We start from the raw sequence: 57,671 nt of genomic DNA, 5'->3' as shown, positions 1-57,671 counted from the left end.
CACCGACCAGGGCCGCGCCCTGGTGCTCCGGACGTCCCCCACGACACCGGCGGCCGCCGTCCTGCTGCTGCACGGCGGACGCGAGGAGGGGCCTGAGCCGCCGCCCCCGCTCAACCTGCCCGCGCTGCGGATGCGGCCCTTCGCGGCCGCCGTCGCCCGCGCGACGCGCGGGCACGACGTCCTGGTGGCGGAGGTGCGCTACCGGCACCGGGGCTGGAACGGCTCCCGCTGCGACGCCGCCCGCGACGCGGAGGCGGCCCTCGCGCGGCTGCGGTCGCTCACCGGGGACGTGCCGGTGGTCCTGGTCGGCCACTCGATGGGCGGCCGCGCGGCGCTGCGGGTCGCCGGCGCCCCCCTGGTCCACGGCGTGGTGGCCCTCGCCCCCTGGTGCCCGCCGGGCGAACCGGTGGACCACCTCGCCGGCCGCCGGCTCTACCTGTTGCACGACGAGGAGGACCGGGTCACCTCGGCCGCCGGGTCCTGGGACTTCGTCCGCCGCTCCCGACTGGCGGGCGCCGACGCCACCGGCATCCCGATGCCCACCGGCGGCCACGCGATGCTGCGCGGCGCGGGCGCCTGGCACCGCCGCACCGCCGCGCTCGTGGCCGGCCTGGTCGCCGGGGACTGAGTCGCGCCGGGTGCTAGGCCCGCCACCGCGGGCACCCCTGACACCTGGCGCCCGTGGTCCTACCCGACCGGGACCGAACGGCGCACCCGACTCTTTCGGACGGGGCCGGTGGCCGGCATCGCGTCGACGTGACGGCCGTCCGGTCGCCGGACCGGCAGCTGACCGGTACCGGAACGGCCTCGCGCCGGCCTCCGGAATACCTTTCCGGCCGACCTGTGGTGGCCCCTCGGCCAAGCCCGTGAGCAGGCCGGTACGCGCCTATTTGACGTGCACCTGCTAGGGCAAAATGGCAGATGTCACGGGCAAATCGGTACGGGAGGGTGTGTCTTGGCGTTGCTGTCCTTACCGGTACGGCGCATACGGGCACTACGCGGGACGAGCGGGGTGGGGTCGGGACTGCAGCGCGCCCAGTCCTTCATGATCGTGGCCACTCTCCTGTACCGGGCGAGCCATCTGATGGTGGGCGCCCTCGCCGTCGCCCAGCGCCGGTCGGAACTGCCCCTGCAGTACGCGGGATTCGCCGCCGCCCTGGCGCTGAGCGCGCTGACCTACGGCACGGCCCTGCGGCGCGGCTGGTTCGACCGCCGGCACATCTGGGCGGACGCCCTGGTCACCGGCTGCGTGCTGCCCCTGGCCCTCTGCACCTGGGGCGGCCTGCGCGAGCCGCCCGCGATCGCGTGGGCCATGCTGCTCGGCGGCTCGGCCAGCGCCGTCGTGGCCATCTCCCTCGAACGACTGCACGCCCTCGCCGTCATCACCCTGCTCGTGGTCACCCACTTCATCGGCTACCAGGCGGTGGGCGCGAGCCCCGCCGTGATTCTCGGCCATCTCAACTCGATCGTGTCCTCGGCCGTGATGACCTGGCTCTTCCGCTGGTACCTGCTGCGCCAGGGCCGCCTCCTCGACGAGGCCAACGCCCGCGCGGTGGCCGCCGAGGCCCACAAGGCGCGCTACGCCGAGCGGCTGGAACACCACCGGGCCCTGCACGACACCGTCCTCGCCACCCTGACCACCCTGGCGTCCGGCTCGGTCGACGCCAACGCCCCCGAGGTGCGCCGGCGCTGCGCGCGCGAAGCCGCGTACCTGCGCCGGCTGATCCAGCAGACCGCCGAGGAGGTCCACCATCGGGAGATCGGCACGGCCCTGGAGGAGGCGGTCGGCTCCGTCGAGAGCCTCCAACTACGGGTCACCGCCCAGTACCACGACCTACCCCAGGTGCCCCCCGAGGTGGCCGCCGCGCTGGGCGACGCCGTCCGCGAGGCCCTGAACAACGTACGACGCCACGCGGGCACCGGACACGCCTACCTCACCGCCACCAGGGACCCGGACGCACGCGGGGGAGCCCTCGTCACCGTGGTCGACCGAGGTCCCGGATTCGACCTCGAACGCTACCGGCCCGGCCTCGGCCTGCGCGGCTCGGTGCACGGCCGGATGGCGGAGGTGGGGGGCCGGGCGACCGTGGACACCGCCCCCGGCGAGGGCGTCCGGGTGGAGCTCAGATGGCCCGGGTGATCACCGTCTCGGTGGTCGACGACGACCGGATGCTCCTCGACGGCCTGCGGGCGTGGCTCGGCGGCGTGCCCGAGCTGCGGCTCGTGGCGACCGCCGCCACCGTCGGCGAGCTCCTCGGCGCACCGGACGCGCACCTGCCTTACGGCTTCGGCGCGACGGGCTGCTCCCCGCCCGACATCGTCCTCCTCGACCTCGTCCTGCGCGACGGCTCCGACCCCGCCGACAACATCCGCCGACTGCTGCGGACCGGCAGCCGCGTCCTGATGATCAGTACGGTGCCCGACCGCTCCCGGATCATCGAGGCCATCCGGGCCGGCGCCGACGGCTACCTGACCAAGGACCACGACCTGCCCACCCTGGTCGCCGCCATCAAGGACCTGGCCTCCGGCCGGGGCGCCCTCTCCGCGGAACTCGCCTTCGCCTGCGCCTTCGACGACAGTCCCGCCCGGCCCCGCCTCTCGCCCAGGGAGCGGCAGATCCTCCTCGACTACGCCTCCGGACTGACCCTGAAATCCGCCGCCCGGCGGGCCGGCATCACCGTCCACACCGCCAAGGACTACCTGGACCGGGTCAAGGCCAAGTACCAGCAGGCGGGCCGCCCCACCTACACCAAGCTCGACCTGGCCCAGCGGGTCCGGGAGGACAGTCTCGACGGGGGCTGACGACCCGCACAAGCCCCCCAAACGGACGGCTACAGGGGGCACACGCACCGTCCATATCGTCATCCACGGCGGCGCCTCGGAGGGCCCGCCGGAAAGGGGACGAGCCGGTGTCCATCTTCTGGCCGGCGCTGCCGGAGGACTGTACCGTCGCGGGCCCGGACGGCGGCCCGCACCCGAGGCGAGGGGAACTCATCGGCCGCGGGCCCGAGATGGGGCAGATCATGCACGCGCTCGCGGGCGCCCGGGCCGGGCACGGCACGGCCCTCTTCGTCACCGGAGAGCCCGGTGTCGGCAAGACCCGGCTGGCCACCGAGGCCCTCGCCGTGGCCGCCGAGACGAACATGGTCACGGTCCGGGGCCGGGCCAGCGCGGTCGGCTCACCCGTCCCGTACCGGCCGCTGGTCGAGGCGCTGCTCCTGCTGTCCCGGGCCGGCCTGCTGCCCGACCCGGACGAACTCGGCCGCTACGGACCGGTCATGGGCCGGCTGCTGACCGGTGCCCGGGACCCGGGCGCCGACGCCGCCTCGCACCTCGTGGTCGCCGAGACCATGCTGAGGCTGCTCACCGTCGTCGGGGAACGACAGGGCTGCCTGCTCGTCCTCGACGACCTGCACGACGCCGACGCCGGAACACTGGCGGTCGTCGACTACCTCCTCGACAACATCGAGCACCAACCGGCGGTCCTCCTCCTCGTCACCGGATGCGCACCCTGCGCGGCGACCGAACTCGCCTCACGGGCCCGCCGGCGCGACGCCGGCAGCGTGCTCGACCTCGGCCCCCTCAGCCGCCCCGACGTGCACCTGCTGATCGCGGCCGAGCTGCGCGTCCCCCCGGCCGAGGTCTGCCCCGACCTCGTCCACCGCGCGGTCGACAGCACCGCCGGCATCCCCTTCGTCGTCAAGGAACTCGTCCACGAACTCAGCGGCCGCCCGGCCGGCCCCGCCCGCCACGATCCGGGGACGCCGGCCGTCCCGGCCACCGTCGCGGACAACGTCAGACGCCAGGCCGAGCGGCTCGGGCCGCTCGGTCGGGAACTCCTCGGCACGGCCGCCCTGTTCGGCCGCCGCTTCGCACTGCCCGTACTTGAGCGCGCCATCGGCCGAGACCACGCCGAACTGTCCGCGGTCCTGCGCGCCGCCGTCGCCTCGTACCTGATCACGCCGGACGGACCGGGCACCCAGTGGTACACCTTCCGCTACCCGCTGGCCGCCGAGGCCCTGCTGGACGACCTCGGCCCGGGGGAACGCACCCGGTACGTACGGCGGGCGGCGCGCGCCCTGGCCGAGCTCCACCCCGGGCTGCCCGGGACCTGGTGCGAACACGCCGCCCAGCTGCACGAGCACGCGGGCGAGACCCCCGAGGCCATCCGCCTGTACTGCGAGGCGGCCGGGCGGGCGACGGCCGAGGGCGCGGTGGACCGGGCCGTGGAACTGCTCATCCGGGCCCACCGGCTCGTCGAACCGGACACCGCCCCCGAACTGCGCGCCACGGTGCTGGAATGCCTGCTGGACGCCGTCGCCCGCTCGGCGCGGTTCGACGGCCTGCCCGCACCCGCCGCCCTCCTGACCACCCTCGGCGGTGACGGCGGCGAGCACGACATACCCGCCCAGCGCCGCGCCGGACTCCACGCCCGGCTGAGCGACCTCGCCACCCTGACGGGCCGCCCCGCGGAAGCCCTGTGGCACCTCGACATCGCCCGCGCACTGCTCGGAAGCCACCCGGCCGACCGGTACGCCGCCCTCGTGGACCTGTCCGCCGTGCACGTGGAACTGAGTCGGCTCGCCCCCGACCGGCTGCGCACCGCAACGCGGTACGCCCTGCGGGCCCTGCACGCCGCGCAGCGCGTCGACCTGCCGGACCTGGCCTGCAGGGCCCTGCTGCTGCTCGGGCAGCTCGCCCGGGAACAGGACGAGCCGACGGCCGCGGCCCACTTCCGGCGGGCCCGCGCCATCGCCCTCGCCCGCCGGCTCCCCGTCCCGCGCGTGGCCGCCGACGTGCACATGGCCATCGTCGCCGCGAGCCACGACGGCCGGCCCACCCGGATCGAGGAGGCCCGGCAGGAGGCCCTGGGCATGGGGCTGCTCCCCCTGACCCACGAGACCGGCTTCGTCCTCGCGCTGGACCGGATCCAACGCGGCCACTACGACGAGGCCCGGGACCGGATCCGGGAGGCCGCCGCCGACGCCTCACGGCTCGGACTGGGCCGCCACCTGGCCATGCTGCGCCTCGCCGACGCCGTACGGTACGCCCACCAGGGCCGCCGCGCCGAGATGCGCGGGGCATTGGAGCGCCTGACCCCGTTCCTGGACGCGGCGCCCGGCGTACGCGCGATGTCGTACGGGCTGGCGCGGGCCTTCTGCTCGCTGCTGGAGGAGCGGCACGAGGCCGCTGGGCAGGAGTTCGCGCAGGCCCTCGCCTACGACGCGGAGAACCCCGCGATGGGCGGCTTCGGCAAGCACGGCATCATCCTGCTGCTCGGCGTGCTGGCCGGACGCATGGGCCGGCCCCACCACGCCGAGGTCACACGGGCGAGCGCCGGCGCCACCCGCTGGAACCACCAGTTCACCGGCCTGGCGCACGCCGTGCTGCTCGGCCGTGAGGGCCGCCCCGACGAGGCGAGCGCCGCCGCGAGCAAGGCGTTGGAGGCGGCCGAACCCTTCCCGATGGCACGCAGGCTGTGCCTGCGGCTCGTCGCGCAGTCGGCGTACGACGACGGCTGGGGCACGCCGGTCGAGTGGCTGCGCGAGGCGGAGGAGTACTTCCACGACGCCGGCCTCCAGGCGGTCGCCGGAGCCGGCCGGGCGCTGCTGCGCGGGATGGGTGCCTCGGTCCGGCAACGGCGCACGGGCACCGAGCGGGTGCCGGCGGACCTGCGCCGGTGCGGGATCACCGTCCGCGAGTTCGAGGTGGCCCGGCTGGTCGCCGAGCGCATCAGCAACAAGGACATCGCCGGCCGGCTGCACATCTCGCTGCGCACCGTCGAGAAGCACGTGGCGAGCCTCCTGCACAAGACCGGCCACCCGAACCGGACGGCCTTCGCCACCGCCGCCCGGGATCTGGTCGCCTGACCGCTCGCCCGCCGGCCCGCCTCAGGAGAGGCGGGCCAGCGGGTGTCCGGCGGCCAGGGTCACCACGCGGTCGAAGCGGCCGTCGAGGTCCTCGTCCCCGTGGTGCACGACGAGCAGCGCCCGCCCGGCGGTCCGCTCGCGCAGCAGCCGGAACACCAGCTCCCGGCCGCGGTCGTCGAGGTTCGCGAACGGCTCGTCGGCCAGGTACACGTCGGCTTCCTCGCAGAGCAGCGCGCCGACCCCGACGCGCTGGCGCTGGCCCGAGGACAGCTCCGACGGCAGCCGGTCGGCGGGCACGTCCAGGTCCAGCGCGGCGCGCAGCCGCTCGTCGGGGACCAGGTCGCGCACCGGCAGCGGGGGCAGGTTCACCGGAGCGGTCAGGCTCGCCACCCGGGACGGCAGGGTGACCGAGCCGGCGTCGGGGGCGAGGGTCCCGGAGATGATGTGCAGCAGTGTGGTCTTCCCGCAGCCGTTGGGACCGCGCAGCAGTACGTGCTCGCCGGCGCGCAGCTCGAAGGCGTCGATCGACACCCCGGCCACCGCGGTCGCCCCGGCCACCGCGGTCCCGTCCTCGGCCGTCCCGCCGTACACGACGCGGGCCGCGTGGACCCGTACCAGCGGCCCCTCGTCGTGGTACGGGCTCTGCCGGGACTCCCGTAGGGACTCGATCCGTTCGAGGACGGCGGTGCTCCGGCGGGCCTGCGGAATCAGGTTGATGAGCTCGAACATCCCGGTCACCGCCCGCCACAGCGAGTTGACGAAGGCGAGGAAGCTGCCGAAGGACATCCGGCCGGAGAAGACGAAGAAGGCTCCGACGACCATCGAAGCGGTGTCCGACAGGTTCATCACCAGGTCGCTGAGGGTCCGCTGGCGCTGCGCCAGCCGGAAGTTGACGAAGGTGATGCCGAGGAAGCCGCGCAGCGCGTCCTGGTTCGCACGGCGCGTGCCCGGCAGGAGCGCCGGCAGACCGCGCAGGGCCAAGAACGCCTCCAGCGTCCGGGTCAGCGTGTTGATGTACCGGGCCTCCGCCTCGCGTTCGGGACCGGTGTTCTCCTCGATCCGCCGGCCGAGCCGGTTGCTCACGAACACCAGCGGCGGCACGATCACCAGCAGGACGAGGCTGGCCTGCCAGGACAGGTACAGCAGCACCCCCAGGAAGACCACCGAGGTGACCGCCTGCCGTGCGATGCGCAGGGACACGTCGACGGCCGGCAGGACCCCCTGGGACACGTCGTTGTGGATGCGGCTGACGTACGAGGCGTTGCCCGCCCGCGCCATCTTCCGGCCGTCCAGGCCGAGCGCGCGGCCCAGCAGCTCGGTCTCCAGCACCAGCGTGAACGCGTTCTCGAACCGCTTGCGCCGGCAGGCGATCCAGTACCCGGTGAGGTTGAGGGTCAGTCCCAGGGCGAGGTAGGTGAGGCCGAGGAACAGGAAGCGCCGCAGGTCGGCGGTGAGGATCGCCTCGTCGAACAGGGCTTTGAGCAGCAGCGGGTGCAGCAGGGCCTCCAGCCCGCTCATGGTGACCTCGGCGACGAGGATCACCACGAACGGGGTCCGGTGACCGCGCAGCGTGCGCCAGAGTTGCCTCACCGTCCGACCTCGTCCAGCAGGAAGTCGGCCGGGCCTCCCCGGTTCACCCGGTGGAGCACCCGCAGCACGCCCGCCGAGCCGGTCAGATAGTCCGTGGAACAGCGCAGCAGTCCGTCACCGGGGAGGCCCAGCAGGGGCGGCCGGCCCTCGTCGCGGGGCAGCCCGAAGCGCTCGGCGGGCTCGAAGAGGAAGACCTTGCGGACGAAGTCGAGCTGGCGCAGCGCCGTGTCGCGGTAGGACCGGTCGCCCAGGAACTCGGCCGCGTCCAGCAGCGCGTCGGCGACCCCGGCCATGCCGAAGGCGTAGCCCGGCATCACCGAGTACCGGACGTCGAGCCCACGCAGGACGGTCCGGGCCGCGTCCATGTCCCCGTACCGCAGCAGCACCTTCAGCACGCCCGCCGAACCGACCTCGACGTACGGTTCCATCGTCCTCTCGTGCTCGAACATGACGGGGCCGCCGTCGTCGTCGATCGGCTTGGCGTGGGCCATCTCCCAGGCGAGTGCCTCCCGTCCGAGCCGCAGGTGACGGTCCTCTCCCGTGATCTGGTGCATGCGCAGCAGGAACATCGCGACACCGGCCTGCCCGAAGCCCAGACCGGTCAGCGGTTCCTCCCTGGTGAACTCGTTCCGCCAGTGGGCGTGGCCGCCGTCCCGCTGTGCCGTCTCGTGCAGCGCCTGTGCGCACTCCTGCGCTGCGGCGAGGTCGCGGGGGTCGTGGCCGCGCAGGAAGAAGCGCAGGTCGGTCATGCCGACCCCGGAGAGGCCGTAGTAGAAGGTGTGGTCGCCCTGGTCCATCGCGCGCTCGTTGGCCAAGGTCAGCAGTTCCCTGGCCGGTGCGCCGAGCCCGAGGGAGTCGGCCGCCCAGGCGATGCCGGAAAGGCCGTTCATCAGGCCGTCCGGGTATCGGGCCGGATCGATGTCCGCCAGCCTGCGGCCCAGCCAGTCGCGCCACCGAGGCCTGATCGGGACGCCGCCGGCGTGCAGCGCCCACAGGACGCCGCTCGCCCCGAAGCCCAGACTCAGCGGGTTGGTGACGTGCGCGAAGGGGTCCACGGGGAAGAGCGTGTCGCGGCCGGTGTCGGCGGCGGCCTCGATGAAGGCGGCCACCCCGGCCTCCGCGTCCGCGAGCCCCAGCTCCTCTTCGACGACCGGGAGCACCGGGGCGGCCTCGACCCCGTCGAGCAGGTCGTCGCCCTCGTCCTCCAGGGCTTCGAGCAGGCCGGCGAGGTCGATCCGGTCCTGCGCCAGGTCGGTGATCAGCCCGTGCACCCGCTCCGGCCAGCCCAGTCCCTCGGTGATGAAGATCCGGTACAGGTCGAGGACGTCCTCGCGCAGGTACGACATGGCGGCGATCGGGAAGACGAAGTACGCCATGGTGGACGCGAGGGCGTACCGGTCGCCCTCCGGCCCGTACGCCTTGAAGCGGTTGCGGGACAGGCTGAATCCCGGGGTGTAGAGCTCGACCGGTTTCGCCAGGGCGTCCTCACCGCTCTCGGCCAGCCGGCAGGCCTCCAGGTCGACGATGGTCACCTCGTAGGTGTCCGGGTCGATGAGCAGGTTCGCGGCGGTGAAGTCGGCGAGGATCACCCCACGGTCGTGCGCGGCCCGGATCGCGCGGGCCAGCCCGCGGAAGACGGTGAGGAAGATCCGCAGGTACTCCCGCGACTGCTCGATGTCGAACCCCGGCCGCGCCAGCGGGTTGCGCTCCAGCAGCACCGAGCGGATGTCGGAGCTGTCGACGAACTCCTCGGCGATGTAGTGGTGTTCCCAGTGCTGGAACTTCGCGATCGGCGCCGGGTACGAGCCCACGTCGGCCAGCCGGTTCAGGAACATCCACTCGCGGTCCAGGATGTCCACGGCGTCGTGGTCCTGCCGCGGGTTGATGTTCGTGTGCGGGCGGGCCTCCTTGAGCAGCACCGGACGGTCGCCGTCCGCGGTGTCCTCGGCCGTGTACACGCCGCCGCTGTTGGAGAACTGGATCGCGCCGGTCACCCGGAAGCGGCCCCCGAGCAGGCCGTCCTCCCCCTCGTCCTCGTCGGCGGGCCGCCAGCCGTCGAAGGGCCAGGGCACCCAGGAGGGCTGCGCGTGGCCCGGGCGCCGGTCGTCGGGGACGGGGCCGTCCGGCCCGAGGATGCGGCCTCGTCTGCGGCCGAGGACGTCGACGCCGTCGGTGTCGAGGAACTGGCCGTAGCGGAAGTAGAGGGCCTTGCTGTCCCGGTACCGCAGGTCCGACAGGACGTAGGCGCCCTCGACGCCCTTCAGGAGGCGGGCCAGGTCCGCCAGGCACGTCCGGAACTCTTCGTCGTCGCGCGGGTAGACGGTGACGAGCTTGCCGCCGCTGCCCCGGGACATGGCCTTGGAGTTGAGCATCTCGAAGACGTTGGGATCGAGAGCGATCTTGAAGTCGATCCCGCGTTCCGTCAGATGGTCGATCACCGAGGTCGCGACCTCGCGCACGTGGCGGTGGCTCGACGAGACGTGGATCTTCCACCCCTGCGCCGGCAGGTCCTGGTTGTGCCGGAAGCTCCACCAGATGCCGCTGCGGACGAACCGGGCCCGCACCCGCTCGTCGAACGCGGCGAGGAAATGGTCCGCGTTCGGCTCGTAGAAGACGTCGAGCGGGTCGAAGAACAGTGTGTCGTTCCACGCGAAGAGGAAGCGGTAGACCCAGCGTTCGTTGCGCATGTCAGCCTCTGTGATCGTCCGGGGCCGCCGGCAGCAGCGGCTGCGGCAGCGGCCGTCGGGAACGGTGGGTCCGTGCGGGGGCGCGCCGAGCCCACGCACGGACCCGACGGTTCAGTTCGGGTTCTGCGGCTCGCGCGGAGCCTTGCAGCAGTCACTGCTGCTGCTCGTCAGACTGATGGTGGCGGCAGCACTGGGCGTGACGCGGGCCTCCATGTTCTGAAGCTTGAGGACGCTCATCCGGATCACCTCCTCGAAGGTCGGGTGCGGGATCGTGCGCTGACGTGGATTCCTTGCCGGCCGATCGGCAGGTCCGACTCAACGCCATCCGCGCCACCCGCACATGGGCGGTGGCCGCGCATAATCTCCGGCCGTACCCCCCACCGAAGTGCCGCTCCGCACGGGGCGAAATGGTGGTGGTCCCCACGCTCCGGGCGGCGGCGCCCGGTGTGGTAGAGCAGGTCGATGTCAGAGGCGGTGTCCAGCCTCGGAGGCATGTCCGAGATCTCCACGGGTGCGCCCGACGACGCGAACGCCCCGCTGCCCGAGCCGCGATGGACCCTGCGGTGGGCCGACGGCCCCGTACCGGACCGGCGGCGCCTGCGTCCCCTCGTGGGGCACGACGGCCAGGTACGGACGGTGGCCACGGCGCTCGTCGACGGCAGACCGGTCGCGGTCTCGGGCAGCCGGGACAACACCGTGCGCGTCTGGGACCTGGCGACCGGCGAGCAGCTGCACGAACCGGTCACCGGCCGCACCGATGCGATCTCCTCGACGACCGTCGAGGTGCTGTCCGTGGCCACGGCGGTCGCCGACGGCAGGCCGGTGGCCTTCAGCCTGCACGGCGACGATTCGGTCCTGGTCCGGGACCTGGCCACCGGCCGCGCGGCCGGGGAGTTCGTCAGGCTGGTGGAGAGCGCCGTCCTGGACGAGCGCCGGGTCCTGCTCACCCTCGGGGCGGACGGGACCCTGTCCGTGGGGGACCTGCTCACCGGCCGCCGGGTCGCCGCCTTCCCGTCGGCGACCGGCGTGGCGATGCTGGACGGCCGCCGGGTCGTCGTCACCGTCGACGCCGTGGACGTGGACCGGACCGTGCGCGTGTGGGACATGGCCACCGGCGAGCAACTGGCCCGGTCCCTGTCGGTGGCGCGGACCGTCGACCTCGACGGACGGGTGCTCGCCGTCACCGCCCCGGAACCGGACCCGGCGGCCGGGACGGGGGCGGACCCGGCACAGGGGCGGCTGTGGGACCTGGCCACCGGCGAGCCCGTGGACGCCTCAGAGGCCGCCGCCGTCCTGTCCGAGGGCGCGGACCGGCCCGGTGCGACGACCCTGACGGTGGTGCGTGGACGTGCCGTCGCCCTCGGCCTCGACGACGAGGAGCCCCGCTTCATCGGCCCGCCGGCCCTCTCCCGCCAGAACGGCGCCCTGGTACGCACCCGGGCGCGGGAGACCGCGGTGCTGGACGGACGTACGGTCGCCCTCACCGCCGGAGCCGACGGGACCCTGCGCCTGTGGGACCTGACGGACGACCGACCGCGGGTGATCGACGCCGTGGACGCGAGCGGCACGGCGCCGGCGTTCCCGCCCGGCCCGGAGCGGGAGGCGGACCTGTGGCACCGGATCTCCGGGCGCGGGAACGGCCCTTCCGACCGTGCCGATGCGGTCCTGCTCACCGTGGAGCAGGACGAGACGGTGGTCGTACGGGACCGTGCCACCGGAAAGCCCGTCGGCCCGCCGCTGACCGGACACACCGGCAAGGTCTGGGACGTGGCCACCATCGTCGTGGACGGGCGGCTCGTGGCCGTCACGGCGAGCGCCGACCCCACGCTCCGGACCTGGGACTTCTCCCACGCCCTGACCCCCGAGGACGGTCCGTCCCGCCCCGGCCGCACCGCAGCGGTCTCGGCGGTCACCACAGCCGTTCTCGACGGGCGCCCGGTGGTCGTCACGGCAGGCGCCGACCACACCCTGCGCGTGCGCGACCTGAGCACCGGCCGGCAGGTCACGGCCCCCGTGACGGGCCTGGAAGGCGGGGTGACCGCGATGGTCGCATCCGAGGTGGACGGGCGGCCGGTGATCGTGACCGCGGGCTGCGGCGACACCCTGCGCCTGCTGGATCCGGTGGGCGCCGACCACCTCGGCGAGCCCGTCACCACCCACCACGGCCGGGTACTGGCCCTGGCCGGCGCGACCCTCGCGGGCCGGCCGGTCGTGGTCACGGCCGGCTCCGACCGCACCGCGGCGATCTGGGACCTCGCCACCCGCCGACCGGTCGGCGAGCCGCTCACCGGCCACACCAGCAGGGTGACCGCCGTGGCGACGGCGGAGCTGGCGGGCCGGCCCGTCGCGTTCACCGGCAGCTGGGACAAGACCGTACGGCTGTGGGACCTCGGTACCGGCCGGCAGATCGGTGAACCCCTGACCGGTCACAGCGACTGGGTGACGTCGGTGGCCACCACCCTGGTCGACGGCCGGCTCGTCGCGATCAGCAGGAGCCGGGACGAGACGGTGCGCCGGTGGGACCTGGCCACCCTGCGGGAGATCGGTGAACCCCTGACCGGCCACCCGGATCCGAACGGGCCCATGGTCGTCACCACCGGCGATGCCCGGCCGGTGGTGGCCATCGGCCAAGGCCAGGCCGTGCGCTTCCGGGACCTCGCCACGGGGCGCGAGGTGGGAGGCGAGTACGCGCTGTCGTTGCCGGCGGCCGCGCTCGCGCCCGCACCGGGCGGCCGGCTCGTGGTGGCCTTCGGCCCGGAGATCGCGGTGCTGGGCCCGGCGGCAGATTGACTCGATCGGACCGTACGCCTCCGGTAGGTCGGGAGAATTCCGGGAGCAAGAGGCGGTGATCGTCCGTGCAGCCGTCGGCGAGTGAATTCGCAACGGCTGCACGGCGGTTCACCGATCCCCCCAGCACCGTGAGAGGCACCACGATGACCACACACCGCGTCAGGCGTTACGCGGCCCGCGCGTTGACCATGACGATGGCGGCCTGCGCCGTCGCTGCGGCGACCACCCTTCCGGCGTCCGCGGCCGACCAGCCGACCCGGCCGCAGCTCATGGCGGACTGCGCCTCGGGCGAGGGCAAGTGCACCTTCAACTCGCCCGAGCTCGGGGAGGCGTACCTGGGTGACTTCCGTCAGGTGTCGAACTCCCTGTTCAACTGCAGCACTTCCGACTCGTCCCAGTCGATGACCTGGGACGACACGGTGGGCTCCACCGACTCGCTGGGCGTCTCCGTCACGGCCGGCGGTAACATAGCGGGCATCGTAGACCTGAGCGTAACCGCGAGTTACAGCCATAGTTGGTCGAACAGTCACTCGGAGAGCAGCTCGCTCAACATGACGGTGAAGCCGGGCGAGGTCGGATGGATCTCGCGCGCCCAGGTGATGCAGAAGGTCTCCGGCACCTGGCAGACCCACTACGACAGCCCGAAGTGGAACCACTACTACTGGTTCTTCGAGGACACGATCACCGGCCCGGCCAAGAACGGCACGGACGGCAAGAGCAACGCCGTGGTGGTCAAGACCCGCAAGATGACGGCTGCGGAGAAGCGCTCCTGCGCCGCCGAGGGCCACCAGGGCAACACGTTCGTCCAGTCCCGCTGACCTGACCGACCCGGCCCCGCCCCGTTCCCCGGGGCGGGGCCGGCCGCGTTTCCGGCTCCCGGGACGGGCCTCTCAGAGGTCCTGACAAAGACTCTGCATGGATCGAGAGGTAACCAGGCAGGCGGCCTCAGTGGCCGATGTCGCATGCTTCGTAGCTCTTCAGCCCGACCGTCAGCAGGGGCGGCACGAGTGTGTGCATGTACCAGCTCAGGTCGGTGAAGTCGTCCGAGTCAGGTAGACGCCGCCGGTTGATGGTCGGGATGAAGCTGCAGTTCATGCGGCCAGGAAAGAAGAGGAGCTGACCGCCTGTGCTCGCCTCCCCGTGGTAGATGCAGACGGCCGCGTGGTGGTTCGCATGCTCGGGTGCGTCAAGGACGGCCAAGACATCCTGCGTGTGGTCGTGGGTCGTAGACCGCCAGTCGTAGAGGCCGTCGTCGTTCACCATGTACGAGAACGGCTTCTCCAGCACCCAGCCTGTGGCGGCCAAAGCCCCGATGGTGGTGCGGACCGTGAGCTCGCGGGCGAAGGTGAAGTCGATGTCTGCGGTCCTGGACGACACGGTGGCTCCTGGTGAAGGTTCGACGGCACCGCATCGTTGCCGAGGACGTGTCGAGCTGTCGATCGCATTGAGGGTCAAGGACCCAGTCAGATGCGTTGGACGTGGCGGTGGGTGATGAGGCAGGTCGCGAGGCCGAGGAAGGCTTCGTGGATGTCGTCGCGTCGTTGCCACCTGACGCGTAGGCGCCGAAAGCCGTGCAACCACGCGATGGTGCGCTCGACGACCCACCGGTGCACCCCGAGCCCCGACCCATGAGGGACACCGCGGCGGGCGATCACCGGTTTGATGCCCAGGGCCCGAACGAGCCGAAGGTACTCGTCGTGGTCGTAGCCGCGGTCGCCGAGGACCGCATCGGGCCGCCGCCGCCGCGGCCGCCCGACCAGGCCGGCGATGGACGGGACCTCGGCGAGGAGCGGCAGCAGCTGCGTAACGTCGTTGCGGTCAAGTGCAGCCCTCCGTCCGATCCGGGCCGTTGCCCTGGTGCGTGCCGTCTTCGATGCCGTCTCCCTGCTCCTTCGCCCACCGCCCGCGGCAGAGGCGACAGCCGCCGACGTGGGCGCAGCACAGCCCGAAGGCGGACTCGCCGGTTTGTGGGAGGACCACCTGCGCGCATTGTTCCCCGACGGCTTCCGCGGTGTGGACTTCGACGGCGTAGATCTGGTCCTCCTGGACGCCGACATCGCCGGCCTCGTCCAGAGGGAGCTGAAGGGCGGGCTCGACGGCAGTGGCATCGCCTACCTCTGGGGCTGCATCGCAGACCTCGACAAGATCGTTCCTCTGATCAACGAGGAGTACTGCGCCTCCTACTTTGCGAATCTTCGGACGATGGCCCAGGTCGCAGCAGAGCCTTACGTCCCTGACGCGACGTGACCACCGAGGTTGAAACAAGCGGACTCCCGCGGCCTAGTCAGGGTCTGGATCGGTTCCGTTCGATGATGCTCTCGGGTCGCTTGACCGTTTTGCCCACGTCGTAGCGGGTGGCGAGTCGCTGGTTTTTCGAGCCGAGGGGTCTACCGGGGCCTGGCCGGGTGGGTTTCGGTGCACGGGCCGGGCAGGGCAGGTGGGGGCGGAGGTTTCTGAACCCCCGGCGGACCCGGGCCGGGGTGAGCCTGACGGAGCTGGGTGTGCGCGACGACGATCAGCCACGTCCAGCGGTCTGCCGCTTCCGAGGTGCGGAGCTTCGGGCGGGTCCAGCCGAGCGTCTGCTTGATCATCCGGAACGTGTGTTCCAGGTCGAATCTCCGAAGGAACGACTGCCGGCGCAGATCGACATCGGTACCGGTCATGCCGGCGGCGGAGGACCACAGCCAGAGCGGAAGCGGGTCACCGCCGCCGGGCAGGCGGTCGACCCGCAGGCGGATCAGGGGGCCGTGTGTCGACCGAGTCGATCGCACACCGTGATCAGTCCAGTCCGCCACGTGCGCCGAGCTCATCCAAGACCAGGCGGTGCAACGTGCCCCAGACTCGGGCTCGGCTCCATTCGGTGAAGCGGCGGTGCGCGGTCGACCCGGACGGGCCGAAGCCCGGTGGTAGCCGCAGCCACGCGACGTCGCCCTCCGCCTCGCGGTCGCACCGGCGCTACCGGAACCACCCGCTGGAACAACTCCCATAACCCGTCGGGCACCAGCCGCTCCACCCTTGCCATCACGGCGGCCAACCCAGCTTTCATGGCAGTCGAGGCGACCTTTTATCCGATGTTCATGAGGGTGTCAAGTCCCGACTTTCCGGAACATGACCCGGGTGTGGCCCCCGGGGCTTACTTGTGGTGCGGGCCTCACCGGGAACGGAACGAGGCAGACGAAAGAAAAGGAATACCTCCCCTAGGACCTCTTCTCTCGCCTATATCACCGCACCGTCCCGGAAATCCGGTACGTACAAACAGCCCTCTTGAACTGTAGGAGAAAGTCATGAACCGCAAGATGCACAGCAACGATGTCACCCGTTCCACCCGTCGCGGTTTCCGCATCGCCACTCTCGTCGCCGCGGCCGCTGTGGTCACAGGAGGCGTTGTGCTTCCGGCGTCCATGGCTTCGGCCGCTCCGGTGGCCACCTACGTGGCTACGGCCCTCCCGAACGGTGGAGGCGCCGGAGGCGACGGTGGCAAGGGCGGTACCGGCGGTCTCGTCGGTGGCGCCGGTGGTGCCGGTGGCTCCGGTGGCGGCAGCGTCCTGGGCACCGGTGGTAAGGGCGGCAACGGTGGTACCGGTGGAGACGGCTTCCTGCTCGGCGGCGCCGGTGGCGGTGGCGGCGGTGGCGGCGAAGGCCGGATCGGTGGCGCCGGCGGTAACGGTGGCGACGGTGGCTTCGGCGTCCTCCAGGGCGGCAACGCCGGTGGCGGCGGCGGTGGCGGCGACGGCTTCCTCAAGGGCGGTAAGGGCGGCAACGGCGGCAACGGCGGCTTCAGCTTCTTCAACGGAGGCAACGGCGGCAAGGCCGGCGACGGCGGCCTCGGTGGCCTGATCGGCGGCGCCGGCGGTAACGGTGGCGCCGGTGGCGGCAGCATCTTCTGACCGCACCTCGCACCACCCGGCTCAACGGGGTGGGGGCCTTCGGGCCCCCACCCCTCACCCTCCACCTCCACCCCCCTCTCGGTATGTGCCGAAACGGAGAAACCCCCCATGTTCACGAAGTCCTGGCAGCGTCCGATCATCCTGGCCACGGCCTCCCTGGCCCTCGTCACCGGTACGGCGTGCGCCGCGCAGGCGTCGCAGTCCCACACCCCCACGAGCATCAGCGCCTCGGCCCCGGCCGACCGGCCCGAACACTGCGTCGGGTTCGGCGCCGGCGGCAAGGGCGGCGAGGGTGGCAAGGGCGGCCGGGGCGGAGAGCCCGGTCAGCCGGGTGAGCCCGGTCAGCCCGGCGGGGTCGGCTGCTTCAAGTTCGAGGACCTGCCCGACAAGTCGAAGGCGGATCTGACCGTGGTCGACAAGGTGCGCATCGCGATCATCGTGCTGGCGGCCGACGACGAGGAAGAGACCACGAAGAAGATCGCCGACAAGTACGAGATCTCGGAAAAGCAGATCGACACCTGGAAGAAGTACTACGTCGACGGCGACTGGTTCGCCCTGATGGGCGACGACGTCCGCTCGTGAGGCCGCGGCGCCCCGGCCCGCAGCGGGCCGGGGCGTCGGAAAGAACCTCGGGGAAACGAACGGCCGGACATCGATCGGCCCACTCGACAGAAACGCGGAAAGCGGGATCTCGCAGCCGCGTCACGGAATGCAATTTCCAGGCAAGGGAGAATCTCATGCGCACGCGATCCACGAAGTTCCGGCTCGGCCTCATCATCTCCGCGACCCTGATCGGCGCGGGTGCGATCGCACCGGTCGCCTCCGCGGCCCCGGCGCCCTCCGCCCAGACCGTCTCCGCGTTCGGCAGCGGCGACGCACGTCCCGGCGGCGGCCGGTTCCACGGCAAGGCGCCGCTCGGCGGCGTCAAGGTGGTCAAGGCGGTCAAGGTGGACAAGGGCAGCGTGCGCGTCGGTGACCGGGTCTGTGCCGGCAACTGCGAAGGATCGGTGAACGGAACCGACGGCGGCAAGGGCGGCATCTGTGCCGGGCTGTGCAACGGCAGTGCCAACGGCGGCAACGGCACCACGGGCGTGCCGGGCGGCAACGGTACGAACGGTGGCAAGGGCGGAATCTGCGCCGGGACCTGCAACGGCAGCGCCAACGGCGGCACCGGCGGCACCGGCGGGGTCGCACTGCCCGGCGGCGACGGTGGCAAGGGCGGCAACGGCGGCGACGGCGGCCTCTGCCTCGGCTTCGGCTGCGGGAGCACCGGCGGCCTCGGCGGTAACGGCGGCGCCGGCGGCAACGACGACGACTGACCGCCATGGACCCGCACGCGCACGGTGACCGGCTCCCCTCAGGGACCGGTCACCGTGCGCGTGCGGTGGGGGTGCGGGTCCGCCGCGGCCGTCCCGCTCCACGGCGCGTGCGGGTGGGGCGGTCGATAGACTTCCAGGTATGCGAGAGCGGCCTGCCGCGTCCGGCGGCGTCACACGGCCGGGCGAGGGGGACGTCCGATGAGTGAGGTGTCGAACCTCAGCGTGTACGCGGGCCGCGCGTCGGGCCTCATCGGCAAGCAGATCGCCGGCTACCGGGTGGAGCGCATGATCGGCCGCGGCGGCATGGCCGTCGTCTACTGCGCGAAGGACCTGCGCCTCGACCGCACCGTCGCGCTCAAACTGATCGCCCCCGAGCGCGCCCGTGACGAGACCTTCCGGCGCCGCTTCACACACGAATCACGGGTGGCCGCCTCGATCGACCACCCGCACATCGTGCCCATCTTCGAAGCCGGCGAGACCGACGGCGTCCTGTACATCGCCATGCGCTACGTCTCCGGCCTGGACCTGCGCGCCCTGCTGGACCGCGAGGGCCCGCTGCCCGTCGCGACCGCCCTGCGCATCGCCGCCCAGGTGGCATCGGCGCTCGACGCCGCCCATGACCACGACCTCGTGCACCGGGACGTCAAGCCCGGCAACATCCTGGTCGCCGCGGGCACCGACAGCGATCACCCCGAGCACATCTATCTCACGGACTTCGGGCTGACGAAGAAGGCGCTGGCACTGACCGGGTTCACCACGGACGGGGAGTTCGTCGGCACGCTCGACTACATGGCGCCGGAACAGATCTCCGGCAGGCCGGTGGACGGCAGGTGCGATCTCTACAGCCTGGCGTGCGTCGTCTACGAGACCCTCGCCGGCGGGCCGCCCTTCCAGCGCGAGGAGGACGCGGCGCTGCTGTGGGCGCACCAGTACGACCCCCCGCCCCCACTGACGGAACGGCGGCCGGGAATCGCTCCCGCCGCCGCCGATGTACTGACCAAGGCCCTGTCGAAGGTCCCCGAGGACCGCTACGGGTCCTGCCTCGAATTCGTGACCGCCCTACGCGACGCCACTGGAGGCGGCATCGGCCGTCACGCCGATCCGCCGTCGCGCAAGGATTCCCGACCCCCCGTCCCCCCGAGGGACTCCACGCCCCCGCGGGAGCCCCCGGTCTGGGCCCGGCCGGTGTTCTACGGCCTGCCCGGCGGCCCGTAGACCGCCTTGCCCGTCACGGGCGTTCTCCGTCGTCTTCGTGCCTACGTCGTCTTCGTGCCTACGTCTTTTTCGTGCCTACGTCTTCCTGTCGACGTCCTCCCTGCGGGATTCCGTCGGATTCCGCGCGATCGCCGCGGCTGTCACAGCCCCATCGAGATGGCCAGGCGGGTCATCTCGGCCGTGGTGCTGATGTTCAGCTTGGCGCGGATGCGGCGCAGGTAGGCGTCGACCGTGTGCTTGGAGAGCCCCATCTGGCGGGCCGTCTGCAGGTAGGTGCAACCGGCGGCGATGTGTCGCAGCGCCTCCTGCTCGCGCGGGGCGAGGGTGGGGGCGGTGGCGGTGGCGGTGGCTTCGGTCTGCGGGGCGACGAGGGTGAGACTCATGATTTCCTCCGACGGATCGGCCTGGTCATCACTGCTCACGTCCTCGGAAGCAGGGGACGTATACCTGAATGTCGGTGTTTGTCCCTGATAAAGAGCTTGTCGGCGGGACTTCATGGCGGTGTCCGTCAACTGTCACAGGCGCGTCACAGGGGACATTTCCATGCATACCGCCAGGCTCTGTACGCGTCCTCGTCGCCCTCAGAAACCGGTCAGGGACTGCTCGGCCCAGATGGTCTTGCCGATGGCCGCGTGCCGGGTGCCCCAGCGCTGGGCGAGCTGCGCCACCAGCAGCAGACCCCGACCGCCCTCGTCGAACGTCCGGGCCCGCCGCATGTGCGGGGCGGTACTGCTCGCGTCGGAGACCTCGCAGATCAGGGTGCTGTTCTTCTCGTGGATCAGCCGCAGCTGGATGGGCGGCTGACCGTACCTGATCGCGTTGGTGACCAACTCGCTGACCAGGAGCTCCGTGACGAAGGCGGCCTCCTCCAGCCCCCAGGCCGTCAACTGGTCGGTGGTCTGGCGCCGGGCCGTGGCGACGACGGACGGGTCGGAGGGCAGGTCCCAGACGACGACCTGGTCGGCGTGCAGTCCCCGGGTCCGGGCGACGAGCAGGGCCACGTCGTCGTCCGGGCGGTGCGTCAGCATGGCCGTCAGCACGCGGTCGCACACCGCGTCCAGCGTGTCCGCCGGCCGGACCAGGGCCGCGAACATGCTGTCCAACGCCTCGTCGATGTCATGGTCGCGGGCCTGCAACAGACCGTCGGTGTACAGGGCGAGGATGCTGCCCTCGGGCAGTTCGACCTCCAGCGTCTCGAAGGGCAGGCCGCCCAGACCCAGCGGGGGACCGGCCGGGACGTCCAGCAGGTACACGGAGCCCTCCGGGGAGACCACGGCCGGTGGCGGGTGGCCGGCCCGGGCCACCGTGCAGCGGCGGATGACCGGGTCGTAGACCACGTAGAGGCAGGTGGTGCCGATGCCCCCGGCCGTCTCCCCGCCGGAATCCGGGTCGCCCTCGTCGGCGGACAGGTGGATCACGAGGTCGTCCAGGTGGGTCAGCAGCTCGTCGGGGCCCAGGTCGACGTCGGCCAGGGTGCGTACGGCGGTGCGCAGCCGTCCCATGGTGGCGGTGGCCCGGATCCCGTGGCCGACGACATCCCCCACGACCAGGGCCACCCGGGCGCCCGACAGCGGGATCACGTCGAACCAGTCGCCGCCCACACCGGCTTCGCCGGCAGCCGGCAGGTATCGGGAGGCGATCTCCAGCGCCGCCTGGTCGGGCAGTGTGTGCGGGAGCAGGCTGCGTTGAAGGGTCATGGTCGTGGTGTGCTCCCGGCCGGACCGGTACGCGTTGCGGATCCCGGCCGCCGCCCGGGCCGTGAGTTCCCCGGCCACCCGCAGGTCCTCCTGCTGGAAGGGCTCCCGGCGCCGGTGCCGGCTGAAGACGGCCACACCGAGCGTGCCACCGCCGGCCCGCATCGGTACCACCATGATCGAGTGGGCCCCGTACTCACCGATCCAGGCGGCCCCGGGGTCCTGGGCCGCCCACCGGGCGAGGGCCGGGTCCAAGGCCCCGTACACGGCGCCCCGGCCCTCGACCAGCGCTTCGACGGGCGGCGACAGCGGCGGATAGCTGGTGGTGTCCCCGACGGCGACGCTGGACTCCGGGGTCCCGTCGAGTACCGACCGCGCCGCTGCACGGCACACGGTCACCGGACCGTCGGCCTGCACCGAGGACGGCTCGTCCCCCCGCGGGAGCGGCTCCAACAGGTCGACCACCGCGAAATCGGCGAACCGGGGGACGGCGGCGTCGGCCAGCTCGTGCGCGGTACGGACGCTGTCCAGCGTGGTCCCGATGGCAGCGGTGTCGACCTCGTCCGTCAGGAGCATCTGGTGCTGGACGCTCTCCACCCCGCTGCGGTCGTGCGCGGCCAGACATACGGCGTGCACCCGGCCGTCCGGGTCCCGCAACGGCGCCAGCGAGGTGGCCCAACCGTGCTCTCCGGCGACGCCCGTCGGGTGGACGAAGGCCTCCATGTACTGCGGCTCACCGGAATCCAGCGCCAGGCGCATCCGGCGCTCGGTCTCGTCGCTCACGGGATCCGGCGCGATCTCCGGCAGCCGTAGTCCCCGCATCTCGGCCTCCGTGAGCGAGAGCGTGCGCTCCATGCCCGCGTTCGCCCGCACCAGCCGCAGATCCGTGTCGAAGATCGCCAGGAAACAGGGGGACTGGGTGAACGCCCATTCCTTCATGGGTTCGTCCCAGGGAGAGGGGGACGCGCCCCCGACGGCGGACACCACGAACCACTTGGTGGTCCCGCCGCTGGACGTCCAGCGATGCGCGAGCAGGGCCACCTCCATGCGGTGACCGTCCCGGTGGCGCAGGGCCACCGTGCCGCTGAACCGCTCCTGCTCGGACGGCACCCGCCGCGCAGCCTCACCGAGGACATCGGCGAGCCGGTGGGCGGCGGGCAGTCCCACGACCTCGGACGGCACATAGCCGAGCAGCCGGGTCGCTCCCTCGCTCCACTCGGTGACGATGCCCTGCTCGCTGATCGTCGCCGAGGCCGTGTAGGCAGGCTCGAGGGAGGCGCCCGTCTCCTCGGGCCGCTCACCAGGAGAGGTGGGAACTTGCTCCATCGCCACTCATCTCGCCCTCGCTCGTTCCGCTGCCGCCGTCCCACGGGACGTGCACGGCCAGGCGCTCCTCTGACCAGAATGATCCAGCCGGGCAAGGAGCACCAACGCAGTGCCGTCACGCGGGGCACTCAGCCACGAGGCTGCGCGAGGACGAGGGCGAGCGCCGCCCCGCCGGCCCGCCACAGCATCGCGCGGCGTCGTCCGCCGAGGACGGGCGGCCGGAGGCCGAGGATCGGGATACCCCGCGGAGCCGCGCCGAAGACCCCGCTGCGGTCGGCCTTGACCGCGGCCTCCTTCAGCGCCCAGGCCCCGGTCATGGCGTCGGGCCGCTCGGCATCCATCAGGGAGAGCTCCTCGGGCGACAGGAAATGGTCCGCGACCCGGCGTACGGCGTCGACCGAGTCGATCTCGCACAGGTCCACCCCGACCGGCTCCGGCGCGAGGGCCGCGGCGACGTACCGGGCGGTGTGGCTGATGGAGAGGAACAGGTCGGGCATCGCACTGCCGCCGACGAGGACGCGGGGGCTGCCGTCCTCCCGCGGGAGGATCTCCACACCGTCCGCCGGCGCCGGGACCACCTCGCCCACCAGCCGCTTGGCGAGGAACCGGCCCGCCGTCCACTCGACCTGCCGCCAGGCCGGCAGCGCGCGGAGCACGCGCCGCTCGGCCGGTGAGAGCGCGGGCACCTGACCGAGGTCGCGGGCCCGGGCGACGATCAGGCGGGCTCCGCCCCACCGGTGGACGCGGCCCGGCGCGATCGCTCGGAAGCCGACGGTCACGGCCGCGGTGGTCACGAGACCGGGGCCGTGTCGAGGAGCCGCAGCTCGCGCGCCAAGGCGGCCACGGCCTGGCGGATCTGGCCGGGCGTGTGGTCGTACGTGAGGAAGAATCGCAGCCGGGCCAGCTCCTCCGGCACGGCCGGATGGAGGATGGGGTTGACGCTGATGCCCTGCTGGAACAAAGCCTCCGCGAGCCGCAGCGTCTTCAGCGAGTCCCCGACGATGCACGGGACGACCGGCGTGTCATGGCTGTCGCCGGTGTTGATGCCAGCCTCACGCGCGAGGTGGACGAAGAGCGCCGCGTTCTCCGAGAGCCGTGCCACCCGCTGCGGCTCGGCACGCAGCATGCGCAGGGCGGTCAGCGAGGCCGCGGTGTCGGCCGGGGTCATCCCGGCGCTGTAGACGAAGCCCGGCACGGTGTAGCGCAGGTACTCCACGACGGTGCGGCTCCCCGCGACGTAGCCTCCGCAGCTCGCCAGCGCCTTGGACAGGGTGCCGGACCACAGGTCCACGGCCGAACGGTCGACGCCGTAGTACTCGCCGATGCCGCGACCGGTCCGGCCGATCGTCCCGATGCTGTGCGCCTCGTCGATCATCAGCAGCGCGCCGTGCCGGCGCTTGACGTCGGCGAGGGCGGGCAGGTCGGCGATGTCCCCGTCCATGCTGTAGACCCCTTCGACGACGACGAGGACCCGCCGGTACTGGTCGCGGACCTGCGTCAGCAGGGCGTCGAGGGCGTTGGCGTCGTTGTGGGGGAAGGGCCGCCGGGTCGCGCCGGAGAGCCTGCACCCCTGCAGGATGCTGTCGTGGGCGAGGGCGTCGTGGACGATCAGGTCCCCGGGCCCGACGAGGTGGCCGATCACGGTGACGTTGGTGGCGTGGCCGTTGGCCAACGTGATCGCCGCCTCGCATCCGAGCAGGTCGGCGAGCTCGCTCTCGAGTTCCAGATGGAGCGGTCGGCTGCCGGAGAGCAGCCGGCTGGCGGAGACCGACGTGCCGCACCGCTCTATCGCCTCGTGGGCCGCCTCGTTCACCTGCGGGTGGGTCGCCATGCCGAGGTAGTTGTAGCTGGAGAAGGAGAGGAGTTCCCGGCCGTCGATCATGGTGGTGTCCGTCAGCGCGCCCTGATGGACGAGGAAGTACGGATTGGGCAGCCCCAGCTCGGAGAGCGTCGCGACGCGCTCGGTGTGGGCGGTGACCTCCGGGAAGCACTCGATCCGGGTGTGCTCCTCGGGCAGCGGGGCGGCGGCCGGAGCGGTGGTGGCCAGGTCCGTGGCGGCCGGTTCCGTGGCGGCCGGTTCCGTGGCCGCGGGAAGGTCGGCGGGCGGCGGTGCGGGCGCTTCGGCGGCTTCTGAGCGCTGCTCCGGGACCGGGACCGGGGCCGCTACGGCGTCGCCGCAGCTGCTCGTGATCATCGCGGCGACCCCGGCGATGGTCAGCGGGTCGGTGGCCGTTTCGTCGCGCGTCCACCGGGGCCACTCCCGCTTGAGCGAGGTGAACAGGTCGGTCAGCATCAGCGAGTCGAAACCGAGGTCGTCGATCAGTAGCTGGGCATCGTGCAGATGGGCCACGGGGAAGGCGCTGACCCGGGCCACGTGCGCCAGCACGGACTCCCGGACGGTGGTGATGCCGTCCCGGGACTGCGCCGGATCCTCGGCGGAGGTCACGACCGGTGCCGGTGCGTCCGGCACGTCCGGTGCCTCCGGTTCCTTCGGTGCGGCAGGGGGCACCGGAGTGGTGTCGGCCGTCGCCGGGGCGACGGCCCCGGCGGGCCGGTCGCACTCGGGGAGTTCCGGGAGTTCCGAGAGCTCCGAGAGCTCCGAGAGCTCGGGGAGGGTCTCGGCGAGGCGGGCCAGCAGCGCCGCCTCCGTGGCCGCGTTCGGCTGCGGAAGCGTTTCGGCGAGGCGGGCAAGCAACGCCGTCTGCCGCTGCACCAGCCGGCGCAGTTCCTCCATCGGGTGCCGCGGCGAATCGTTCATGGTGATCTCCTCGGGGGACACGGACGGGGCAGGCGGCCGCGGCCGGTGGGAGGGCGCGGGGACCGGGGCACCCGTCCGCGCCGGGCGCCGACGGGGCAACCAGTAGGACTGGGTGGCGAGCTTGGCCACCGGCAGGTCGAGCAGTCGGCGCTCCTCCTGGGGGACCAGCGCGCGCGGGTCGACCGGTACGCCCAGCACCGCGAGCCGGGCGAGGGCCCGGACCAGGCCCCGTCCGCCGTCCGGCGCCACCCCGGCGACGGGGACGACGTGCACGTCGCCGTGGTCGGCGAGGTTGCGGCGGACCAAGGTCAGCAGCGAGTTGCCGCCGGTCACCTGGAGGAAGACGCGGGCCCCCTGGTCGTAGGCGGTGCGCACGGCGTCGCCGAAGAGGACCGGCGCGGACGCGTGCCGGGACCACAGCTCGCGCAGCCGCTCGGGGTCGGTGCAGACGGCCGCGTCCACCGACGAGACGAACGGCAGGACGGGGCTGCCGATCGGGCGGTCGGCGAGGTCCGCGCGCATCTTCTCGTCAGCGGGGGCGAGCCGAGGCGAGTGGAAGGCGTTCGACACGTCGAGTGTCACCGTGACGACCCCCGCCTGCGCGCAGGCCTGCCGCACGGCGTCGAGTCCGTGCGGCGTACCGCTGACCACGACCTGGCGCGGCTGGTTGAAGCAGGCGAGCCACACGTCGTCGATGCCGTTCACCAGCCGGCGGCAGGTGTCCTTGTCGGTCTGCACGGCCAGCATCCCGCCGCGCAGGCAGCTCTCGGCCTCCTGGAGGGTCGCGCCCCGGTGCACCAGCAGCCGTACGGTGTCCTCGTCGGTGAGGGCGCCGGCCGCCGCGGCCGCGGCGAACTCCCCGACGCTGTGGCCGAGGACCAGGTCGGGAGCGATGCCGAGGTCGGCGAGGAGCCGGGTGGCGGCGATCTGGACGGTGCCGAGCAGCGGCTGGCACACCTCGGTGGAGGCTGTCCGGCGCCCCACCTCCCCGACCTCCCCGGCGTCCTCGCTGTCGCCGCCGGCGCTCGCCGGCTCGCCGTAAAGCAGCTCACCGATGTCGAAGCCGGCGTCCTCGCGGGCCGCGGCACCGAGGGCGTCGACAGTCGCCCGGAAACCGGGGAACCGCTCGTGGAGGTCCCGCATCATGCCCGGGCGCTGGCTGCCCTGACCGGGGTAGAGGAAGGCGAGGCGGCGCTGTTCGGCGGGCAGCGGGGCATCGGCGGCGAAGGCCCCGTCGCCGAGGTCGCCCCGCTCGCCCTCGACGAGCTGCCGGCGGGCCTGGCGCAGCCGCCGGACGAACGCCGCCGTGTCGTCGGCGACGATCGCGAGCCGGGCCGTCAGCGGCCGGCGGGAACCGGCGGTGTGGGCCACGGCCGCCAGCGGGGCGGGGTCCGCCGTGTCGAGTGCGTCGAGAACGTCACCGATGTACTGGTCCAGCCGCTCGGGATCGCCGGCCGAGAGCAGGACGAGCTGAGGGCCGGTGCCGGTGCCGGTACTGGTGTCGGTGTCGGTGTCCCGGGTGTCCCCGGCGCCCCCGATGCCTTCGTGGAGGCGGCCGGGAGCCGGGGCGGGGCGCTCCTCCAGGACCACGTGGACGTTCGTCCCGCCGAAGCCGAACGAGCTGACGGCGGCCCGGCACGGAGTACCGGAGTCCGGAAAGGGCCGTGCGATGTCGGCCAGCCGCAGGCCCGCGGCGCCGATGCCCAGTCCCGGGTGCGGGGCGGTCTTCGGCTGCGGAACGATCGTCCCGTGATGGACGACCAAGGCCGTCTTGATCAGCCCCGCGATGCCCGCGGCGGACAGCGAGTGCCCGATGAGCGCCTTGCCCGCGCCGACGTAGCACAGCGAGGGGTCGTCGTCGGGGTACTCGGTACGCAGCCGACGCAGCGCCTCGACCTCGGCGCGGTCGCCGGTCGCGGTACCGGTGCCGTGGGCCTCCAGGAAGTCCACCGAGGACGGGGCGACCCCGGCGTCGTCGTAGGCCCGGCGCATGGCGCGCAGCTGGCCTTCGGGGGCGGGCGCCAGTGGCCCGGGGGAGGCGCCGTCGTTGGCCGAGCCGATGCCCTTGATCACCGCGTAGACCCGGTCGCCCGCGGCGAGCGCGTCGGCGAGCGGCCGGACGACGACGGCGCCGGCGCCCTCGCCGAGGACGAAGCCGTCGGCCCCCTCGTCGAAGGGGCGGCACATCCCGGTGGGGGAGAGCGCCCGGAGCGTGGAGAAGCCGATCAGGCTGTCGGGGGTGAGGTTGAGGTACACGCCGCCGACGACGGCGATGCGGCAGCTGCCCTGACGCAGTTGGGCCACGGCCTGGTCCAGGGCGACGAGCGAGCCGGAGCAGGCGGCGTCGACGGCATAGCTGGGGCCGCCGAGGTCGAAATGCCGGCTGACGGTGCCGGGGGCCATGTTGAGCAGGCTTCCCGGCAGGCTGAAGGCCTGGACGGTGCCGAGCGAACCCGCGTGGTCCTTGACGGCGTCGAGGAGGTCGCCGTGGTCCGCCGCGGCCTGCTGGGCGTCCTCGGCCAGGGCGATGGCCCGGATGGGGGCCGACATGAGGTCCTTGTAGTCGGACACCGACATTCCGCAGAAGACCCCGGTGTTCTTCCGGTCGAAGTCGCCCCGGCCCAGCCCCGCGTCGTCGAGGGCCTCGCGGGTGACGTCCAGCAGCAGCCGGTGCTGCGGGTCCATGGCCCGGGCGCGGGCGGGTGGTACGCCGTAGTGCAGGGCGTCGAAGCGGTCCACGTCGTCCAGGAAGGCGACCTGGTCGGTGTACGCGGCATGGGGGGCCGACGGGTTGCCGGGCTCGTGGAAGGTCTCATGGTTCCAGCGCTCCTTCGGCACGGCGGAGAACTGTCGTGCCCCGCTCAGCAGGAGCTTCCAGTAGGCGCTGATGTCGGGAGCGCCGGGGAAGCGGCAGCCGAGTCCGGTGATGGCGATGTCGGTCATGGGAGATCTTCCTTGCCGTGAGGGTCGTGAGGGTCGTGAGGGTCGTACGGGACGTGGACGGTCGTGGTGGGGTCGTGGGGTCGTGCGGTCGTGCGGGGGACGGGTGCGGAGCCGAGGTCAGTGGCGCGCGCGGGCCGGGGTACGTGGAGCGGGCCGGGCCGCGGGACACCTACGGACGGGAGCCGGCGGCGGTCGGGACGCGGGCGGCGGCCGCTCGGGCCGGATGGGACGCGGCGCCCACCAGTTCAGGCCGCCCGCCAGACGCATCAGCGCGGGTACGAGGACTCCCCGGACGAGCGTGGCGTCGAGGAGGACCCCGAGGCCCGCGCCGATCCCGAAGAACTGCAGGAGGGAGACCTGCGAGGTGCCGAAGCTCAGGAGGGTGAAGGCGAGCAGGGCGCCCGCGGTGGTGACGATGCCTCCCGTGCGGGCCATGCCCGTGACGATCGAGCGGGAGTTGTCCTCCCCGGCGTCGTGGGCCTCCTTGATGCGGGCGAGGACGAAGACCTCGTAGTCCACCGAGAGCCCGAAGACGATGCAGAACAGCAGGACCGGCATGGTCGTACTGAGGGGTCCCGGCGTGAAGCCGAGCAGCTGGTGCAGATGACCCGACTGGAAGACCCACACCATGGCGCCGAGGACGGCCGCGAGACTCAACGCGTTGAGCACGATGGCCTTCAACGGGAGCAGCAGGCTGCGCGTGAAGCCCAGCAGCAGCACGAACGTGGTGGCGGAGATCAGCGCGAGCGCCAAGGGGATCCGGTCGCCCACGGTGGCCTTGGCGTCGACCAGGACCGCGCTCGGTCCGCCGACCAGGGCCTCGGTGCCCGCCGGGGCGGGGAGCGCGCGGATGTCGTGGACGAGCCGCTGGGCGGCGTGCGACCGGGGGTCGACCAGCGGCACCACGGTGAGCCGCGCCGGCTCCGCGACGGCGGTCCCGGCGGGCCGGATGCCCGCGCCGGCCGCGCCGCCCGCGCCGCCCGCGCCGGCGACCGCCGCGGTGGGCTCGCCGTAGCGGAACCCGCCGTCGGGTCCTACCACCTGGGCGACCTGCGGGAACGCGGACAGGCGGCGGGCGTACTCCGCCCGCTCCCCCGCGGGGACGCTGCCCGTGGTGACGACCGTCAGCGCGCTCGCTCCCTTCATGTCGAAGCGGTCGCGCACCAGGTCACCGGTCTGCCGGGCGGCCGCGCCGACCGGCAGCGCCCGGTCGTCGGGGGTGGCGAAATCGGCGTGCGCGAAGGGTGCGGCGAGCAGCGTCAGCAGTCCGATCACCGGCAGCGCCGCGAGCAGCGGGCGGCGTACGACGATCCGCGCCAGCCCCTCCCAGAACCCGGACCGGGAGCCGGAGCGGACCTTGCGGCGCCACGGCACGGCCCAGGCGTTCACCCGCTTCCCGAGCAGGGCGAGCAGGGCGGGCAGTACGGTCACGGCGCTCACCGCCGCGATCGCGACCACGGCGATGCCCGCGTAGGCGAAGGAGCGCAGGAAGTAGGGCGGGAACACCAGTAGCGTGGCGAGCGCGGCGGAGACCGTCGCGGCGCTGAAGGCGATGGTGTGGCCGGCGGTGCGCACGGTCCGTACGGCGGCGGTCCGCGGGAGGAATCCGGCGGCCAGCTCCTCGCGGAACCGGGAGACGACCAGCAGCCCGTAGTCGATGCCGAGCCCCAGGCCGAGGGCCGTGGTGAGGTTCAGCGCGAACACGGACACGTCGGTGACGCTGCCGAGAACGCTCAGGACCAGCAGTGTCCCGGCGATGGCCAGGACCCCGATCAGCAGGGGCAGGGCGGCGGCGACCACGCTGCCGAACACGAGGACCAGCAGGATCAGGGTGCCCGGCAGGACGACGGACTCGGCCCGCTTCAGGTCGGACTCCGAGATGTTCTGGAGCTCGGCGTCGACGAGGGCGCTTCCGCCGACGTGGACCGTCAGGGCCGTCCCGGCGTCGGCCGGGACGGCCAGCTCCGCGCGCAGGCGCTCGGCCCGCGCCGCGAGTTCCGCCCCCTCGCCGTCCACGTGCGCGACCAGCATCGCGGCGTTGCCGTCGCGGCTGCGCAGCTCCGCCGCGCGGTCGGTCCAGTACGAGGTCACGGCGCTCACGTGGGGCTGCGCGGAAAGCCTTGCGGTCAGCTCCTCGCCCGCGCCGCGGGCGGCCGGGGCGTCCACGGAACCGCTGCCGCTCTGCGCGACGAGGACCAGGTTGGGGGAGGCGCCCAGGCGCTCGCCCGCCAGCTGGGCGGCGCGGCTCGACTCGGAGCGCGGATCGTCGTATCCCTGCGTCTTCAGCCGGCCGGCCGCATCCATGCCGAACAGGACGGACAGGACGAGGAAGGCGAGCGCGCCGACGAGGACGAGTCGGGGGTGACGGGTCACGAAGGCCCCTGCACGGCGGAACATGGATGCCTCCGGGACGGACGGCGATTCGATCCTGCTCGGGCGCAGGAAGGTCGATATCCACCGTGCCCGGGGCCGGGACGAGGCCGTAGTCCCGGCCATTCGTGCCTTGACAGGGGCGGAGGGGGAGTGTCCCGAGGACGTCGACACGCTGGGTGACATCGCGTGCCCGCGAGTCACTCGATGTGGTGGGTCCGTGGTGGGAGTGGCGGCGCCGGGGTGCGTCCGGTGCGTCCGCCGCCGACTATGGGCGGCGTACCACCCCCACTGCCGTTGTCAGGAGCTCACCATGCTGGAGCGCAAACTGCGCAAGGACCGCACCGAGGTCACCTTCATCCTGCCCGTCGACACCCCGCCGGGACCGGTCAGTGTGGTGGGTGACTTCAACGACTGGCAGCCCGGCGTCCACACCCTGGCCCGCCGGAAGGACGGCAAGCGCGCCGTGACCGTCGAGCTGCCCAGCAAGAGCACCCATTCCTTCCGGTACCTGGCGGCCGGGGACTACTGGTTCAACGACGAGAGCGCCGGAGACCAGGACGGGCCCAACAGTCGTCTGCACACCTGACGGGCCGGACCTCTCGCGGACCCGGAGCGCGCCCCGGCCATGGGTCGGGGCGCGTTTGCACGTCATCCACCAGGCCAAGTAAGGTTAGGATTACCTAATCGTTCAACAGTGCATATTTGGGGGCGAGTTGGTAGTTCGCCACCCCCACCTGACCGTTTTGTCTATCGACAGCGCGCCATGGAATCAGCTTAGCTTTGCCTAAGTTTCGGTCGTGGCCGCGTCGGTGTGCCGACCCACCGGGTGGTGGCGGGCGCCAGCGGCCGTGCCGCCTCGGTGGATCGAAGGGATGACGTAGAGCGACATGGCCACGATCGCAGTGGAACGCCCCGTGCCCCGGGGCGTGACGGAGGCCCGTCGGCGGCGGATCGTGGGCTCGGTCGCCCTGGTGCTGCTCCTCCTGGCCGCCATGGTGGTGTCGTTGGCCGTCGGCGCGCGGGCGCTGACCCCCGCCGAGGTGTGGCGCGGGTTGTCGGCAGCCCCGGACCCCGATCAGCGGCTCACCGAGATACGGCTCATCGTGCGCACCGTACGGGTGCCGCGCACGGTGCTGGCGCTCGCGGCGGGCGTGGCCCTGGGGGTCGGCGGAGCGCTGATCCAGGGGTACACGCGCAATCCGATCGCCGATACGGGCCTGTTGGGCGTGAACTCCGGTGCCTCGTTCGCCGTGGTGCTGGTGATCGCCCTGTTCGGGTTCGCCGATCCGTTCCACTACGTGTGGTTCGCCTTCCTGGGCGCCGGGGTCGCCGGTGTCGTCGTCTTCGGACTGGCGAGCATCGGCCGGGGGGCCGGCAACCCACTGACCCTCGCCCTGGCCGGACAAGGGGTCACGGCGTTCCTCGCCGCGATGACCGCAGCGGTCGCACTGTCCGACAAGGCCGCGCTGAATGCCCTGCGGTTCTGGAACGCGGGCTCCGTGGCCGGTGTCGGCTTCGACGTCATCCGGCCGGTGATGGCGTTCATCGCCGTCGGGCTGGTGCTCGCGCTGACCACGCTGCCCGCCCTCAACCTGCTCAACCTCGGCGACGACGTCGCCCGGGGGCTGGGGGTGAACATCGTGCTGAGCCGGACCATGGGCATCGCCGCCATCACCCTGCTGGCGGGAGCCGCGACGGCGGCGTGCGGCCCCATCGCCTTCCTCGGTCTGATGGTGGCCCACCTGGCCCGCCGGCTGACCGGGCCGGACTACCGCTGGCTGGTGCCGTACGCGGGCCTGCTCGGCGCCATCGTCCTGCTGGTCTGCGACATCGTGGGGCGCCTGCTGGTGCGGCCGGGGGAGTTGGACGCGGGGGTCGTCGTGGCCCTCCTCGGGGCTCCGTTCTTCGCGGCCCTGGTGTGGCGCGGAAAGTTCAAGAGCGCATGACCGGGACCGAGGTGAAGGCATCGGTGACGCCGGGCGTGCGGTTCGGCCCCCTCTCGTTCGTCTGGCGGCCGTGGGTCGTGTGCGTTACGTTCCTGCTGGCGGCGGCGACCTTCCTGGTGTTCTGCGTGTCCATCGGCGTCGGGGACTTCCCCATCGACCTGTCCCGCGTGATCGCCACGGTCCTGGGCGGGGGCGAGCAGGTCGACCGGTTCGTGATCATGGACCTACGGATGCCGCGGGCCCTGGCCGGCCTTGTGGTCGGCGTCGCGCTCGGGGTCTCGGGGGCGATCACCCAGTCGATCGCCCGCAATCCGCTGGCCAGCCCGGACATCCTGGGCATCACCGGGGGCGCCGGCGCGGTCGCGGTGTTCCTGGTGACCGTGTCGGGCGGGACCGCCGCGGCGGTCGTCAACTCGGTTGGCCTGTCCGGGGCGGCGCTCGCGGGCGGGCTCGGCACGGGTCTCCTCGTCTACTTCCTGGCGTGGCGGCGCGGGATCGACGGCTTCCGGCTCATCCTCATCGGCATCTCGGTGAGCGCCGTGATGGAGTCGATCACGGCCTGGCTGCTGGTCACGGCCGACATCAGGGACGTCGCCCGGGCCCAGGCCTGGCTCGTCGGCTCCCTCGACAACCGGTCGTGGGACGACGTGGGCGTGGCGCTCTGGGGCACGCTGGCTCTGATGGTGGTCGTGACGGTGGTCGCGTTCCAGTTCAAGCCCCTGCACCTCGGTGACGACGTGGCCGCGGGGCTCGGCGTCCGGTACACGAGGGTGCGCGCGGTGCTGCTGCTGTGCGCGGTGCTGCTGGCCGGCATGGCGGTGAGCGCGGCCGGCCCGGTCCCCTTCGTCGCGCTGGTGGCGCCCCAGGTGGCGATGCGGCTGGCGAAGTGCCCGACACCGCCGATGGTGGCCTCGGGGGCGGTCGGGGCCCTGCTGCTGATCGGTGCGGACCTGGTCGCCCGTACGGCACTGCCGATCACCCTCCCGGTGGGCGTGGTGACCGCCGTGATCGGCGGCCCCTTCCTCATCCACCTGCTGGTGCGGGCCAACCTGCGCTAGCCGAGCGCCCGATGCCTCTTCGGGCCTTTCAGACATGCCTACCTCAGGGGGAGTTGTGGCCGCATCGCAGATCGCCGGAATCGAGTCCGACGGGGACGAGGTCGAGGAGGAGGCCGTACGGCTGGCGGCCCGAGGGGTCACGGTCGGGTACGGCGGGCGGGTCGTGATCGACGACCTCCACGTGTCGATCCCGCCACGGGTGATCACCACGATCATCGGTTCCAACGGCTGCGGGAAGTCCACCCTGTTGCGGACCCTGTCCCGGCTGCTCAAGCCGACCAGCGGGTCGGTCGTGCTCGACGGCGAGGACATCGGCCGGCTCAGGACCAGGGACGTGGCCAAGAAACTCGGCCTGCTGCCCCAGGCTCCGGTGGCGCCGGAGGGGCTCACCGTGTCCGACCTCGTCGCCAGGGGCCGCCATCCGCACCAGAGTTGGTTGCGGCAGTGGTCCTCCGACGACGCCGAGGTCGTGGCCCGGGCCCTGGCCATGACGGGGGTCTCCGACCTGGCCGACCGCCCGGTCGACGCGCTGTCCGGCGGACAGCGGCAGCGGGTCTGGATCTCGATGACACTGGCCCAGGGCACCGACCTGCTGCTGCTGGACGAGCCGACCACGTATCTGGACCTGGCCCACGCGATCGACGTGCTCGACCTCGTGGACGACCTCCACGAGTCGGGATGCACCGTGGTCCTGGTGCTGCACGACCTCAACCTGGCCACGCGCTACAGCGACAACCTCATCGTGATGAAGGCCGGTTCGATCCTCGCGCAGGGGCACCCCCGTGACGTGATCACCGCCGAGCTGTTGTACGAGGCGTTCGGACTGCGCGCCAAGGTGATCGACGATCCGGTCGGGGACCGACCGCTCATCGTGCCCATCGGGCGCGCCCACGTGCGCACCCTCTAGATCAAACAAAGTTACGGCGCAAGTAAGGCTAGGCTAGCCTCACTTGGGCGCGGTAGGGTTTGGCTGCCCTCGGGCGGAACTGCAATGGACGGCACGAAAGCAAGGGATTTCGGATGCTTTTCCATCGATCGACACGTATGAAGCCCTGGCAGCGGTTGGCGGCCGGGGTCTCCGTCGCGACCCTCGGTGTCGGCCTCCTGGCCGGATGCGGTTCCGATTCGGCGGACCAGGCCGACAAGAAGAGCGACAACTCCTCGGCCGCCGGGGGCGCCTTCCCGGTCACCGTGGAGCACGCCTTCGGGTCGACCGAGGTGAAGAAGGCCCCCAAGCGGGTCGTCTCGGTCGGCTACACCGACGAACAGGCCATCCTGGCGTTCGGCATCAAGCCGGTCGGCATGGTCGACCAGTACCCGAACCCGCCGGGCACCTCTCCCGACATCAACACCCAGTGGCCGTGGGTGAAGGAGAAGTGGGGCGACACCCGCCCCGAGGTCATCATGAACAACGGCGACGCCGGCCCGAACTACGAGAAGATCGCGGCCCTGCGGCCGGACCTGATCATCGCCGTGTACTCCGAGATCGACCAGGCCGGCTACGACAAGCTCTCCAAGATCGCTCCCACCGTGGGCCGCACCAAGGCCGAGAAGGAACCCTTCAGCGCGCCCTGGCAGGACAACGCCGTCCACATCGGCAAGGCCCTCGGCCAGGAGGCCAAGGGCACCGAGCTGGTGAAGGGCATCCAGGACAAGCTCGACGCCGCCAAGAAGGCCCACCCCGAGTTCGCGAACCAGACCGCCGTCCCGCTGTCCTGGTACAAGGACTCGGTGGCCCCCTTCACCACCACCGACGTGCGCGGCCGACTGGTGACGGGCATCGGCTACAAGGGCCAGACCGAGATCGACAAGATCGCGGACGGCAAGTTCTACACCACGCTCTCCCCGGAGCGCATGGACCTCGTCGACGTCGACCGCATCTTCGTCATCGCCGACAAGGCGGACCAGGAATCCCTGAAGAAGTTCCAGCTGTTCACCAACCTGAACGCGGTCAAGAACGGCAAGGTCTCCTACCTCCTCGACAGCGAGGGCCCGGCCGTCGGCGCGGCCATGTCCCAGGGCACCCTGCTCTCCCTGCCGTACGCCATCGACGAACTCGTCAAGTCGGCCGGTCAGGGGTGAGCGTCACCGCCACGCGCGTCGCCCCGTCGACCCTGCGCACGACGAGCGGACGCGAGGCCACCCGCTGGGTCCTCGCGCACTGCCGCGAGGTGCCATGGCTGACCTTCGCCACCGTGTTCACCACGGTGGCGGGGGCGGCCCTCCAAGTGCTCCCGCTGCTCCTGCTCGGCCGGGTCGTCGACGGGGTGGTCGCGGGCGGACCGCGCTCGATCCTGGTCGCCACCGGGGTGTTGATGGTGGCCGCCGCGCTGCTCGGCGCGGCGGCCACCGCCCTGTCGACCTACCTCATCGGGCGGCTCGGCGCGGACCTCCTCGCCCGGCTGCGCGAAGGCGCGGTCCGGGCGGTGCTCGGGATGCCGAGCGCCCGGATCGAGCAGGTCGGCCGGGGAGACGTGCTCTCCCGGGTCGGCGACGACGTGGCCGTGCTCTCCAAGGGCATCAGGACGGCCGTCCCCACCGTGTTCTCGGCGGGCGTGCTGGTCGTCATCGCCACGCTCGGCATGTTCGGCCTGGACTGGCGGCTCGGACTGGCCGGCGCCTGCGCGCTGCCCGCGTACGGCCTGGCCCTGCGCTGGTACCTGCCCCGCTCCGCCCCGCTCTACCAGAAGCAGCGGGCCGCCCAGGCCGACCGGGCGCAAGCCCTGATCAGCGGACTGAACGGGATCGACACGGTGCGGGCGTACCGACTCGAAGGGGCCGTCCGCGAGAAGGTCACCCAGGAGTCCTGGCGGGTCCGCGACCTCGGCGTCGAGGTGTTCCGGCTCTTCGGCCGGTTCGTCGGCCGGGAGAACCGCGCCGAGTTCATCGGGCTCACCCTGATCATCCTGGTCGGATACGCCCTGCTGGAGGCCGACGCCGCCACCCTCGGGGAGGTTTCCGCGGCCCCGCTGCTCTTCCACCGGCTCTTCACCCCGCTCGGCTCCATCATGTTCACCTTCGACGAGGCGCAGAAGTCGGGCGCGAGCCTGACCCGCCTGGTCGGCGTACTGGAGGAGGAGGCCGAGGACCGGCTGGTGGGCGCCCTGGTCGCGGCCGCCGCGGCGGACGCGCCGCAGCCGGTGACCGTCGAGGTGTCGGGGCTGACCTTCCGCTACCCCGACTCCGAGGAGCCGGTCGTCCGGGACGTCGACCTCACCATTGCGGCCGGTACCTCTCTCGCACTGGTCGGGGCCACGGGAGCGGGCAAGTCCACCCTGGCCGCGCTGATCGCGGGCATCGGCACCCCGCAGGGCGGATCCGTACGCATAGGGTCCACCGACCTCGCCGACCTCGACGAGGCCGGGGCACGCGCCCTGGTCAGCATCCTGACCCAGGAGACGCACGTCTTCTCCGGCCCGCTCGCCGAGGACCTGCGGCTGGCCGCGCCCGAGGCGAGTGACGCCCAGTTGCTGGACGCCCTGCGCACGGTCGGCGCCGACGGCTGGGTCGACGCGCTGCCCGACGGGCTGAACACACTCGTCGGCGAAGGCGGTGAACGCCTCGACGTCACCAAGGTCGCCCATGTCGCCCTGGCCCGGCTGGTGCTGGGTCGCACCCCCGTGGTGGTGCTCGACGAGTCCACGGCGGAAGCGGGCAGCGAGGGCGCGGCCGAACTCGAACGGGCCGTGCTCGCCGCGTGCGCGGGCCGGACCACGCTGTTCGTGGCACACCGGCTCACCCAGGCGATGGCGGCGGACCGGATCGCCGTACTGGACGCGGGCCGCGTCGTGGAGCAGGGCACGCACGAGGATCTGGTGGCCCTGGGCGGCCGCTACGCACGACTGTGGCGGGCCTGGCGCGAAGGCAGCTAGGAGGTGCCTGTCGGGCACCTCCTGGGTGACGCTTGTTTCGGTTGGGACAACCTATCGATCTGGAAAGGGCGTTGAGCCTTCGATGACGGAATCGACCGCTCGTCTCGTGCTGCTTTCTCCCACCCGCCTGGCCGACGTGCGCCGGCGAGCCGGCGACTACGGCGACACCACCATCGCCCGGGCGTGCGCCATCGCACTGGCCCACTGGGCGACGGGACGAAGCCCCGACGGCCTGGAGCTCACCCCGAGCACCCTGTTCGCCGACGTCCTCGGCTGGGCGGACAACGGCGGCGCGGGAACGGCCGGCTGGGAGGTCGGGACGGACGGCCGGCACGGCCCGGACGGCCGCAGCATCACCCTCCCGGACGGTGTCGTACGGGCCGACGCACAGCTGGCCCTGGACGACCTGGCCGACTTCCCGGACCGGCCCCTGTCCACCATCGGGCCCTCCGGTGTCGCGGAGCGGCTCGCGACCCTGGCCCGGTGGAACGACACCGGGGCGGACCGGATCCGCCCGACCGTCGTCGAGATGTTCCGCGAGCAGGCACGCCTGCGGCCGGACGCCGTCGCCGTCGTCGACGAACACCGCTCACTGACCTACCGCCAGGCGGCCCAGCTCTCCGCCCAGCTGGCCCACCACCTCGTCGAACGCGGCATCACGTCCGAACAGGTCGTCGCCATCTCCCTGGACCGCTCCGCCGACATGGTGATCGGCCTGCTCGGCGTGCTCCAGGCGGGCGCCGCGTTCGTACCGCTCGACCCGCAGTGGCCCGCCGCACGCCGCTCCGTCGTCATCGCCGACGCACGCGTCGTCCTGCAGCTCAACGACTCGGGCGCACACGCCCCGGAGGAACCGGAAGCCGTGCCGGTCGACCTCGGCGACTGGCGGTTCGGCTCCTACCCCGACACGGGGACCGGGGTCACCGTCCCCGGCGACGCCCTCGCCTATGTGATCTTCACGTCCGGTTCGACCGGCCGCCCCAAGGGCGCGATGATCCGCCACGAGGCCATCAGCGAACGCCTGCTGTGGCAGGTCGAGGAGATCCTGGGCTTCGGCCACGACGACGCCTCGCTGTTCAAGGCACCGTTGTCCTTCGACATCTCCATCAACGAGATCTTCCTGCCCCTGGTGTGCGGCGGCCGGCTGGTGGTCCTACGGCCCGGCGGCGAACGCGACCCGCACCACCTGCTGAGCGTGATCGCCGAGCAGCGCGTCACCTTCACCTACCTCGTCTCGTCCATGCTGGACGTACTGCTGGAGATCGCGGGCGACTCCGGACGGCTCGACAGCCTGCGCCACGTGTGGTGCGGCGGCGAGGTGCTGACCCCCGAGCTGTACGAGCGCTTCCGTACCCGGCTCGACATACCCATGTACCACGGCTACGGTCCGGCCGAGACGACGATCGGCGTCTCGCACGTCGTCTACCGGGGCGCCGCGGAACGCCTGTCGACATCGATCGGCAGGCCCAACCCCAACACCCAGCTGTACGTACTGGACGACGAGCTGCGTCCGGTCCCGATCGGGGTCGGCGGCGAGCTGTACGTGGGCGGCTTCCTGCTGGGGCGTGGATACGTGGGCGCGCCCGGCCTGACGGCCTCCCGGTTCGTCGCCAACCCCTTCGCCGCGGACGGATCCCGGCTGTACCGCACCGGCGACCTCGCCCGCTTCGCCCCCGACGGATCCCTGGACTTCCTCGGCCGCGCCGACAACCAGATCAAGATCCGCGGCATGCGGCTGGAGATCGAGGACGTCGAGGTCGGCCTCGCCGAGCACCCCGCGGTACGTCACACCTGCGTCGTCGCGAAGAAGAACACGGCCGGCGGAACCTACCTCGTCGGCTACGTCATCCCCGCCACCGGGAGCGAGGGCCTGCGCGCCGACGAGGTCAAGCAGTGGGCCACCGGGCACATGGTGGAGTACATGGTGCCCGCGCACATCGTCGTGATGAAGGAGTTCCCGCTCACCGCGAACGGCAAGCTCGACCGGGGCGCCCTGCCGGAGCCCGCCACCGGCGCGGGCGACCTCGCCCCGCCCGTCACCGAGAACGAACGCCTGGTGTGCGCGGCGGTCGCGACGGTGCTGCGGCGCGAAGCGGTCGGCGTCGACCAGGACTTCTTCCAGCTCGGCGGCGACAGCATCCTGGCGATCTCCCTGCTGAGCGCCCTGCGCGAAGCGGGCCTCCACGTCACCGCCCGCCAGATCTTCACCCACAGCGTCGTGGGCGCGCTGGCGGCCGTCGCGGACCGCGAGGCCGCATCCGTGGACCACGGCGACGTCGCCACCGGTACGGTCGTGGGCTCGCCCGTCGTGCAGTGGCTCGGCGAGACCACGGACGCCGTCGACGGCTTCGTGCAGTCGGTGGTGCTGAACACCCCGGCGGACCTGACGGCCGAAGGGCTCGACGCCGTCCTGACCGCCGTGGTCGCCCGGCACGACATGCTGCGCGCCAAGCTGATCCGAGGCGAGCGCTGGAGCTTCGAGATCCCGGAGGCCGACCGCGCGGCGGCGGGATGGCAGGAGAGCGACCGGCCGCTCGACGCGTGCGTCGCGCTCGCCACCGCCGGGCTGGACCCGGAGCACGGCGTGATGCTGCGCGCCGTCTGGCGCCGCGCGGCGCGCCAGCTGGTCCTGGTCGCCCACCACGTGGTGATCGACGGCGTCTCCTGGCGGATCCTGATGGAGGACCTCTCCACCGCGTGGCGTTGGCACGTCTCCGGTGCGCCGATCGACCTGCCCCCGGTGGGCACGTCGTTCCGGCGCTGGACGCAGCTGCTGGAGCGCGCGGCGTTCGACGCCGACCTCGCCTACTTCCGGCGGGCCCTGCCGGGGGCGGACGCCCCGCTGGGCCGGCGCGCGCCGGCCCCCACCGACACCGTCGCCCGGGAACGCACCACGACCCTGTCGGTCGGGCCCGAGATCACGGCCGCGCTGCTGGGTGAGGTCCCCGCGCGGTTCCACGCCGGGGTCAACGACGTGCTGCTGACCGCCCTCGCCGTCACCCTCGCCCGGTGGCGCCGTGACCTCGGCCAGGACCAGACGTTCGCGCACATCGAACTGGAGGGCCACGGCCGCGAAGGACGCCATGTGGCGGACTCCGCCGGTTTCGAGCCGGAACTCTCACGGACCGTGGGCTGGTTCACCACCCTCTTCCCGGTGACCGTCGACCCCGGTGCGGCCACCGACCTCACCTCGTCCGCGTACCTGGTCGCCGCGCTCAAGGCGGTCAAGGAGGACCTCGCCCGGGTGCCGAGCAACGGCCTCTCCTACGGGGCCCTGCGCTACCTGGCCGGCGCCGCCTTCGACGCGCCCCCGCCCCAGGTGCTGTTCAACTACCTGGGCCGGTTCGACGCCGGATCCGCCCATGACTGGGAACTCGCCCACACCACGGGCCAGTTGGGTGAGAAGCGCGACCCCGGGATGCGGCTGCCGCGCGCCCTGGAGTTCAACGCGATCGCCGAACCCGCCTCGGCCGGCGGCGCGTACGAACTGGTCACCACCCTCTCCTGGCCCGACGGGCTCTTCACCGACCAGGACGTCGAGACGATCGGCCGGTACTTCCGCGAGGCCCTGGCGGGACTCGCCGCACTGGCCGACCTCGACCTGGCCGCCCTCGGTCTGGGCGGCCACTCGCCCGCCGACTTCGCCGTACCGGCGCTCACCCAGGCCGACGTCGACGAGCTGGACGGGCCGGCGCTGCGGGACGTCCTGCCGCTGACCCCGCTGCAGGAGGGCCTCTACTTCCACTCCGTCTTCGACGACGACTCCACGGGCAGCTACGTCGAGCAGCAGCTCCTGACCTTGGAGGGAGAGGTGGACGCCGACCGGCTGGCGACGGCGACCACCCGCCTGCTCAGCCTCTTCCCCAACCTGGCCGCACGGTTCACGGCCCTCGCCGACGGCCGCGTGGTCTGCGTACTGGAGGCCGGGGTCCAGGCCCCGTTCACCACCCTGGACCGCCCCGGCAGTACCGACGAGGAGATCCGCGAGCTCGCCGAGCGCGACCGCCGCGCCGGGTTCGACCTCGCGAGCGGCCCCCTGATGCGGTACACGCTGATCCGTACGGGCGCCGGCCGCAGCGTCCTGGTGCAGACCGTCCACCACATCATCGCCGACGGCTGGTCGGTGCCGCCGATGCTCCGCGCGCTGCTGGCCGAGTACCACGCGCCCGGCTCCGTGCACCCGCTCGGCGGCTTCGGTGACTACGTGCGCCGGCTCGCCGAACGCGACGCGGACGAGAGCGACCGGGTGTGGCGCGAACAGCTCGCCGGACTGCCCGGCCCCTCGCTGGTCGCCGAGGGCCACACCCCGTCCGACCGGTTCGCCGACACCGCCACCTCGCCCGAGGGCGACATCGACGAGGCGGCCCGGTCCGCCGGTGTCCCGCTCAGCGTGGCCGTGCACAGCGCCTGGGCGGCGACGCTCGGCGGCCTCCTGCACGGCAAGGACGTCGTCTTCGGCTCCACGGTGTCCGGGCGCGACGCGGACGTGCCCGGCATCGAGGCCATGGTGGGCCTGTTCATCAACACGATCCCCGTCCGCGCCCGATGGGACGCCACCACCACGGCACGCGACCTGCTCGCCTCGGTACGCGACCACCAGAGCGCGGTGCTGGCGCACCAGCACGTCTCGCTGGCCCGCATCAGCCGGCTGCGCGGCGCCGGCCCGCTCTTCGACACCCTGGTGGTGTTCGACGTGGCGACCGACGTGGCCGCCCTGCGCGGGCCCGAGGACACCCTCGTCATCGGCGACATCGTGAACGAGGGCGCGCCGCACTACCCGTTGACCCTCGTGGTGGAACGCTCGCTCGACGGCCGTCCGCGCTTCAACCTGATCCACGACGGAGCGCTGGTGCGGGAGTCGACCGCCCGGACGGTCCTGCGGACCTTCACCCGCACCCTCGACGGCCTGCTCACCCGGCCCGACGACCTCGTCGACGACCTGGCGGCCACGGGCAGCACCCGGCCCCCGGCCCGGATCACCCCGACGACGCTGGGCGCGCTGTTCGACGCCGCCGCGCGGCGCGATCCCGCCGCCACCGCCGCCACCTGGTGCGCCCTCGACGGCGGCAGCCGATCACTGACCTACGGTGAACTGGCCGACGCGAAGAACGAACTGGCCACGACCCTGCGCGCGGCCGGCGTCCGGCCGGGCGAACGGGTCGCCGTGGCCGTCCCGCGCTCCCTCGAACAGGTCGTCGCCCTCGTCGCGATCGTCACCGCGGGCGGGGCGTACGTACCGCTGGACCTCGCCTACCCGGACGCACGGCTGGAGTACGTCCTCGCCGACGCGGCCCCACAGGTGGTGCTCGTGGACCGGGAACACCGGGACCGCTTCACACAGCTGCTGGCCCGGGCAGGCGTACCGGCCCGGGTGCTCGTACAAGGCGAGCAGCCGCCGCCGGAGGACGCCCGAAGCGCCCGGGTCACCCCTGATCCCGCCGACGTTTCCGGGCCCGACCTGCACGACCCCGCGTACGTGATCTACACGTCCGGGTCGACCGGCAGGCCCAAGGGCGTCGTCGTCCCGCACTCCGCCGTGGTGACCCTGCTCGCGAACACCCGGCCCGACATGGACTTCGGCCCGGACGACGTGTGGGTCCAGTTCCACTCGTACTCCTTCGACTTCGCGGTGTGGGAACTGTGGGGCGCGTTGACCCACGGCGCCGAACTGCTCGTGCCGGACTACGGACTGACCCGCTCACCCGTCGACTTCCACCGCCTGGTGCGCGAACGCCGGGTGACCGTCCTCAACCAGACCCCTTCGGCCTTCTACCAGTTCATCGAGGCCGACCGGCACGCCGACGAGCCCGCCACCGCCCTGCGCCGGATCATCTTCGGGGGCGAGGCACTGGACCTCGGGCGGCTGCGCGGCTGGGTCGAGCGGCACGGGACGGCCTCACCCGAACTGGTCAACATGTACGGCATCACCGAGACCACCGTGCACGTCACCCACCGGGTCCTGACCGACGCGGACTTCCGCCCCGGCGACGAGGTCAGCCCCATCGGGGGTCCGATCCCCGGACTGGTCACCCACCTGCTCGACGACCGGCTCCGCCCCGTCCCGCCGGGCCGGGTGGGCGCCATCTACGTCGCCGGCGACCAGCTCTCGCTCGGCTACCTGGGCCGGCCCTCCCTCACCGCGAGCCGGTTCGTCGCGGACCCGTTCGCGGGCGACGGATCCCGGATGTACCACACGGGCGACCTCGCCCGCCGTACCCTCGACGGCGAACTGGAGTTCACCGGCCGCGCGGACGACCAGGTACAGCTCAAGGGATTCCGCATCGAACTCGGCGAGGTGGAGGCCGCGATCCGGGAACTCGACGGTGTGGTCGACGTGGCCGTCACCGTCGCCGACAGCGCGGACCATCTCGTCGCGCACGTCGTGGGCCGGGTCCCCCTCGACGTCACCACCCTCGCCGGACTGCTGGCACCGAAGCTCCCCGTCCACATGGTGCCCGGCCGGGTCCTGCCCGTCGACGCCCTGCCACTGACCGTCAACGGCAAACTGGACCGCGAGGCACTGACCGCACGGGCCGCTTCGCAAGCCGCGGAGCAGGCCGCTGCGCACCCCGTACCGCAGACCGTTCCGCCGGCCGCGGCCGGCGCCGCGCTCACCGCACTGGTCGACATCTTCACCGAGACCCTGCCCGGCGTCGCCGTCGACGCCGACAGCGACTTCTTCCGGGCCGGCGGCGACAGCATCCTCGCCATCACCGTCGTCAACCGCGCCAGGGCACTGGGCCTCGCGATCGCCCCCCGGGACGTGTTCCTGCTCAGGACCCCGCGCGCGCTCGCCGAGCACGTGGCGACGAGCACCCCGCCGGCCGCCGCGCCCGCCGCACCCGCACCCCACGAGGACGGCCCGCTGAGCCCGACCCCGATCATCCTGCGCCGACGCGAACTCGGTGGATCACTCGCCCGGTTCGCCCAGGCCCGGACCGTGGTCGCGCCCGAGGGCACAGGCTTCGCCGACGCCGAGCGCGCCGCGAACACCGTCGTCGCCGCCCACCCGGCCCTGCGCCTGCGCCTGCGGACCGCACACGGCGTGTGGGCCCTGCGTACCGAACCCGCCCGCCCGGTCGCCGTCGTACGCAGCGCCGCACCCGACGCGACGGCCGCGGCGAACGAAGCCGCCGGACGGCTCGACCCCGAGTCCGGGGAGGTCATCGCCTTCGCCTGGCTGGAGGAGTCCCGGACCCTCGTGGTCACCGTGCACCACCTCGCCGTCGACGCCGTCTCCTGGGCGATCCTGCTGGACGACATCGCCGCCGCCCTGCGCGGGACCCCGCTCGCGCCGCCCACCACCTCCTACGCCGCGTACGCGCGGGCACTGGCCGACCGCTCCGCCCACGAGAGCGACGACCTCGCGCACTGGATCACCACCCTCCAGGCACCCCCGCTGCTGCCCGTGGCCGAGCGGCCGCGCGAGACCACCGTCGTCCTCGCACCCGAAATCAGCGACCACGTGACCCGGACCGCCCCCGCCGCGCTCGGCGTCGGCCTCACCGAGCTGCTGTGCGGCGCGCTGCGCACCGCGCTGACCCACGTCCAGCCCTCGCCCACCGACCTCGCGATCGAGCTGGAGCGGCACGGCCGCCTCCCGGCCGCGCCGCACCACGACTACACCCGTACGGTCGGCTGGTTCACCGCCATCGCCCCGGTGCGGCTCACGGCGCACACCGACCCCGTCGCCGCGGCCCACGAGGTCGCCGCACGGCAGCCGGACGAGCGCGCGCACGTCGCGTACGGAGGCCTGCGCTACCTCAACCCGCAGACGGCCCCGCTGCTGACCGCCCGCCCGCAGGTGCTGTTCAACTACCTCGGCCGGGGCGGCGAGTCGCAGACCCCGCACCTCACCGGCGTCGACGAGGGCAGCCCGTACGCCGTCGAGGTCAACGCCTGGACCGACGCGGCCACCGGCAGCCTGCACGCGGTCTTCACCCTCGCCGAGGGCGTACCCGACGCGATCACCGAGCACTGGCGCGCCGCCCTGGAACACATCGCGCTCGCCGCCACGACCACCGAGCGCACCGCGCCGGTCACCCCGCTCCAGCGCGGCCTGTTCTTCCAGGCGCAGCTGGCCGGCCCGGCCGGACACTACGTCGCGCAGAGCTGGTTCACCTTCGACCGGCGCCTGGACACCGACGCGCTGGCCGAGGCCATGGCCTGGGTGATCGCCCGGCACCCGGTCGTGGGCGCCGGCTTCACCACCGACGACGACGGCACGGCCGTCCAGGTCCTGGGCGCGGGCCGGCGGGTCGGCGTCCGTACGGTCGACCTCGCGACGGACGCGGAGATCGACGCCCTGCTCGCCCGCGACCGCGACACCGGCTTCGACCCCGGCGAGCCGCCGCTGATCCGCCTGACCGTGGTGCGGCTGCCCGGCGACCGCGACGGCCTGCTGCTGAGCTACCACCTGCTGCTGTGGGACGGCTGGTCCCGCGAGATCGTGCTGCGCGACCTGTTCGAGGCCTACGAAGCAGCCGTTGCAGGCGAGCTCACCCCCGCGGCCCCGGCGACACCCGCCTTCGAGGACTACGCCCGGGCGCTCGACGCCAAGGACCCGGCCGTCTCCGAACGCTTCTGGGCCCGGCACCTGACCGGCCTCCCCGGCCCCACGCTGCTCGCCGGACCGGCGCCCACCCTGGTCGACGACCTGCCCCGGACCCTCTTGCACACCCTCACCGCCGAGGACTCGCAGCTGCTGCGGGACCTCGCCCGCACCCACGGCGTCACCCTCAACGCGGTACTGACCGGCGGCTTCGGCCTCCTGCTCGGCGCCCGTACGGGCCGCGCCGACGCCGTGTTCGGCGTGACCGTCTCCGGCCGCGAGGGCGAGAACCTCTCCGAGGTCGTCGGCGTGCTGCTCAACACCGTGCCCCTGTGGACGCGGGCCCGGCCGGACGACACGGTCCGGGACTACCTGACGGCCGTACAGGCGGCCCGGGTCGAGGCGATGGAGCACGAGCACCTCGGACTCGGCGAGATCCAACGGGCCGCCGGCCACGACACCCTGTTCGACAACCTGTTCGTGCTCCAGAACTTCCTGGACATGGACGCCTTCGCCGAGATGAACGCCCGGCACGGCATCACCGCGGTCCGGGCCGACGACTCCACGCACTACCCGTTCACCTGGGTCGTCACCCCGGGCGAGCGGCTCACGGTCAAGCTGGAGTACCGCGACCACGACACCGCGGCCGCCCGCGCGCTCCTCGACGACTACCTGCGGGTGCTCGCGGACCTGGCCCGCTCCACCGGGCCGGTGGGCGCACTGCCGGGCGCGGGGCACGCGCCGGAGCCCGCCGCCCGGACGGACGTCGGCACCGACACCGTCGTCGACCGGTTCGACCGGGCGGCCGACCGGGAACCGGGGCGGGTCGCGCTCGTCGCCCACGGCCGCACCATGACCTTCGGCCTGCTCCGCGACCGCAGCCGGGAACTCGCGGGAGTGCTCGCCGCGCGCGGGATCGGACCCGAGAGGACGGTGGCCCTCGCCGTCCCGCGCTCCCTCGACTCGATCGTGGCGCTGTTCGCCGTACTGCGCGTGGGCGCCGCCTACGTGCCGCTGGAGCTGGACCACCCCGACGAGCGGATCGCCGCCATCGTCGCGGACGCCCGCCCGGACGTCACCCTCACCGTGAGCGCCGTGTCGCCCCGGCTGACCGGCGACCTCATCGCACTGGACCGGCCCCTCCCCGACGCCGAGCCGTTCGTGACCTTCGCCCCCAACGACCCGCACCGCCTGCGCCACCCCGCGTACACGATCTACACCTCCGGATCCACCGGCCGGCCCAAGGGCGTGGTGACCGAGTACGCCGGGCTCACCAACATGCTGATCAACCACCGGCGCCGGATCTTCGAGCCCGTGCTCGCCGAGCACGACCACCGCGTCTTCCGTATCGCCCACACCGTGTCCTTCGCCTTCGACATGTCGTGGGAGGAACTGCTCTGGCTCGCCGACGGCCACGAGGTGCACATCTGCGACGAGGAACTGCGCCGCGACGCCCCCCGCCTGGTCGAGTACTGCCTGGAGCACGGGATCGACGTCATCAACGTGACCCCGACCTACGCGCAACAACTGGTGGCCGAGGGCCTGCTCGACGACCCCGAGCGGCGGCCGGCGCTGGTGCTGCTGGGCGGCGAGGCCGTCACACCGACCCTGTGGCAGCGGCTCGCAGAGACCGAGGGCACGGCCGGCTACAACCTGTACGGACCCACCGAGTACACCATCAACACCCTGGGCGTCGGCACCTTCGAATGCCAGGACCCGGTGGTGGGCGTGGCCATCGACAACACGGACGTGTACGTCCTGGACCCGTGGCTGCGGCCGCTGCCGGACGGAGTCCCCGGCGAGCTCTACGTGGCGGGCGTCGGTATCGCGCGCGGCTACCTCGGGCAGCCCGCCCGGACGGCGGAGCGGTTCGTCGCCTGCCCGTTCGGCGCACCCGGCGAACGCATGTACCGCACCGGGGACCTGGTGGCCCGGCGACCCGACGGAAACATCGCGTACCTGGGCCGCACCGACCAGCAGGTGAAGATCCGCGGCCACCGCGTCGAACTCGGCGAGGTCGAGGCCGCGTTCGCCGCCCACCCGGCGGTCCGGTTCGTCGCCGCGGTCGCCCAGCCCGACCCGCAGGTCGACGGCGCGTACCGGCTGGCCGCGTACCTCGTCCTCGGTGGCCCCGGCGGCCCGGACGGCCCGGACGGCCCGCACGGCCCGGACCTGGCGGCGGTCGCCGCCGAGGTGGGCGCGGCGCTGCCCGACTTCCTGCGCCCGACGCACTACGCCCAGGTCGACAGCATCCCGCTGACCGTGAACGGCAAGGCGGACACCAAGGCCTTGCCGGAGGCCAGGCCGCTCGGCACGCTGACCACGGCGGGGGAGCGCGGACCGCAGACGGAGACCGAGACCGTGGTCTGCGAGTTCTTCGCCGAGTCACTCGACCTGGACGACGACGAGGTGAGCGCGTTGAGCGATTTCGTGTCCCTGGGAGGGCACTCCATGCTGGCGGTGCGGCTGATCGGCCTCCTCCGCCGCGAGTACGGTCCAGTGATCACGATCCGTGATCTGTTCACCCTGCGAACCCCCGAGATGATTGCCCGCCACCTCGATGAAAACTCCTGACACACAGCGGCCCCGACCGGGGTCCGACATCCTCCGGACGGCCCTGCGCCGCAACATCGGCGCCATGACCTGGGGCACGATCCTCATGGGCCTGTACCAGGCCGGTGAGACCGCCTTCCCCATCGCCCTCGGCCTGATCGTCGAGCACACGATGCAGGACCGCAGCCCCGGTGCGCTCGCCCTGTCGATCGGCGCCCTGGCCGTGATCATCACGACCGTGTCGCTGTCGTGGCGGTTCGGCATGCGCATCCTGCAGAAGGCCAACACGACCGAGGCGCACCGCTGGCGGGTGCGGGTCGCGGACTGCGGGCTGGAGCCCGTCGCGAGGGACGCCGGCCTCAAGTCCGGCGAGGTGCTGACCATCGCCACCGAGGACGCCGACCAGACGGCCGACATCATCGAGGTGGTGCCGCTGCTGATCAGCTCACTCGTCGCGGTACTGGTCGCGGCGGTCGCGCTGGGGCTGGCCGACATCCGGCTCGGCCTGCTGGTGATCGTGGGCACCGCCCTGATCCTGTCCATCCTGAGCGTGATGTCCAAGCGGATCGGCTCCAGCACCCGCGAACAGCAGGCCCGGGTGGCCCGCGCGGGCGCGAAGGTGGCCGACCTGATCACCGGCCTGCGCCCGCTGCACGGCTTCGGCGGCAACCACGCGGCCTTCCGCTCCTACCGGAAGGTCAGCGGCGAGGCCAAGCATCAGGCGATCACCGTGGCCGGGGTGAACGGCGCCTACGCGGGCACCGCGATGGCCCTCAACGCGGCGCTCGCCGCCGGCGTGACCCTGACGGCCGGTTGGCTGGCCTTCAACGGCGACATCACCGTCGGGGAACTCGTCATGGCCGTGGGGCTCGCCCAATTCATCATGGAACCGCTGAAACTGTTCTCGGACATGCCCAAGTACGTGATGATGGCCCGCGCGTCCGCCGAGCGGATGGCCCTGGTACTGGTCGCGCCCCCGGTCGCGACCCACGGGCCGGAGCACCCGGCCGCCGGCGGGAACCTGGAGATCGACTGCGTCCGGTACGGGGCCCTGCGGGACCTGAAGTTCCAGGTCCCGGCGGGCGAGTTCGTGGCCGTCGCCGTCTACCAACCGCGCGCGGCGGCCGACCTCGCCGCGATCCTGGCTGTACAGGTCCCGCCGCACGCGTACGAGGGGGCCGTGCGGGTCGGCGGGGAGGAGCTCGCCGCCCTGTCGATCGAGGCGGTCCGCGAGCACATGCTGGTGAACCCGTACGACGGGGAGATCTTCGCGGGCACCCTCCGCACCAACATCGACCCCTCGGGCACCAGCCGCACGGTCGCCGAGGCCGTCGAGGCGTCCATGCTGACCGATGTCGTCGCCCTGCACCGCGAAGGACTCGACCACGGCGTCCGCGACCGTGGCGCCAACCTCTCCGGCGGACAGCGCCAACGGCTCTCCCTGGCCCGCGCACTGGCCGCCGACTCCGACATCCTGGTGCTGCACGATCCGACCACGGCCGTCGACGCGGTCACCGAGCAGCTCATCGCCCGCAACATCGCGAAGCTGCGCCGTGGCCGCACCACCGTCGTGATCACGAGCAGCCCGGCCCTCCTGGACGCCGCCGACCGCGTACTGGTCCTGGACGACGGGGTCATCACGGCCGAGGACACCCACCGCAACCTCCTCGCCGAGGACGCGGAGTACTGCCTGGCGGTGGCCCGTTGACCCCTTGATCCGCCAGCCCGGACCCGAACCGTCCTCAGCCGAGCGCCCAGGCCACGTCCCGGAGCAGGGCCTGGCGCCAGCCCGCACGGTCGTGGGCCGACGCGGACCGGGAGATCCGAACGCTCGCTCCGGCCTGCTCGGTCAGGGACTCGACCAGCTCGCAGTGGGGCAGCATGCGCGTCTCGTGTTCCCCCACGTCGAAGGCGATCCGCAGGCCGGACAGGTCGGGGCGCTCCCGTAGCCGGGCGGCGACGGAGCCGCCGACCGGACCGCCCAGCGGGTCCGCCGACTTCACGGCCTCGGGTGTCCACCACAACGACGCCGACTGGCAGGCGACCCGGGACACGAGGTCGGGGAACTCCAGCGCCGCGTACACCGCGCTCAGCCCGCCGAGGCTCTGCCCGGCGACCACCGGACGCTCCGGGTCCGCGGGTACGCCGGACTCCATGACCAGCGGCAGGAGTTCGTCCCGGACCGCCTCCCACAGCTCCGGCCGGCACCCGAACTCGGCCTCCCGGTCCCGCGTCGGCAGGAAGACGAGGGTGACGGGGGGCATCTCGCCGGCCGCGACGGCGGAGTCGAAGGCGGTCATCGCCGGGTGCAGATACAGCCAGTCGTCCCCGTCCAGCAGCAGCACCACCGGGCCGCCGCCGCCCGCCGGGTGGATCCGTACGGTCCGCCGCCCGCCGAGCCGCTCGCTCGCCCAGCGGATCCGGGCCCGGGGAAGGGGCAGCACCGCGTCGGCGCCGGCCCCGACGGTCGCCCAGTGAGGCTGGGCCGGGGCGTCCGGGGTGGCGGCGACGGAGCGGTCACCGCCCGCCCCGGCCGGGTTGAGCGGGTCGGCGTACGCGGTGCCGTCCACGAGGAACTGGTAGGTCACCCGCAGCCGCGCGGGCATCCGGACCTCGGCGTACCAGCAGTCCGTGGCGTGCCAGCGGCGCAGGGGGACGTCCGGCGACCAGCTCTCGAAGCCGATGTGGGCCGCGGAGCCCCGCCAGAGGAACAGGGTCACCCAACCGCCGTCGACGGGCACCGACGAGGGAGCCCCCGCCGCCGCCCAGAACTCCTCGGATCCTGGCTCGCCGGGCAGTCCGAATGTGGCGAAGGCGTGCTCCACGGGCATGAAGTCTCCTTGTGCGGGGCGCAGTTAGGTGAGCCTAACTTTATAGCCCTCCCGGTGGAGCCGGGCCGGAAACCGGGCATCGCCGCGGAGGCCCGACCGAAGCCCCCGCCGGCCCGCCCCTGGGCGGCTTGAATGTGACGGTCCGGTCCGGGGCAGGGGGAGGATGACCTTCGAGGGGTCCGCGCCGGCGCACAACGATGGCGGGGGCACCGTGGATCGGCGGGGAGGGCATCGTGCGGGCAGTGGTATCGGCGGGGCGGACGGTGACGGGTCCGGGTGGGCGGGTGACCCTCGACGGGGCCGTCCTGTACGACGGGGGTCGGATCGTGGCGGTCGGGCCGCGCGCGGAGGTCGAGGCGCAGGGCGGGCCCGACGTTCCCCGATCGGCCTTTCCCGACGGCACCTTGCTGCCCGGCCTGATCGACTCCCACGTCCACCTCGCGCTCGACGCCGGCCCCGACCCCGTGGCCTGCCTCCAGGTCGCCTCGGACGCCGAGCTCTACGCCGGGATGGCCGAGCGGGCGGGCCGGTTGCTCGCCACCGGAGTGACCACCGCACGCGATCTCGGCGACCGGGGCGGGCTCGCCGTTCGGTTGCGGGACGAGATCGCGGGCGGGCACGTGCCGGGGCCGCGACTGCTGTCCGCCGGAACACCCCTGACCGTCCCGGGCGGGCACTGCTGGTTCATGGGCGGTGAGGTCGAAGGGGCCGACGCGATCCGCGCGGCGATCCGCCGCAACGCCGCCGCCGGAGTGGACCTCATCAAGGTGATGGCCACCGGGGGAGGCATCACCAAGGGCGGACCGGCCGGCTGGCAGGCCCAGTTCACCCCGACGGAGCTGGCATCGATCGTGGCGGAGGCGCGGCGCTTCGGGCTGCCGGTGGCCGCCCACGCCCACGGGACCGAGGGCATCGCCGCCGCCGTGGCCGCCGGTGTGGACACCATCGAGCACTGCACGTGGATGGGGCGGACGGGGTTCGACGTACGCGAGGACCTGGTCGATGCGATCGCGGCGCGCGGCATCGCCGTCTGCCCCGCGGCGAGCCCCGACTGGCGAGGTTTCGCGGAGCGGTTCGGCCGAGAACGGGCCGAGGAGATGTTCGGGCGGCTCCGGTGGATGGCGGAGCGCGGCGTACCGCTGTTGCCCGGTACGGACGCGGGCGTCCCGCACGCCGTGTTCGACGGCTTCGTCTCCAGCCTGGAGTTCTTCGGGCACATCGGGCTCGATCCGGCCCGGATCGTCGACCTGGCCACGACGGACGCCGCGCGGGCCCTGGGGATCGACGCGGACACCGGCCGACTGGCGCCCGGACTCCGGGCCGACCTGCTGGTGGTCGACGGCGATCCGCTCACCGACCTGGCCGCGCTGCGTTCGGTCCGGCTGGTCGTGGCGGGTGGGCGGACGGCCGGTCGGGGGTAGTGCCCGCCCTGGGCACGAGGGGTACGGGCAGCACGGGCAGCACGGGTGGCACCGGCAGCACGGGCAGCACGGGCGTGCGGGCCGCCGGGACGCGTTCCAGGACGCCGCCCGCGAAGACGTCGTAGAGCGGCAGCGTCTCCAGGTGGACGTAGCCGATGTGGCAGTCGCAGGTGGTGAGCGGGCACGGACGGGGGCCGAGCGCGGCCCGGTAGGAGCCGTCGTAGAGGTTGCCGAGCTCGGCGCGGACGAAGTGGCAGCGGCGGACCGTACCGTCGCCGTCCACCGAGATCACCGACTCGCCCGTGCGGCACGGCAGTCCGGCCGAGCGGTGCGGGCGCCGGCTGTACGGGAACAGCGGGTCGAGGGCGGTCCACGTGTCGGCCTCGGCGTCGTCGTACGTGTGGCCGTCGGCCGCGTTCACCCACAGGTAGACGTGGGAGGGCAGGGCGGCGCGCAGCCGGCGGGCGTGGTCCAGGTTGTCGGGGAGACCGACGATGCCGACGCTGTGGCGGATGCCCCGGTCGGCGAGGTCGCGCAGCTTGGCCAGGAAGCGGTCGTACGGAGTCTGCCCCGGGTGGTAGGTGCACCACAGGGCGAGCGTGGCGGGGTCGGCCTCCGCGAGCCAGTCCGTGCGGCAGCTCAGGTTGGTCTGGATGGCGACGCGCTCGACGTGCGGCTGGTGCGAGAGGTCGACGAGGGCGCGGCGGTACCAGGAGCGGACGAGGCCCTCGCCCCACGGGGTGAACAGCAGCGAGAGCCGGTCCTCCCCGGCCCGGGACCGCGCCCAGCCGGTGAACCGTTCCAGGGCGGCTCGGTCGGCGCGCAGCTGGGCCGTGGTGTCGCGCCGCTTGGCGAAGGGACAGTACGGGCAGTCGTAGTCGCAGGAGGCGAGCGGGCCGCGGTAGAGCAGGGTCAGGTCCACGGCGGCTACTTGGCCTCGTAGGCGGCCATCGCGGCCCGGACGGCCGGCGAGAACAGCTCGGGGCCGAGCGCGTCGGAGTGGGCGAGGCCCTCGGGGGACAGGCGCAGGAGCGGACCCCTACCGTCCTGCTCCAGCCAGCCGCGGGCGGCGAACGCGGCCAGTTCGGCCGGGAAGTCCTCGTGCGGGCCGGCGCCGAACCGCTCCCGGTAGTCGGCGACCGGCATGCCCTGCGCCTGGAGGAGCGACTGCAGGAGGTGGCGGCGGCGCGCCTCGTCGCCGTTGGTGGGCCGGCCGTGGACGGCGCGGGTGAAGTCCTCGGTTCCGGTGTAGTCGTCGATGATCCCGCGGATCTCGCCCATGTCGACCGCGTAGTCGAAGGAGTAGTGCAGCGCCGAGGTGTAGGAACGGGCCCCGCAGCCCAGGCCGATCATGCCGTCGGTCTGGCAGGCGTGGTCGTCCGGTCCCTGGGGCGCCGTACCGGCCAGCCGGAACATGCGCATCGACACCTGCTCGTAGCCGTGCGCGAGGAGGTGGTCGCGGCCCTGCCGGTACAGGTTCAGGCGCTGCTCGTCCCAGGCCCGGTCGGTCAGGGCGGTGCGCCGGGCGAGCCCGGTGAGGGGGCGCACGTACAGGGGGTACAGGTACAGCTCCTCGGGGCGCCAGGCCAGGGCGGCGTCCAGGGAGGTGCGCCAGGTGGCGGGGGTCTGGCCGTCGATGCCGTAGATGAGGTCGATGTTGAGGACGGGGACGCGGGCGTCGCGGATCCGGCCGAGCGCCGCCTCGACATCGGCGCGGCGCTGGGGGCGTACGGCGGCCCGGGCCTCGTCGGGGAGGAAGCTCTGGACGCCGATGCTGACGCGGGTGGCCCCGCGCTCGGCCAGCACGGCGAGCCGGTCCGCCGTGGCGGTGGCGGGGGAGGTCTCGACGGACAGCGGGACGGCGCGCAGGTCGGCGCCCATGCGCCGCTCGGCGATGTCGCAGAGCCGTTCCAGTTCGAGCGCCGTCAGGAAGGTGGGCGTCCCACCGCCGAAGGCCGCGTTGGCGAAGGAGACCGGGCCGTCGTCGCCGAGGGCGTCGCGGACGGCGACGGCCTGCCGCTCCAGGGCGTCGAGGTAGCGGCCGGTGAGCCCGTCGGGGGCCCCGATGCGGGTGAAGAGGTTGCAGAAGCCGCAGCGGATCTCGCAGAAGGGTATGTGGAGGTAGAGCGAGAGGGCGTCCTTGCGCTCGCCGTGCCACAGGTCGCGCAGCGCCGGCCGGTCGGGCAGCGGGCGGTAGGCGGTCTTGTGGGGGTAGGCGTACACGTAGGCGCTGTACGGGCGGATCTCGGGCGGGGCGGTGGCCGCGATCGGGGCGGGCGCGAGGGCGGTCATGCGGACGGCTCCAGGAAGAAGTGGGCGTACGGCACGGTCCAGACGGCCTGGTGGGCGAGACGGTGGCCGGTGTAGCCGTCGTCGCCGTAGGTGGTGCCGTGGTCGGAGCAGACGATGGCGAAGCAGCGGCGGCGGGAGCTCATGGCGGTGAGGAGCCGGCCGATGTGTCGGTCGATGTATTCGAGGGCGGCGGCGTGCGTGGCGCGCGTGTCGCCCGCTTCGGCGGTGGCGCCGGGCAGGTGGAACCAGTTGGGCTGGTGCAGCGCGGAGGCGTTGACGAAGAGGAACAGCCGCTGTTCGGCCGGGAGCGCGGCGACGACCTCTTCGGCCCGTTCGACCTGGGCCTCGAAGGAGGTGGGGGACGCGACGCCGAAGGCAGGCTCCCAGTGGCTCTCCTGGAACATGCCCGGGAGTACGTCGCCCAGCGCACCCTGCTTGTTGAAGAAGCCGACGCCACCCACGCACACCGTGCGGTACCCGGCCGCGGCGAGGCCGGAGATCAGGTCGGGGGTGTCGAAGACGTAGGTGCGGCCGGCGGTGGTCTCGCTGCCGGCGAACCGGGCGGCGAACAGCCGCGGGTGCGGACCGGGCCGGGCGGGGGTCGGCAGGAAACCGGCGAACATCGCCTGGTGCGAGGCATAGGTGAAGCTGCCGGGGGCGTGCCGCTCCTCCCAGACGCCTCCGGGCAGGTGCCGGGCCAGGTTCGGAATGCGCCCGGCGGCGGCCAGTTCGACGGCGACGTCGTGACGCAAGGTGTCCAGGGTGAGCAGCAGCAGGTCGTCGCGGCCGACGACCTCGTTCATGTCGGGGAGCGGGAGCGCGGGGGGAGGGGTCTCAGGCGGGTGCACGGTGGTTCCTCGTGGGGTGGTGCTGTACGTGTCTTCGGATGGCGGCCGCCACTTGCGCGGCATAGGTGTCCTGGCCCTCGGCACCGCTGCCGGGCAGCCCGGTCAGGCCCGGCAGGAGATCACCGAAGGCATTGACCTCGGCGACGGCGAACCGACGCCAGCCGACGGCGGGCAGCAGGTCGACACCGACGCACAGGGTGCCCGGGAAACAGGCGGCGGCCCGCTCGCAGGTCCGCAGGGCCTCGGCCCAGGCGGGGCCCGCCGCCCGGACCGCGGCGGCGAGGTCGCCGCGCCGGCCCCCGAGATGGAGGTTGGTCATGGGGGTGCGGCTGGTGCGCACCACGGCATGGGTGGCCCGCCCGGCCACGACCACCACGCGCAGGTCGGCGGCCCCGTCCCCGAGGGAGGCCTTTGGCCACCAGCGTTCCACGTGGAGTCCGTCGGGGGCGAGCGCGTCGACCAGCGCGGCGACCTCCGCCTCACGCGTGAGGCGCCGTACCCGCAGGGAGTTGTACAGCCCTCCGCCCTCCGCGCTCTCCACGGAGGTCGTCGCCCTGATCCGGCCCCCGCCGGCCGTCTCGACGGCGACGACCCCCGAGGCCGAGGACCCGTGGGCGGGCTTCAGGAACACCCGCGGCATGCCATGGCCGGCCATCAGGGTCCGTACGTCGTCCCAGCCGCGCACCGGAGCGCCGCCGCCGGAGGTCGGCGACCGCGGCACCGGGACCCCGGCGCGCGCGAGGGCCTCGTGGCAGAGCCGCTTGTCGAAGAGGACGGCCAGCTCGTCGGGGTCGTCGAGGCGCCGGCCGCCGGTCAGCGTCCGGACGGCCGCCAGGAAGGCGGTGTACCAGCGGGCCCCGCCCGCCACCCGGGTGGGGTCACCCGAGCCGCGCAGCAACCGGTCCACCTCCGCGTTCTCCCCGGGCGACTCGATCCGTACGATCTCGTCGGCGGCGAAGGCCGCGCCGCCGCCCCGCAGGACCTCCGTCCAGGGCACGACACGCGGCGCGGGCAGCCCGGCGTCGCGCAGCGCCCCGGAGAACAGGTCGACGCGCCGGTTCTCCGGGTTTCCGACGACCGCCCAGCGTGGCGGTGGTGCGTGGTCCGTCATGGCGGGTGGCGCGCTACTCGCCGACGGCGACGTAGCGCCAGATCCGGCCGTCGTAGTCGTCCTCGTCGGCGTGGCCGCGGTTCAGGTCGAGGGTGACGCCGGTGGCGCCGAGAACCTCCTGGAAGCGTTCGAGCAGGGCCGCACCGAGGTAGTTGTGGTGCAGGTCCAGCTTCTTGAGGTGCGTGAGGGGCTGGCCGGCGAGCAGGGCGGCGCCACCCTGCTCGGTGAGGACGCCCATGGACAGATCGAGGGTCTCCAGGCGGGCGACGACCGGAGCGGACGCGACGGCCGTGGCGATCTCGTCCTGGATGTCGCTGTTGCGCAGGCCCAGGTGGCGCAGGCGCGGCAGGCGGTCACCGTCGAGGATCGGCGCCACGTCGGTGATCGCCGCGTCCCCGCCGTAGTTGCTCGTGCCGAGCCACAGGTCGAGGTGCTCCAGGGCGGGCAGGTCACTGCCGGCCACGCCCCGCACCGACGCGGCGGGCATGCCGCCGGTCTCGACGGTCAGGGAGCGCAGCGTGTGGTGCGTGACGGCGGGGAAGACCAGCCCGGAGCCACCGCGCACGCCGAACTCCTCCAGCTCCGGGAAGCCTTCGAGGAGCGGGCCGATGTCGCTCTGGGTGATCCAGGAGATCTCGCACTGCTCGGACTCCATGTCCGCGAGGAACAGGCCGCGCAGCGCGGGCAGGCGCGGGCGTGCGTCGAGGAGGGCGCCGATGATCTCCTCGGGCCCGGT

The 57,671-nt window shown here is 72.8% G+C and carries 35 protein-coding genes and 3 pseudogenes (2 of these 38 only partly in view); 20 read left to right on the top strand and 18 right to left on the bottom strand.

Annotated elements, in window-relative coordinates; translation table 11 throughout:
* The 4 genes from BCL76_RS18240 to BCL76_RS18225 form a co-directional block, all read left to right on the top strand.
* Window positions 1-628, top strand: partial view of an alpha/beta fold hydrolase gene (locus BCL76_RS18240; RefSeq protein ID WP_109780541.1) — the 3' portion only. It extends 32 nt beyond the left edge of the window; 628 of the gene's 660 nt are visible here — the last part of the coding sequence; its start codon lies off the left edge, out of view; the stop codon is at window positions 626-628.
* A gap of 384 nt (window positions 629-1,012) precedes the next feature.
* Complete coding sequence (locus BCL76_RS18235; RefSeq protein ID WP_109780540.1) at window positions 1,013-2,140, top strand: sensor histidine kinase; 1,128 nt, start codon at window positions 1,013-1,015, stop codon at window positions 2,138-2,140.
* Window positions 2,128-2,802 (top strand): response regulator, encoded by a 675-nt coding sequence (locus BCL76_RS18230; RefSeq protein WP_109780539.1) that lies wholly within the window; start codon window positions 2,128-2,130, stop codon window positions 2,800-2,802. The genes BCL76_RS18235 and BCL76_RS18230 overlap by 13 nt, the downstream gene beginning before the upstream one ends.
* Before the next feature lie 107 nt (window positions 2,803-2,909).
* On the top strand, window positions 2,910-5,870 hold the full coding sequence (locus tag BCL76_RS18225) for a helix-turn-helix transcriptional regulator (protein ID WP_109780538.1): 2,961 nt from the start codon (window positions 2,910-2,912) through the stop codon (window positions 5,868-5,870).
* 21 nt (window positions 5,871-5,891) lie between these two features.
* Here the strand turns inward: BCL76_RS18225 and BCL76_RS18220 are convergent, their stop codons facing one another.
* The 3 genes from BCL76_RS18220 to BCL76_RS39405 all read right to left on the bottom strand — a co-directional run bounded on the left by BCL76_RS18220 (window position 5,892) and on the right by BCL76_RS39405 (window position 10,384).
* Complete coding sequence (locus BCL76_RS18220; RefSeq protein WP_219933958.1) at window positions 5,892-7,460, bottom strand: ATP-binding cassette domain-containing protein; 1,569 nt, start codon at window positions 7,458-7,460, stop codon at window positions 5,892-5,894.
* Window positions 7,457-10,147, bottom strand: coding sequence for a class III lanthionine synthetase LanKC (gene lanKC / locus BCL76_RS18215; RefSeq protein WP_109780537.1), 2,691 nt, complete (start codon window positions 10,145-10,147; stop codon window positions 7,457-7,459). Before lanKC ends, BCL76_RS18220 begins: the two co-directional genes overlap by 4 nt.
* A gap of 111 nt (window positions 10,148-10,258) precedes the next feature.
* Entirely contained in the window at window positions 10,259-10,384 is a 126-nt protein-coding gene (locus BCL76_RS39405) for a class III lanthipeptide (protein ID WP_199810350.1), read from the bottom strand.
* A 255-nt stretch (window positions 10,385-10,639) separates the two neighbouring features.
* Between BCL76_RS39405 and BCL76_RS18205 the strand changes: the two genes are divergently transcribed.
* The gene (locus tag BCL76_RS18205) at window positions 10,640-12,937 is read left to right on the top strand and encodes a WD40 repeat domain-containing protein (protein ID WP_181382602.1); all 2,298 of its coding nucleotides are present in this window, start codon (window positions 10,640-10,642) and stop codon (window positions 12,935-12,937) included.
* A 143-nt stretch (window positions 12,938-13,080) separates the two neighbouring features.
* On the top strand, window positions 13,081-13,755 hold the full coding sequence (locus BCL76_RS18200; RefSeq protein ID WP_109780534.1) for a hypothetical protein: 675 nt from the start codon (window positions 13,081-13,083) through the stop codon (window positions 13,753-13,755).
* A 127-nt stretch (window positions 13,756-13,882) separates the two neighbouring features.
* Here BCL76_RS18200 and BCL76_RS18195 read toward each other — a convergent pair whose 3' ends face one another.
* Window positions 13,883-14,314: a hypothetical protein gene (locus tag BCL76_RS18195; protein ID WP_109780533.1), complete on the bottom strand. Its 432-nt coding sequence runs from the start codon at window positions 14,312-14,314 to the stop codon at window positions 13,883-13,885.
* Between the two features lie 86 nt (window positions 14,315-14,400).
* Window positions 14,401-14,757: pseudogene (locus tag BCL76_RS18190) on the bottom strand (transposase); the annotation flags it as partial.
* 109 nt (window positions 14,758-14,866) lie between these two features.
* Between BCL76_RS18190 and BCL76_RS18185 the strand changes: the two are divergent.
* Window positions 14,867-15,184 (top strand): hypothetical protein, encoded by a 318-nt coding sequence (locus BCL76_RS18185; protein WP_258309795.1) that lies wholly within the window; start codon window positions 14,867-14,869, stop codon window positions 15,182-15,184.
* A gap of 37 nt (window positions 15,185-15,221) precedes the next feature.
* Here BCL76_RS18185 and BCL76_RS39855 read toward each other — a convergent pair.
* Window positions 15,222-15,723, bottom strand: a pseudogene (locus BCL76_RS39855) (NF041680 family putative transposase); the annotation flags it as partial.
* A pseudogene (locus BCL76_RS40620) lies at window positions 15,719-15,959 on the bottom strand (IS5/IS1182 family transposase); the annotation flags it as partial. The pseudogenes BCL76_RS40620 and BCL76_RS39855, both read right to left, overlap by 5 nt.
* Window positions 15,960-16,221: 262 nt before the next feature.
* Between BCL76_RS40620 and BCL76_RS18170 the strand changes: the two are divergent.
* The 4 genes from BCL76_RS18170 (at window position 16,222) to BCL76_RS18155 (ending at window position 19,358) form a co-directional block, all read left to right on the top strand.
* Complete coding sequence (locus BCL76_RS18170; RefSeq protein ID WP_181382601.1) at window positions 16,222-16,824, top strand: hypothetical protein; 603 nt, start codon at window positions 16,222-16,224, stop codon at window positions 16,822-16,824.
* A gap of 108 nt (window positions 16,825-16,932) precedes the next feature.
* Complete coding sequence (locus BCL76_RS18165) at window positions 16,933-17,406, top strand: helix-turn-helix domain-containing protein (RefSeq protein ID WP_109780532.1); 474 nt, start codon at window positions 16,933-16,935, stop codon at window positions 17,404-17,406.
* A gap of 155 nt (window positions 17,407-17,561) precedes the next feature.
* On the top strand, window positions 17,562-18,143 hold the full coding sequence (locus BCL76_RS40350; RefSeq protein WP_109780531.1) for a hypothetical protein: 582 nt from the start codon (window positions 17,562-17,564) through the stop codon (window positions 18,141-18,143).
* A 198-nt stretch (window positions 18,144-18,341) separates the two neighbouring features.
* Window positions 18,342-19,358, top strand: a complete 1,017-nt coding sequence (locus BCL76_RS18155) for a serine/threonine-protein kinase (RefSeq protein WP_109780530.1) — start codon at window positions 18,342-18,344, stop codon at window positions 19,356-19,358.
* 140 nt (window positions 19,359-19,498) lie between these two features.
* On the opposite strand, the gene BCL76_RS18150 is transcribed toward BCL76_RS18155, so the two are convergent.
* From BCL76_RS18150 to BCL76_RS18130, 5 genes are all read right to left on the bottom strand, one after another.
* A complete protein-coding gene (locus BCL76_RS18150; RefSeq protein ID WP_109780529.1) occupies window positions 19,499-19,741 on the bottom strand; it encodes a response regulator transcription factor in 243 nt (80 codons plus the stop codon).
* Window positions 19,742-19,939: 198 nt separating this feature from the next.
* A complete protein-coding gene (locus BCL76_RS18145) occupies window positions 19,940-22,378 on the bottom strand; it encodes a SpoIIE family protein phosphatase (RefSeq protein ID WP_109780528.1) in 2,439 nt (812 codons plus the stop codon).
* A gap of 128 nt (window positions 22,379-22,506) precedes the next feature.
* Complete coding sequence (locus tag BCL76_RS18140; RefSeq protein ID WP_109780527.1) at window positions 22,507-23,172, bottom strand: 4'-phosphopantetheinyl transferase family protein; 666 nt, start codon at window positions 23,170-23,172, stop codon at window positions 22,507-22,509.
* Window positions 23,169-28,079, bottom strand: coding sequence for a type I polyketide synthase (locus BCL76_RS39000; protein WP_219933957.1), 4,911 nt, complete (start codon window positions 28,077-28,079; stop codon window positions 23,169-23,171). The genes BCL76_RS18140 and BCL76_RS39000 overlap by 4 nt, the downstream gene beginning before the upstream one ends.
* 117 nt (window positions 28,080-28,196) lie before the next feature.
* On the bottom strand, window positions 28,197-30,452 hold the full coding sequence (locus tag BCL76_RS18130; protein ID WP_258309779.1) for an MMPL family transporter: 2,256 nt from the start codon (window positions 30,450-30,452) through the stop codon (window positions 28,197-28,199).
* Window positions 30,453-30,762: 310 nt separating this feature from the next.
* Here BCL76_RS18130 and BCL76_RS18125 point away from each other — a divergent pair, with 310 nt between their 5' ends.
* The 8 genes from BCL76_RS18125 (at window position 30,763) to BCL76_RS18090 (ending at window position 50,140) form a co-directional block, all read left to right on the top strand.
* On the top strand, window positions 30,763-31,038 hold the full coding sequence (locus BCL76_RS18125) for an isoamylase early set domain-containing protein (RefSeq protein ID WP_030384091.1): 276 nt from the start codon (window positions 30,763-30,765) through the stop codon (window positions 31,036-31,038).
* A 301-nt stretch (window positions 31,039-31,339) separates the two neighbouring features.
* Window positions 31,340-32,398, top strand: a complete 1,059-nt coding sequence (locus tag BCL76_RS18120; protein ID WP_109780525.1) for a FecCD family ABC transporter permease — start codon at window positions 31,340-31,342, stop codon at window positions 32,396-32,398.
* Window positions 32,395-33,456, top strand: a complete 1,062-nt coding sequence (locus tag BCL76_RS18115) for a FecCD family ABC transporter permease (protein WP_109780524.1) — start codon at window positions 32,395-32,397, stop codon at window positions 33,454-33,456. Before BCL76_RS18120 ends, BCL76_RS18115 begins: the two co-directional genes overlap by 4 nt.
* A gap of 55 nt (window positions 33,457-33,511) precedes the next feature.
* Complete coding sequence (locus BCL76_RS18110) at window positions 33,512-34,363, top strand: ABC transporter ATP-binding protein (protein WP_375137937.1); 852 nt, start codon at window positions 33,512-33,514, stop codon at window positions 34,361-34,363.
* Between the two features lie 113 nt (window positions 34,364-34,476).
* Complete coding sequence (locus BCL76_RS18105) at window positions 34,477-35,538, top strand: iron-siderophore ABC transporter substrate-binding protein (protein ID WP_109780523.1); 1,062 nt, start codon at window positions 34,477-34,479, stop codon at window positions 35,536-35,538.
* Window positions 35,535-37,328, top strand: coding sequence for an ABC transporter ATP-binding protein (locus BCL76_RS18100; RefSeq protein WP_109780522.1), 1,794 nt, complete (start codon window positions 35,535-35,537; stop codon window positions 37,326-37,328). Before BCL76_RS18105 ends, BCL76_RS18100 begins: the two co-directional genes overlap by 4 nt.
* Before the next feature lie 82 nt (window positions 37,329-37,410).
* Complete coding sequence (locus BCL76_RS18095; RefSeq protein ID WP_109780521.1) at window positions 37,411-48,453, top strand: non-ribosomal peptide synthetase; 11,043 nt, start codon at window positions 37,411-37,413, stop codon at window positions 48,451-48,453.
* Complete coding sequence (locus BCL76_RS18090; RefSeq protein ID WP_109780520.1) at window positions 48,440-50,140, top strand: ABC transporter ATP-binding protein; 1,701 nt, start codon at window positions 48,440-48,442, stop codon at window positions 50,138-50,140. Before BCL76_RS18095 ends, BCL76_RS18090 begins: the two co-directional genes overlap by 14 nt.
* Window positions 50,141-50,174: 34 nt before the next feature.
* Here the strand turns inward: BCL76_RS18090 and BCL76_RS18085 are convergent, their stop codons facing one another.
* The gene (locus BCL76_RS18085; protein WP_109780519.1) at window positions 50,175-51,263 is read right to left on the bottom strand and encodes an alpha/beta hydrolase-fold protein; all 1,089 of its coding nucleotides are present in this window, start codon (window positions 51,261-51,263) and stop codon (window positions 50,175-50,177) included.
* 233 nt (window positions 51,264-51,496) lie between these two features.
* On the opposite strand from BCL76_RS18085, the gene BCL76_RS18080 reads away from it, so the two are divergent.
* A complete protein-coding gene (locus tag BCL76_RS18080; protein WP_309136848.1) occupies window positions 51,497-52,684 on the top strand; it encodes an amidohydrolase family protein in 1,188 nt (395 codons plus the stop codon).
* Here the strand turns inward: BCL76_RS18080 and BCL76_RS18075 are convergent.
* The 5 genes in view from BCL76_RS18075 to BCL76_RS18055 are tightly spaced (at most 31 nt apart) and all read right to left on the bottom strand, a layout consistent with a single transcriptional unit that may run on beyond the window.
* Window positions 52,614-53,606 carry an STM4011 family radical SAM protein gene (locus BCL76_RS18075; protein WP_181382600.1) on the bottom strand — a complete coding sequence of 331 codons (993 nt, stop codon included), beginning with the start codon at window positions 53,604-53,606 and terminating at the stop codon, window positions 52,614-52,616. The two genes, BCL76_RS18080 and BCL76_RS18075, sit on opposite strands and share 71 nt — an antisense overlap.
* A gap of 5 nt (window positions 53,607-53,611) precedes the next feature.
* The gene (locus BCL76_RS18070) at window positions 53,612-54,976 is read right to left on the bottom strand and encodes an STM4012 family radical SAM protein (RefSeq protein ID WP_109780517.1); all 1,365 of its coding nucleotides are present in this window, start codon (window positions 54,974-54,976) and stop codon (window positions 53,612-53,614) included.
* The gene (locus BCL76_RS18065; protein WP_109780702.1) at window positions 54,973-55,779 is read right to left on the bottom strand and encodes an STM4013/SEN3800 family hydrolase; all 807 of its coding nucleotides are present in this window, start codon (window positions 55,777-55,779) and stop codon (window positions 54,973-54,975) included. Before BCL76_RS18065 ends, BCL76_RS18070 begins: the two co-directional genes overlap by 4 nt.
* A gap of 31 nt (window positions 55,780-55,810) precedes the next feature.
* Window positions 55,811-56,935 carry an STM4014 family protein gene (locus BCL76_RS18060; RefSeq protein WP_109780516.1) on the bottom strand — a complete coding sequence of 375 codons (1,125 nt, stop codon included), beginning with the start codon at window positions 56,933-56,935 and terminating at the stop codon, window positions 55,811-55,813.
* 13 nt (window positions 56,936-56,948) lie between these two features.
* On the bottom strand, window positions 56,949-57,671 hold the 3' portion of the coding sequence (locus BCL76_RS18055; RefSeq protein WP_109780515.1) for an STM4015 family protein. 237 nt of this gene lie beyond the right edge of the window; the window shows 723 of its 960 coding nt (coding positions 238-960); its start codon lies beyond the right edge, outside the window — the gene reads right to left on this strand; its stop codon occupies window positions 56,949-56,951.

Source organism: Streptomyces sp. CG 926, from assembly GCF_003148825.1.
In the GTDB taxonomy this organism is placed as follows: domain Bacteria; phylum Actinomycetota; class Actinomycetes; order Streptomycetales; family Streptomycetaceae; genus Streptomyces.
Note: the sequence above shows the minus strand (reverse complement) of the source record. Positions and strands in the feature narration are given on the sequence as shown.

Excerpts from the sequence above, each read along its gene's own strand:
- BCL76_RS18230 (WP_109780539.1), top strand. The coding sequence starts at position 2,128 with ATGGCCCGGGTGATCACCGTCTCGGTGGTCGACGACGACCGGATGCTC.
- BCL76_RS18155 (WP_109780530.1), top strand. The coding sequence starts at position 18,342 with ATGAGTGAGGTGTCGAACCTCAGCGTGTACGCGGGCCGCGCGTCGGGC.
- BCL76_RS18200 (WP_109780534.1), top strand. The coding sequence starts at position 13,081 with ATGACCACACACCGCGTCAGGCGTTACGCGGCCCGCGCGTTGACCATG.
- BCL76_RS18085 (WP_109780519.1), bottom strand. The coding sequence starts at position 51,263 with ATGCCCGTGGAGCACGCCTTCGCCACATTCGGACTGCCCGGCGAGCCA.
- BCL76_RS18145 (WP_109780528.1), bottom strand. The coding sequence starts at position 22,378 with ATGGAGCAAGTTCCCACCTCTCCTGGTGAGCGGCCCGAGGAGACGGGC.
- BCL76_RS18095 (WP_109780521.1), top strand. The coding sequence starts at position 37,411 with ATGACGGAATCGACCGCTCGTCTCGTGCTGCTTTCTCCCACCCGCCTG.
- BCL76_RS18125 (WP_030384091.1), top strand. The coding sequence starts at position 30,763 with ATGCTGGAGCGCAAACTGCGCAAGGACCGCACCGAGGTCACCTTCATC.
- BCL76_RS18115 (WP_109780524.1), top strand. The coding sequence starts at position 32,395 with ATGACCGGGACCGAGGTGAAGGCATCGGTGACGCCGGGCGTGCGGTTC.
- BCL76_RS18205 (WP_181382602.1), top strand. The coding sequence starts at position 10,640 with ATGTCCGAGATCTCCACGGGTGCGCCCGACGACGCGAACGCCCCGCTG.
- BCL76_RS39405 (WP_199810350.1), bottom strand. The coding sequence starts at position 10,384 with ATGAGCGTCCTCAAGCTTCAGAACATGGAGGCCCGCGTCACGCCCAGT.
- BCL76_RS40350 (WP_109780531.1), top strand. The coding sequence starts at position 17,562 with ATGCGCACGCGATCCACGAAGTTCCGGCTCGGCCTCATCATCTCCGCG.
- BCL76_RS39000 (WP_219933957.1), bottom strand. The coding sequence starts at position 28,079 with ATGACCGACATCGCCATCACCGGACTCGGCTGCCGCTTCCCCGGCGCT.
- lanKC (WP_109780537.1), bottom strand. The coding sequence starts at position 10,147 with ATGCGCAACGAACGCTGGGTCTACCGCTTCCTCTTCGCGTGGAACGAC.
- BCL76_RS18165 (WP_109780532.1), top strand. The coding sequence starts at position 16,933 with ATGTTCACGAAGTCCTGGCAGCGTCCGATCATCCTGGCCACGGCCTCC.
- BCL76_RS18120 (WP_109780525.1), top strand. The coding sequence starts at position 31,340 with ATGGCCACGATCGCAGTGGAACGCCCCGTGCCCCGGGGCGTGACGGAG.
- BCL76_RS18105 (WP_109780523.1), top strand. The coding sequence starts at position 34,477 with ATGCTTTTCCATCGATCGACACGTATGAAGCCCTGGCAGCGGTTGGCG.
- BCL76_RS18060 (WP_109780516.1), bottom strand. The coding sequence starts at position 56,935 with ATGACGGACCACGCACCACCGCCACGCTGGGCGGTCGTCGGAAACCCG.
- BCL76_RS18150 (WP_109780529.1), bottom strand. The coding sequence starts at position 19,741 with ATGAGTCTCACCCTCGTCGCCCCGCAGACCGAAGCCACCGCCACCGCC.
- BCL76_RS18065 (WP_109780702.1), bottom strand. The coding sequence starts at position 55,779 with ATGAACGAGGTCGTCGGCCGCGACGACCTGCTGCTGCTCACCCTGGAC.
- BCL76_RS18170 (WP_181382601.1), top strand. The coding sequence starts at position 16,222 with ATGAACCGCAAGATGCACAGCAACGATGTCACCCGTTCCACCCGTCGC.
- BCL76_RS18090 (WP_109780520.1), top strand. The coding sequence starts at position 48,440 with ATGAAAACTCCTGACACACAGCGGCCCCGACCGGGGTCCGACATCCTC.
- BCL76_RS18070 (WP_109780517.1), bottom strand. The coding sequence starts at position 54,976 with ATGACCGCCCTCGCGCCCGCCCCGATCGCGGCCACCGCCCCGCCCGAG.